Origin of the sequence: Gordonia sp. NB41Y (assembly GCF_030718915.1) — a bacterium.
In the GTDB taxonomy this organism is placed as follows: Bacteria; Actinomycetota; Actinomycetes; order Mycobacteriales; family Mycobacteriaceae; genus Gordonia; species Gordonia desulfuricans.
This window is the reverse complement of the sequence record NZ_CP132196.1, coordinates 4,666,741-4,723,548: the sequence shown is the minus strand read 5'-3', so window position 1 is coordinate 4,723,548 and position 56,808 is coordinate 4,666,741. Positions and strand designations below refer to the sequence as shown.

The following is a 56,808-nucleotide window of genomic DNA, read 5'->3' as shown; positions in this document are numbered from 1 at the left end:
GCGACCAGCGGAAGGAGTTGTCGCCGTTCGGCTATCACCTCTTGGACGGTACGCAGCGCGGCATTGGGTCCGCCGCGCTGTCGCGGGCCCTTGGGCAGGTCGTCGACCATCCGGTAGAGGTCGTCGCCCCAGCGCGAGAGGGTGTCGAGATCGACGAGGTGTTCGCTCATCTCGCCGTAGATCCGCAGCACCGACTCGGTGACGGTGGCCGGGGTCTTGGTGGTGGTGAGCTCGCCGGTCCAGTTGGAGACGATGGTGAAGGCCATCTGCCACAGTTCGGTCTCCGAGAGCAGGGTGGCGGCGGGTTCGACCGGCAGCAGCAGGCCGTAGTCGGCGATCAGCCGGCCGGCGTAGGCGTGGTAGGTGCTGACCTCGGGGTCGCCGGAACGGAGTCGGGCGGCGAGGGTTCCGTCCGGATCCCAGTTGATCAGGGCGGGCGAACCGGCCAGCATCGACAGGCGGCGGCGGATGCGGGCACCGAGCTCGCTGGCGGCCTTGCGGGTGAAGGTGAGGCCCAGGATCTCGTCGGGGGCGACGATCTGGTTGGCCACCAGCCACACCACCCGCGAGGCCATCGTCTCGGTCTTGCCCGCACCGGCACCGGCGACGACGAGCATCGGTTCCTGCGGTGCCTCGATCACCTCGATCTGTTCCGGTGTCGGCGAGGGCAGGCCGAGCGCCGCGGCCAGCGAGGTCGCCGAGACACGGTGCCGTGTGGCCGATCTGGTGTCAGTCATCGGTGACCGCCTTTCCGCGCAGCTGGGCCGGACAGCTGGTGGCCAGGCCGCAGTGCGCGCATCCCGGGTTGGGGGTGGCCTCGAAGACCGGACCGATGCCTGCGCGGGCCGCCTTGCGCACCACCGCAACCCACTCGTCGAGCAGCTCGGGTGTGAGTGGCGGCTGATCACGTTCGGTGGCGCCGGTCGAGCGGTGCGCCGCGGAGACGTAGACGAGCCGACCACCACCGGGTTCGACCTTCTTGCCCGGGAATTCACGCGCACCACCGTGTGCGAGGGCCACCTGGTAGGCGGCGATCTGCGCGTGGTCTCGTGCGTCGGCCTTGCTGACGGCGGTCTTGGCGGTCTTGACGTCCACCACCACCGGACGTCCGGCGGAGTCGCGTTCGAGCCGGTCGACCCGTCCTTTCAACCGGACCGGGAGGTCGGTTCCGTCGTCGGCCGGGATCGCGCCGTCGGCGAGTGGGCGGTCGGCCGGGATGGTCGCGTCGATCACCGACTCGACGGCCACCTCGTCGAGGTCGTCTCGCGAGATACGCAGCCAGTCACGGAAGTTCACCAGCATCGACTCGGCACGTTCGAGTTCGCGGGCGGAATACCAGACCGCTCCGGTGTCGACGCGGTCCCAGATGCCACGCAGTGCTGCGGTCACCTCTGCGGGGTCGATCTCTCCGGCCACCGCCTGCACAAGGGTGTGCACCAGGCTGCCGGTGAGTGCGGGTGCGCCGTCGCCGTCACGGCCACCGGCGCGTTCGAGGACCCATCGCAGCGAACACCGTGAGAGCTGGTCGACATTCGACGGCGACAGCACCACCGGCCCCGACTCGGGATTCCACAGCGGTTCGGCGGTACTCGGCCGCGCCAGCGCGAACCAGTCCCGCGGATGCGCTCCGGGAATATCCGAATCGGCCAGTTGCGCAAGCAGTTCGGCGGCAGAACGGGTCCGCTCGTCGGGTTCGGCGCCGGGGCTTCCGGGATCGGTGACCCCGGCGACCACCACGGCCCGCAGGGTCGCGACGAGCGACGGCAACGAGAGCACACGGTCGACGCCGGGATCGATCGGCAGATCGGTGTCCGGGTTGGTGTCGAGGGACTCGTCGTCGGCGTAGCCGTCTCCCAGGGGATTCGCACCGGCGCCGGGGGTGTCGGTGTCGCGCCGGGGATCGGCCCGCAGCGCATCGGCGATCTCGACGACGAACCGCGACGGCGACGACTCACCGCCCCCGTCCTCGACCGCGGTGATCAGCAGCCGGCGTCGGGCCCGGGTGCAGGCCACCAACAGCAGGCGACGTTCGTCGGCCAGCGCGACGGCCCCGCGGGCGACCGTCTCCACGGCGTCCGGCGCGATGCCGTCGAGCAGGTCGACGAGTTGGGCGGTGGCCAGCACACTTCCGCGGCTGCGCAGGGAGGGCCACAGTCCGTCGAGCACTCCGGCGACGGCGACCACCTCCCATTCGCGCCCGGCGGCGGCGTGCGCGGAGAGCACCGTCACCGATTCGGCAGCGGCCACCGCGGCGCGGCTGTCGCGCGGGATCTGCAGCTGGGTGAGGTAGTGGACGAAGCCGGCCGGCCCGGCCGCCGGCAGGGTGTCGGCGAAGTTGGCCGCCGACTCGAACATCGCCATCATCGCGTCGAGGTCGCGGTCGGCCTGCTCGCCGCCGGGGCCGCCGCGGATGGCCGCCGACACCCAGCGGCGTTCCAGGCCGGTGGCCTGCCACGCCGACCACAGCGTCTCCTCCACGCCGCGTCCGGCGGTGTGTGCGCGGGCCGCGGCGCCGATCACCTCGAGCACTCGACCCAGCGGTGCCCCTTCGTGGTCGGTGACCGCACGCAGGTACTCGGCACCGAGTGTCGGGTCGAGGATCGCGAGCCGCAGCGAGATCAGTGAGTCCCGGTCGGCGCGTTCTTCTCCCACCTTCTCGTCATGTCGACGCACCCCGCGCCGCAGCCGGCGCATCGAGCCGGGGTCGGCCATGCCGACGGGCCCGGTGAGCAGGGCGACGGTGTCGTCGATGGAGAACTCCTCCTCGGTCACCGTCTCCTGGTCACGCGCGGCCACGGCCCGCAGCACCGTCATCAGTGCGGCCACCGCACGCTGCCGGTGCAGGGGCAGATCGGTGGTCGGGGTGTTCAGCGGTACTCCGGCGGACCGGAATGCGCGGCGCAGCGCGGGCAGTGCGAGGTGCGCCGACCGCACGATCACCGCCATCTTCGACCACGGCACGCCCTCGAACAGGTGCGCGCGACGCAGCAGGTCGGCCACGGCCGTGGCCTCCTTGGCCGCCGAGCTGAACACCCGTACCGATGCGCCACCGGGTTCGTCGTTCTCGCCGTCGGGGACCACCGGGAAACCGTGGGGTCGGGCACCGGGCAGCCGGGCGGTCAGTGCGCGGCCGACCACTGCGATCTGCCGATGATGGCGGAAGTCGTGGTCGAGCCGGATGTCGTGGTCGGAGCCCGCCTCGGCCAGCTCGTCGGCGAATCGTGGACTCGCCCCGCGGAATCCGAACACCGACTGGTCGGTGTCGGCGGCGATGATCGTCGAGTCGGTCCCGGTACCGACGAGCCGGATCAGGTGGGCGGCTTGCGGATCGAGGTGCTGTGCGTCGTCGACGATGAGGTGACGGATGCGACGACGCTGCGCGGCAAGCAGTTCCGGGTCGGTCGCGAATGCCGACAATGCCGATCCGACCAGTTCGGCGGCGTCCACGGCCGGTGCGGATGCGCCGGGGGTCTCCGAACCGACGGCCCCTCGCAGTAACACGTTCTGCTCGTACTGGGCGTACGCATGCCCGGCCGCCACCCACTCCGGACGCCGGTGCTTGCGTCCCAGGGCCGACAGTTCTTCGGGCCCCACGCCGCGCTCGGCGGCACGCATCATCAAGTCCCGCAATGCTTGCGCGAAACCGTCGGTGATCAGCGCCGGACGTAGGTGGGCGGGCCAGTACTCGGCGCCGTCCTCGACGTCACCGGCGAGCAGCTCGCGGAGCACCACGTCCTGCTCGGAACCGGTGATCAGTCGCGGCGGCGGATTGTTGTGCGCCTGGGCCTGCAGCCGCAGGATCGCGAACGCATACGAGTGCACGGTACGCACCAGCGGTTCGCGCAGAGCGCCGCCGAGCGCGAGCCCGTCCGACGACGCGGCGAGCACGCGCCGGGTGATCTCCTCGCGCAGCCGCACCGCGGCCTTGCGATCGGATGCGAGGACCAGCACCGATTCCGGGTCGGTCCCGGCCCGGGTGAGGCGGGCCACGGCGGCATCGACGACGAGCGCCGTCTTGCCCGACCCCGGGCCACCGTGCACGCGGTACGGCTGCCACGCACCGGCGCGATCGGTCTTCGGGTCGTCGCCGTCGATCATGCGCTGCACCTGCGGGGGCCAGCTGCGGTCGGCGGTCGCGGCATCGGAGTGACCGACCAGGTGCGCCCGCAACGCGGTGCCGGCACCCTTGGCACCCGGCCGGCCCGACCGTGCGGAACCGGCCTTCGCGGTAGGGGCTGAAGAACGCGAGCGGGCCATGCAACCATGCAATCACGTGGCACCGACACTCTTGCGCCGGCCGGGTCGGGCGGTCGGGAGAACCGTCTGTCCCGGTCCGCCGTCGAGCCCCTCGCGTGGCAGGATGGATCGGTGAGCACTCTGCACTCGCTGACCTTCGGACCGCCACCCGAGCAGGCGTCGGCGACCGTCCTGGCCCTGCACGGTCTGACCGGCCATGCCCGGCGCTGGGAGTCGATGTCGGCGATCTACCTGCACGACATGCATGTGGTGGCACCGGATCTGATCGGCCACGGCCGCTCCCCGTGGCGCCCGCCGTGGGCGATCGAGAACCATGTGCGTGCGTTGTCGGAGCTGGTGGACGCGACCATCCCGGTCTCGGCGCAACCGGTGGTGCTCGTCGGGCATTCGTTCGGTGGCACGCTCGCCATCCACCTGGCCAATCACCGCCCCGAGGTGTTCAAGGGTCTTGTCCTACTCGACCCGGCCCAGGGACTCGACCCCGAGTTCGCACTGACGGTCGCCACCGACAGCCTCGATCACTGGGACTATGCCGACGCCGACGCCGCCCGTGCGGCGAAGCGCGCGGAGGGGTGGGCAGCGGTACCTGACGCGATACTCGAGGCCGAGATCGCCGAGCATCTCACCGCGCGTCCGCACGGCCGGGTCGGCTGGCGGGTGAGTGCGCCGATGGCCGCTGCCTCCTGGAGTGAGATGAGCCGTCCGGCGGTGCTGCCGCCCCCGGGGTTGCCGACTCATGTGGTCGTGGCCGACCGCGTCGACCCACCGTTCGTGCGGCCGGGATTCCTCGACGCATGCGCCACCGAACGACCCGAGTCCGTCCACGTCCATCACGCCGACTGTGAACACATGGTTCCGTTCCTGGAACCGGAGCTGTGCGCAGAACTGGTCCGTTCGCTGGCATGAGTTCGGTCACCGACGCCGATGTGGAGCGGGTGCGGGCACTGGTGGCCGCGATCCCCGTCGGCCAGGTGAGTACCTATGGGGATCTCGCTGCTGCAGCCGATCTTTCGTCCCCACGAGTCGTCGGCTGGATCATGCGGACGGACAGCGCCGACCTGCCCTGGCATCGGGTGATATCGGCGAGTGGCAAACCCGCCCCGCACCTCGCCCACCGCCAGCTCGATCGACTTCGGGAGGAGGGCGTGCCCGTTCGTGACGGCAAGGTGATCCTCCGTGAGTGCCGGTGGGAGATCCCGTCGGCCACCTGAGAACCACTCCGTTCGAGGTGACCACCGACAACGTCGACTGACCAGGTTTCGACACGGGTCCTCGCGATGCTCGGTCCCGGCTCAACCACCAAACCCCCACCCACCGAATCTGGTTGCAACCATTGATGGTTGAGCCGACGAGGAGCGCAGCGAGGACACCACCCACTTCGAGGTGGTCACCGACACCGTCAACTCACCCAGGTTTCGACACGGGTCCTCGCTACGCTCGGTCCCGGCTCAACCACCAAACCCCCACCCACCGAATCTGGTTGCAACCATTGATGGTTGAGCCGACGAGGAGCGCAGCGAGGACACCACCCACTTCGAGGTGGTCACCGACACCGTCAACTCACCCAGGTTTCGACACGGGTCCTCGCTACGCTCGGTCCCGGCTCAACCACCAACTTCCGTTGCAACCATTGATGGTTGAGCCGACGAGGAGCGAAGCGACAAGTCGAGTCGAAACCTCCGCCGGCCGAACCCGAAACGCAACCCACGGTCAAGGTGGTCACCGACACCGTCAACCCACCCAGGTTTCGACACGGGTCCTCGCGACGCTCGGTCCCGGCTCAACCACCAAACCCCCACCCACCGAATCTGGTTGCAACCATTGATGGTTGAGCCGACGAGGAGCGAAGCGACAAGTCGAGTCGAAACCTCCGCCGGCCGAACCCGAAACGCAACCCACGGTCAAGGTGGTCACCGACACCGTCGACCCACCGAGGTTTCGACACGGGTCCTCGCGATGCTCGGCCCCGGCTCAACCACCAACTTCCGTTGCGGCAATTGATGGTTGAGCCGACACGGAGCGTAACGAGGCACCACCCACTTCGAGGTGGTCACCGACATCGCCGACAGCGACGTCAGTGCAGCAGCGGCGCGGTGGTGCGGTAGGGACTCACGGCCGCACGCATGCGGGTGACGATGAGGTCGACGATCGCCGGGTCGGCACCGAGGGGCTCGGTGACGGCATCGGCACCGTAGGTGAACAGCCGCTGGTGGAACAGACCGGGCGCCAACAGATGTGACGCCACCACGACGCGACGGCCGGTGCTGCGGGCCTGTGCGATGGCATCGGGAACAGTGGGTGTCGCGGTGGCGATGAAGCCCACCTCGACGTGCCCGCCGATCAACGACTCGAGCTGGCGGGCGGCCAGTGACACCTGCGCACAGGCCGACGGATCGGAGGAACCGGCTGCGGCCAGGACCACCGCATCACCGGGACGCCAGCCCGCCTCGACCAGGCGACGACGGGTGACATCGGCGATCACCGGATCGGGTCCGAGCGCACGGGTGACGATGGTGTCGGACCGTCCCGCGAGGGCAACATGCTCGGGAATGTCTTTGCGCACATGGTATCCCGATGCCAGGAAGGCGGGCACGAGCACTGCCGGGCGGCCATGGTCGAGGTCGGCGATCACCTCGCTGGGAGTGGGACCCAGCACGTCGACGAAGGCCGTGCGGGTGCAGCCCACCTTGGCGGCCACCAGCTCGGCGATCTCGGCGATCACCGCGACGCCGTGCGGATTGCGGGTCCCGTGCGCCACGAGCACCGGGTGCACGTCGGCCAGCCGGTCGCCGTGTGGAAGTCGGAACTGCTTGGTATGTCGAATCATTCGTCCCAGGTCTCGTCGGGTTCCTCGGCCTCGTCGTATTCCAGGTCGACGGCCAGCCGATAACCGCGTTTCACCACGGTCTGGATCATCTTGGAGTCACCGAGGGCCGCCCGCAGGCGTGCCACCGCGACTTCCACCGCATGGGTGTCGGCACTGTCACCCGGTAGTCCGCGCAGCAGTTCCTGCCGCCCGACCACCCGTCCCGGCGCCTTCGCCAGCATCTTCAACAACAACTGTCCGGTCGCGGACACGTCTCGCATCTCACCGTCGACCAGGACCGCCTGACCGCGGATCGCGGTGTCGTGGCCGGCCACCCGCAGGGTGCGGCTCCGGCGCGGCAGCTCGTCGGTGATCAACCGCACCAACGCACCCAACCGGAATCGGCGTGGATAGGCCGTCGGGATCTGCAACGCCTCCAGCGGACCCGCACTGACCGACCCGACACACATCACCGGCACCGCCGTGCGCATCGCGTGCACGAACGGCTGCAGCTTTCCCAGTTCCTTGGCCCGGGTGAGGATCGCCGCAGCGGCCGGAGCACTGGTGAAGGTGATGGCATCGAGGTCGGCCCGGATGGTGGCCGTGATCAACTTGTCGATCCGGCCCACATCGGGATGCATGTTCCACCGGTACACCGGCACCGCCAGGACATCGGCACCGGCCGCGCGCAACACCGCGCAGAAGTCCGGCAGCGGCTCCCACTCGGTGGTGGCACCGTGCAGCTGCACCGCCACCCGCACCCCGTCGACACCCTCGGCCAGCAGGCGGTCGAGCACCTCCGACGACGACTCGCTCTCCGGCGACCATTCCTCCCGCAACCCGGCGGCACGGATCGCGCCCTTGGCCTTCGGACCACGCGCGATCAGCCGGCTCTTGTCCAGCGCGGCCACCAGCGCCTCGGCCTCGCCCCACCCGTCGGCGGCCTCCACCCAACCGCGGAAACCGATTCCGGTGGTGGCGACCATGATGTCCGGCGGATCGGCGATGATCCGACCGGTCACCCGCTCGAGTTCGGTGTCGTCGACGAGCGGCAGAATCCGGATCGTCGGCGCCAGCATCACCTCGGCACCGCGACGCGTCAGCAGCGCCGCGAACTCCTCCGATCGCCGGGCCGCGGTGATCCCGATGGTGAATCCCTCGAGGGGCAACTCGTCCGGCACGGTGGCCGGGCGGCGGCTGTCGCTCATCGTGTCCCATCGACGGCAGCGGCGAAGTGGACCTCGACGACACCGTCGACCACCCGCACCGCCAGCGACGGCACCGCGACGGTGTCGTCGTCGAGGCACACCCCCGACCGCAACGAGAACACCTGCTTGCCGATCGGGCTCGCCACGGTGGGCTCGCCGCCGTGGTCACCGGTCAGCCCGCGCGAGAGCACCGCGGCGCGGGCGAACGGGTCGATGTTGCCGATCGCGTGCAGCCGCGACCGTCCGACGGCCTCTCGGTCGGTCTCCGACGCCGGGATGCGGAACAGCGCGGCCTGCGCCCCGTCCGGTCCCAGCACCCCGACGCCACGTCCGACGACGAGCTCGTCGAGTGCACACACGCGCACCCAGACGCCCGTCTGAGTCTGTTCGGCAGTGTCGATGATCGTCATCAGCGCACTCCTTCCGATTCCAGCGGGACATCCGTCCCGGCCGATTCCACGAGGACACCGGCCCCGACCGACGCCGACCGAACGGTGGGCAGGTCGAGCAACACCGGGACCTTGCGCTCGTCTCCCTCGGTGAACCGGATGGTGGGGTCTGACACCTCCGGAGCGTTCACGAACGACACGAACCGCTTCAGCTTGTCCTCGTCTTCCAATACTGCGGCCCACTCATCACGGTAGCCCGCGACGTGGAGCTCCATCGCCGCCTCCAGCTCGGCGGCCAGCCCCAGGCTGTCGTCGCAGACCACCGCCTTGAGGTGGTCCAGTCCGCCCTCGAGCGACTCCAGCCACGGCGCGGTGCGCTGAAGTCGGTCGGCGGTGCGGATGTAGAACATCAGGTACCGGTCAATGTAGGCGACGAGCGTCTCGTCATCCACACCACCGGCCAGCAGCTGCGCGTGCTTGGGTGTCTGACCGCCGTTGCCGGCGACGTACAGGTTCCATCCGTGCTCGGTGGCGATCACACCGACGTCCTTGCCGCGGGCCTCGGCACACTCGCGGGCACAGCCGGACACACCGAACTTCAGCTTGTGCGGCGACCGCAGACCGCGGTACCGCTTCTCCAGGAACACCGCCATCCCCACCGAGTCCTGCACACCGTAGCGGCACCAGGTGGAGCCGACGCAGCTCTTGACCGTCCGCAGGCTCTTGCCGTAGGCATGCCCCGACTCCATGCCCGCATCGACGAGGCGACGCCAGATCTCGGGGAGCTGATCGACCCGGGCACCGAACAGATCGATCCGCTGGCCACCGGTGATCTTGGTGTACAGGTCGAAGTCGCGGGCGATCTCACCGATCACGATCAGCTGTTCGGGGGTGACCTCGCCACCCGGCATCCGCGGGACCACCGAGTACGACCCGTTCTTCTGCATGTTCGCCAGGAAGTGGTCGTTGGTGTCCTGCAGCCCGGCCTGCTCGCCGTCGAGGATGTGGTCGCTCGACGTCGACGCCAGGATCGATGCGACGGTGGGCTTGCAGATCTCGCAACCCGATCCGGCTCCGTACCGCTCGATCAGCTCGGAGAAGGTACGGATTCCGGTGACCGCGACGATCTCGAACAGCTCGGCGCGCGACTGCGTGAAGTGCTCACACAGCGACTTGCTGAGCTGCACGCCCGACGCCTCGAGCAGGGCCTTGATGCTGGGCACGCAACCACCACATGTGGTGCCCGCCGAGGTGCATCCCTTGATCGCCGCGATGTCGCAGGCGCCCTCGGCGATGGCCGAACAGATCGTCCCCTTGGAAACGCCGTTGCACGAGCAGATCTCGGCATCGTCGGGCAACGCGTCGATACCGACGCCCGCACCGCCGCCCGCCGGGGTGATCAGTGCCGCCGGGTCACCCGGGATCGCGCGACCGACCATCGGCTTGAGCATCGCGTACGCCGACGCGTCACCCACCAGGATGCCGCCGAGCAGGGTGGACGCATCGTCGGAGATGACGACCTTGGCATACTTGCCGGCCACCGGATCGGAGTAGACGATCTCGAGGGCGTTCTCGGTGGTGCCCATGGCATCACCGAAGCTGGCGACGTCGACACCGAGCAGCTTGAGTTTGGTGGACATGTCCGCCCCGGGGAACTCCGCGGCTCCGCCGAGCAGTTGTTCGGCGACCACCTCGGCGGTGGAGTACCCCGGGGCGACCAGTCCATAACAACGCCCTTCGACCGCGGCCACCTCACCGATCGCGAAGATGTCGGGATCGTCGGTGCGGCAACCGGTGTCGACGAGCACACCACCTCGTTCGCCGACCGCCAGACCGGCATCGCGGGCGAGTTGATCACGCGGGCGCACACCGGCCGAGAAGACCACCAGTGCCGCATCGATCACCGACTCGTCGCTCAGCGTCACCGACACCCCGCCGGTTCCGTTGTCGGCGATGGCCGACGTGCCGACCCCGGTGTGCACATGCAACCCCAGATCGGTGACGAGATTGGCCAGCACCGCACCGCCGCCGTCGTCGACCTGCATCGGCATCAGCCGCGGGGCGAACTCGACGACATGCGGGGTCATCCCCAACAGCCGCAACGCATTCGCCGCCTCGAGGCCGAGCAGCCCGCCACCGACCACCACGCCGACCGCACCCGGTCCGGCGACCTCGGCCACCGCGCGGATGCCGTCGAGATCGTCGAGAGTGCGGTACACGAAGCACTTCTCGTGATCGTGACCGCTGACCGGCGGGACGAACGGGTACGAGCCGGTCGCGAGCACCAGCGCGTCGTAGTCGACGGTACGACCGGAGTCGGTCACCACCCGGCGGCCGGCGCGGTCGACGGAGGTGACCGTCTCCCCCAACAGCGACTCCACCACGACGTCACCGTCATAGGTGTTGCCGCTCAAGGCGAGTGCGGTGCGATCCCACTCGCCCACGTAGGAGGACAGGCCCACCCGGTCGTATGCGGGTTCGGCTTCCTCTCCGATCACCACGACGCGCCAGGTGCCATCGGTGTCCCGCCGGCGCATCTCCTGCACGAATCGATGTCCGACCATTCCGTGTCCGGCGACCACGACGGTGCGCGACGTGTTCATCTCGGTTCCCTTCGTCATGCGTGTACTGCTCTCGTCTGCCAGGCCCGGTCAGGCCTTCGCCTCGACGGTCTCGGTGTCGGTGGCTTCTGCGATGTCGGTGGACTCTGCGGTGTCGGTGGACTCTGCACCCTTACCGGAACCCTCCAGTGCCGCGGCGATTTCCGGTGAGACCACGTGGATGTCGTCGGTGTGGCTGTAGTTCGGGTCGAGGACGACCTCCCGGCGGGCGTAGAACCACCAGGTGATGACACCGGCGATCACGTAGAAGGCCAGGAAGATCCAGAAGGCGACGGTGGCCGACTGGTTGGCCTTGTAGCTGCTGCGCAGCACCAGGTTGATCGCCACGCCGCCGAGTGCGCCGACGGCACCGGCGATCCCGATCAGCGCCCCCGACATCGACCGTGACCACAGGGTGCGGGCCATGCCGTCGACACCGGTCAGGTTGCGGGACTTGTGCTCGAAGATCGTCGGGATGATCTTGTAGACAGAGCCGTTGGCGATACCGGAGATGGCGAACAGCAGGATGAACCCGACGATGAATCCGGCCAGCTGCGGCGTCTCGATCTTGTGGCCCGCATGTCCGTCGGCGACGGTTCCGGCGATCACCAGGATGACCGAGGAGGCGACCATGCCGACGAAGCACCACAGGGTGACCTTGCCACCGCCGAAGCGGTCGGCGAACTTCCCGCCGAGCGGACGGAACAGCGATCCCAGCAGCGGACCGATCCAGGCGATCTGTGCGGCCGAAAGTGCTGCCGCGGCGGCGGTCTCACCGGATGACTTGAACGAGATGTTGAGCACCTGGCTGAACGCAAAGGAGAAGCCGATGAACGATCCGAAGGTGCCGATGTAGAGGATGGAGATCAACCAGCTGTCGTAATGCTTGAGGCAGTCGATCATCGCACGGCCGCTGGAGGTCTGGTGATCGAGGTTGTCCATGTAGATCGCGGCACCGACACCGGCGATGGCGAGACCGACAAGGTAGATGGCACAGACGATCTCGGGCTTGTCCGAGGCCAGCCAGATCACCAGCAGGCCGAGCAGCTGCACGGCCGGCACACCGATGTTGCCGCCACCGGCGTTCAGTCCGAGGGCCCAGCCCTTCAGCCGCTGCGGATAGAAGGCGTTGATGTTGGTCATCGACGAGGCGAAGTTGCCGCCGCCGAATCCGGTGAGCGCCGCGACGAACAGGAACCAGCCGAAGCCGAATTCACCGGGGTTCATCATCAGCATCATGGTGAGGCCGGTCGGGACGAGTAGCACCACCGCGGAGAAGATCGCCCAGTTCCGGCCGCCGAATCGTGCAGTGGCCTGGGTGTAGGGGACGCGCAGGCAGGCGCCGACGAAGGTGGCGGTGGCCGCGATCACGAACTTCTGGTCGGCGTCGATCCCGTACTCGGGGCCCATGAACAGGGCCATCACCGAGAACAGCGACCAGATCGAGAAACCGATGTGCTCGCAGATCACCGACCAGAGGAGGTTGCGGCGGGCGATCTGGGCGTTGCCCTTGTCCCAGGCGACGGTGTCCTCGGGATCCCAGTCGGTGATCGTGTGGTCTCTTCGCAGGTTGTCCAGCAAACGTGATGTTGCCATGTGGTGTCCCATCGGGTTGGTGACAAGTGACTGTGCGTCAGGGCTGTGGCCGGGTGACCGACGATCAGCGTCGATCGTTGAACCAACGGTAGGGACGCCGTGTTGCGCCACTTGTCACGGTCGTGACTGAGAAGTCACGTTGTTCTCACATCACCCAGGCGAGGGTGTGAGCGGGATGGGATGGTGCGAATGCACCGACAGAACGGTGCGTACCAGCGGTTATACCATCAGACGGACGATGTCGACGACCCGTTTGAGACCGGGTAGCGCGCCGGCGGTGGACCGGGGGTGCAGGGCGTGGACGGCCAGCCGGAACATGGTGGCCCGCAGCATCATCTGCGGCCACTCGGGCTGATCGGACCAGCGACGGACCAGATCGTCGTCGGCGCCACCCCAGGCGAGCGAGTCGACGACGACCACCGCCGCCGCCCACGACGCCGGCCGCCAGTACGGCACGATGTCGGTGATCCCGGGTGCCGCCGCCCCGGCGAACAGCACGGTACCGAACAGATCACCGTGTACCACTTGGTTTTTCAGCTCCACCGGCTTACGTAGCGTGGCCAGCGTCTTGAGTATTGCGATACTCTCCTGCCCGTCCACCGAGGTCGGTTCGGCCATCCCCGCGGCGCGCGCGGTCCGCAACGGAACGTCCTCCCAGGCAGCCCGGTCGGCGGCGTTGAAGACGTCGACATCGGTGTGCGGCGGTGCGGGCTGTTGCAGCAGGAACCGAGGACGGTCCAGATCGGCGATGGCCTCGTGCAGCCGGTCGGCCACCGACACCACCTCGTCGTGACGTGGCTCGGGGGTTCCGGCGATATAGGTGTCGGCCCGCCAGCCGGACACCACATAGCGACCGTCGGTGGCCCGGAACGGACGGGCGATCCGCAGCCCCTCGACATAGAGGTTCTCACGTACCGACGCCGACCACGCGGCACGCGCGTGGTCGGGAACCAGCGACAGCACCACCTCACCGACGCGCCAGCCGCCCAGCCACGAGTCGCCCATCGCGATGGGCGGGTGGGCGGTCAACCCGAATGTGTTCAGCACATGCTCGGGCGGCTCGACAGTGTTCACGTCTGCAGAGATTACCGAGCCCGTCGGGCAATCCCCGGCAACGACGCGGTGACGCGCCCCGGCCACACCGGTCCGGGCGGGCCCGCCCGGCCGCGATCCCGGCACACCGCTTCGGGGCGGCGACTCAGTAGACCGGCAGTTCCTTGTCGACCTGGCTCGCCCAGGCGGTGATCCCGCCCTGCAGATGCCTGGCGTCGGAGAAGCCCGCGCGTTTGAGGGCGGCGAGGGCCTCGGCCGAGCGGATCCCGGTCTTGCAGTAGAGCACCGTCGGACGGTCCTGCGGGATGTCGGCGAGCGCCGCACCCGACAGGATGCGGTCCTTGGGGATCAGGGTGGCACCGTCGATGTGCACGATGTCCCACTCGACCGGTTCCCGCACGTCGATCAGGGCGATCCGGTCACCGGCGTCGATCTTGTCCTTGAGTTCGGTGGCCGTCAGCGTCGATCCGGCCGCAGCCTGCGCCGCCTCGTCGGAGACGACACCGCAGAACTCCTCGTAGTCGATCAGTTCGGTGATCTTCGCGCCGTCGGGGTCCTTGCGGATCCGGATGGTGCGGTAGGTCATGTCCAGGGCGTCGTAGACCATCAGCCGACCGAGCAGTGGCTCGCCGATGCCGCAGATCAGCTTGATCGCCTCGGTGCCCATGATCGATCCGATCGAGGCGCACAGGATGCCCAGCACGCCGCCCTCGGCGCACGAGGGCACCATCCCGGGCGGCGGGGCCTGCGGATAGAGGTCGCGGTAGTTGATTCCACGGCCGTCCGGGGCGTCCTCCCAGAACACCGACGCCTGACCCTCGAACCGGTAGATCGATCCCCACACGTACGGCTTGTGGGCGAGGACGGCGGCGTCGTTGACCAGATAGCGGGTGGCGAAGTTGTCGGTGCCGTCGAGGATCAGGTCGTAGCGGGAGAACAGCTCGACGGCGTTCTCGGGCTCGAGGCGCTGGTCGTGGATGTTCACCGTCACGAACGGATTGATCTCGCGGATCGAATCGCGTGCGGACTCGGCCTTGGGCCGTCCGACGTCGGATTGTCCGTGGATCACCTGGCGCTGCAGATTGGACTCGTCGACGACGTCGAACTCGACGATGCCGATGGTCCCGACACCGGCTGCGGCCAGATAGAGCAGGGTCGGCGAGCCGAGGCCACCGGCCCCGATCACCAGGACCTTGGCATTCTTCAGTCGTTTCTGTCCGGTCATCCCGACGTCCGGGATGATCAGGTGCCGGCTGTAGCGGGCGACCTCCTCGTTGGACAGTTCGGCCGCGGGCTCAACCAGCGGTGGCAAGGACGACACAGCTGTCTCCGATCATCGACGACGGATCAGGCCGCGGGGATGCGACCGACTGGCAGGGTCAACGATGCCCCGTGGTGGTGCATTCCCCACGTGCGCCCGGTCCGCATGAGTCACGCGGACGGGTCTCGTCAGGTCGGCGAATGTCCGGGGAACGGCCACGGGTTGGGCTTGCACACGAAGGCCGGGTCGGCCTTGATGTCGGGGTCGAGCGCCAGGATCTGGGCGTTGGCGGTCCCGAAGGACTGCTGCATCATGATCGGCGCGAGCGCCCCGTTCGCCGGACACGGCACGTGGTGCTCGTACCCGATACCGTGACCGACCTCGTGGTTGACCAGGTACTGCCGGTAGGCCACGTCGTCACCGGCATAGGACAGCGCCCCACGGACCCAGCGGGCCTCGTTGAGCGTGACCCGCTTGTCCGGGGGATAGAAGCACGACGTCTCCAGCTTGATCTGGTATCCGCACAGTTCCCGTGTGGTCCCGGTGGAGCCGAGCGAGATCCGTAGGTCCGGCTCGCCCCGGTCGATCCGCCGGAACGAGACCTTGCCGTCGCCGATCCAGCTGCGGTCGTTGGCCAGGGTGGTGTCGACCATCTTCGCGAACGACCGGTCACCACCGAAGTCCTGCCCGTTCAGGCCGTCCTCCACCTCGACGGTGTAGGTGTAGGCCTGTCCCCCGGTCCCGACCTGTCCGGTGGTGCCGGGCACCACGTGGAAGGTCTTCTTCCCGGCGACGGTGAACGCGCCTCCCGGCGGCAGGACGCCGGCGGTCAGTTGCGCCTCCTGGATCTGCCCGGTCGGTGCACCGATCGGGGTGGTCTCCTCGGTCACGAGCGCATTGCGGGCCGACGGATCGGGCGCCACCTCGGACGCACTTCCCCCGTCGTCGGAGTCACGGATGGTGAACACGAGCAGGATCACGGTCAGCACCACCAGCACCGGGATCGCATACGCCCGCCAGCCGTAGGTCGCGACGAATCGTCGCAGCGCATTCGGCTGCGGTTCATCGGCGTCGTCACCGGCGGAATCCCGACCGCGGTCGCCCCGGGCACGCCCGACCTCGTCGGTGGGATCCCAGCGGGCCCGCAGCGGCTGATCGGGAAGCGGACGAGGTCGTCTCGGTACATCCCCCGACCCGACCCGCCCCGACCCACCACGTGCGGTCCGCGGTCCGGCCTCCCCGGCCCGGACCCGCCCCTCGGTGCGGAACGCCCCCGGGTCCTTCGACTCGTTCCCGGGCGCATCTTCTGTGCGGCTCACGTGTCACACCTTCTCACAGGATGGCACGAATACCACGGAGGACATCGTTCCGGCGGACCGGGAACCGTGCCCCAACCGCGACGATGCCGCCGCCGATCGGCGTCACCCCCCGAGTACCCTCGAACCATGTCTACAGCCGCCAAGGCCTCCTCCGGGCGAAACGGAACCCGGCTCCCTCGGAGCGCACGGCGCATGCAGTTGCTCGAAGCCGCGAGCGAGATCTTCGTCGAACGCGGATACCACTCGGCGGGGATGGACGAGATCGCCATCCACGCGGGCGTCAGCAAGCCTGTGCTGTACCAGCATTTCCCGTCGAAGCTCGACCTCTACATCGCCGTGGTCGACTCGCATGCCGAAAAGCTCGTCGCCGACGTCAACAAGGCCCTGCTGACCACCACCGACAACCGCAAGCGCGTGCGGGCGGCGGTCGAGGCGTTCTTCGACTTCATCGACCTGGACAACTCCGGCTACCGGCTGATCTTCGCGTCGGATGTGATGGACCCTGCGGTCATCCGCCGCACCGAGGGCGCCACCGAGGCCTGCGTCGACGCCGTGTACGGGCTGGTCATGCAGGATTCCGGACTCGACCCCTACCGGTCGCGGATGCTGGCGGCCGGGCTGGTGGGTGCCAGCCAGGTGAACGCCCGCTACTGGCTCGAGGCCAAGCGGCCGATCGACAAGCAGACGGCCGTCGACACCACCGTCGCCCTGCTGTGGGGCGGGCTGTCGCACGTGCCGATGCAGCCCGGCGGTTCCTTCGGTGATCCGGTCGTCGTCGCCCCGGTCGACGACGGTCAGGCCGACTGACACCGAACCCGGCGCACCGGAGGACCCGGCCGGCGCACGAGCCCGACGAGCACAGAAACGACCGACGGCTGCCGTCCCCGTGAGGGGAACCGGCAGCCGTCGGTGTCTGCGGTGAACGCGACCGGTCAGGAACCGAAGCCCACCCGTCGTCCCTCGGCGGCGCCGACCTCGACGTAGGCGATCTTGGTGACCGGCACCAGGAACCGCGACCCGCGGTCGTCGGTGAGCACCAGGAGTTCCTGCTTCCCGGCGAGTGCGGCCTCGACCGCGGCGAGTGCATCCTCGGCCGGCAATGCCGAGGCGATCGACAGTTCGCGCGGGCTGTCGGTGATGCCGATCTTCACTTCAACGGTCATGGCCACCCTTCGGTTGTGGTTGGAGCTCGTGCGCGGGCTCGACGGTGACGCATCGTCGCCGAACATCCGCTCGCCGAACCAGGTTAATCCAGCGTCGCCGACCGATGTCAGCCGCTCCGCTATGGGCTGAACCGCATCCCCGGAGACGAGCGCGGCCCGCAGGTCCGATCTGTCGACCGCACGCGCCGGTGTCCGCGGCCTCCGGGACCCGGCCGCAACCCGGTCTCAGCCGAGACCGAGATCGGCCATCCGCTGCGCATGCCGTGCCGAGACCGTCTCGAAGAAGTCGGCGACGCCGTGCAGCGACGACGCCCCGGCGAACAGCAGATCCATCACGTCGTCCTCGGCGGCGAGCACCCACTGCGTGTGGGTCACCGCCTCCCCCAGCAGGCGTCGGCCCCACAGCGTCAACGGGGAACGCAGGTCGGGATCGGCCGCGATCGCGGCGTTGACGTGGTCCCGCGCGAACTGTGAATTGCCGGTCTCGGCCATCACCGACGCCACCACCTCACGCACCGACGCGGGCAGCATCTGGGACAGCTCGTTGTAGAAATCGGCGGCCAGGCCGTCGGCGACATACGCCTTGACCAGCGCCTCCAGCCAGGTCTTGGGGGTCGTCGCATCGTGATACTGGTCGAACACCTTGCGGTAGCGCACCACCGAGTCCACCGGGTCGAGTCCGCGTCGCGTCACCTGCTCGGCGAGCATCTCGTAGTGTCCGAACTCCGAGGTGGCCATGCGGGCGATGGCGATGCCGGCATCCTCGTCCGGGGCCATCGACGACTCGGCGACAAGGCGGTAGAAGGCGGCGTACTCGCCGGCGAGCAGGACCGCGAAGAGCTTGGCGATCGCACCGTCGTCCGGGTCGATCGAGGATGTCGGGAGGGGCTCGGACGCATCGGCAGACGGCGACATGCACTGATGGTAACGGGTCCGCCGAGGCCACCACGTACACTGATGGTCGGTGTAGTACCGCGGACGTTGCGTTCCACCCACGTGGATGTCCGGCAGCCCGACTGCCCCGCGACCGCGGACCACCCGGCATTGTGCGCGCACTTCGAGCCCACACCCGCCGTCCGACGCGGCCCCCGACGGCCGCGCGACGGCCCGCGAGATACGTCGATTCCCGGCGCTCGCGGTCATGTGGAGCCTTTCGTGCGTGCTCGAGCAGATACGAAAGGCACACGAAAACCACATGACGGATACCGGAACCGAATCAGACGTGCAGACGACCATCGTCGACGAGACCCACAGTTCGCCGACCTTCGCCGAGCTCGGCGTCGACCCCCAGATCGTCGAGGCGCTCGCCGACGACGGCAAGACCCACACCTTCGCGATCCAGGAACTCACCCTGCCGCTGGCGCTGGCCGGCGACGACCTCATCGGTCAGGCCCGCACCGGCATGGGCAAGACCTACGGCTTCGGCGTCCCGCTGCTGCACCGGCTGGCCAACGCCGCCGACACCGGGGTGCGCGCCCTCGACACCACGCCGCGGGCGCTGATCATCGTCCCGACCCGCGAGCTCTGCCTGCAGGTCACCGGCGACCTCGAGGTGGCCGCCCGCAAACTCGACGTCACCCTCGCCGACGGCACCGAGCGCAGGATCCGGATCACCGCGATCTACGGCGGCCGCCCCTACGAGTCGCAGATCTCCGAGCTGCAGGCCGGCGTCGACGTCGTCGTCGGCACCCCCGGTCGCCTCCTCGACCTGGCCAACCAGGGTCATCTGATCCTCGGCAAGGTCTCGGTGCTGGTGCTCGACGAGGCCGACGAGATGCTCGACCTGGGCTTCCTGCCCGACATCGAGCGGATCATCTCGGCACTGCCCGCCGACAAGCAGACGATGCTGTTCTCGGCCACCATGCCGGGCCCCATCGTCACCCTTGCCCGCACCTTCCTCAACCGGCCGACCCACATCCGCGCCGAGCACGCCAACGACTCCGCGGTGCACGAGCGCACCACGCAGTACGTCTACCGCGCCCATGCCCTGGACAAGGCCGAGCTGGTCGCACGCATCCTGCAGGCCGAGGGTCGCGGCGCCACGATGATCTTCACCCGCACCAAGCGGACCGCTCAGAAGGTCGCCGACGACCTCGCCGAGCGCGGGTTCGCGGTCGGTGCCGTGCACGGCGACCTCGGCCAGGTCGCGCGCGAGAAGGCGCTCAAGCGCTTCCGCAACGGCGACATCGACGTCCTCGTCGCCACCGATGTCGCCGCCCGCGGCATCGACATCGACGACGTCACCCACGTCATCAACTACCAGTGCCCGGAGGACGACAAGACCTACGTGCACCGGATCGGCCGCACCGGACGCGCGGGACGTACCGGTACCGCGGTGACCCTGGTCGACTGGGATGAGCTGCACCGCTGGGAGCTGATCAACAACGCCCTCAAGCTCGATGTCCCCGCCCCGGCAGAGACCTACTCCACCTCCGAGCACCTGCGTGAGGAGCTCGGTATCCCGGAGTCGGCGACCGGGCGGATCGCCAAGCCCAAGCGTGAGCGTGAGTCCGACGAGGGCGAGCGACGTCCCCGGGCCGAGCGTCCGGCCCGTACCCGCACCCGTCGTCGGACCCGTGGCGGCAAGACGGTGAACGACGATGCGGCCGAGAACACCGGCGACGCAGCCGCCGACTCCGCGGTCACCACCCCGGACACCGCAGCCGAGGGTTCCGCAGCCGAGGGCAAGAGCGACGGTGAGGGCACCGACGGCGCACCCCGTCGCCGGCGCCGTCGTCGTGGTGGCGCCCGCCGCCGCAGCGGTGGGGACACCGGCACCACCGAGAGCGCAGACGAGAGCACCCCGGCCGCGGCTGCCGCCGAATAACTCAGGGGAAGAAGCGATCTCGACGCCAACCGAGCATCAGGAACCGCCGGTGCGGACACCGATCACACCGGAACGCAGGACCCGCGTCGACCTGATGGTCAGCGCTGTCATCGTCGTGGTGCTCGTCGTCGCCGGTGTGGCGGTCTGGTACGTCTCTCCCGCTCGCCACGCCGACGACGTCCAGGCCGCATCGGACTCCCCGGCGTTCGCACCTGCCGACGTCGTACCGGCCGCCTTCGTCGCCCGCTGGCATGCGGCGTCGGTGGCCACCGGCACCCCGGCGATCACCAAGTCGCTGATCGTCACCGCCGACGGCGGCGAGGTCACCGGCCGTGACCCGGAGACCGGGCACCAGGTGTGGCGCTACTCCCGCGACATCCCGCTGTGCACCGCCGCGGCGGCGTGGCCGAACAGTGCCGACGAGGTACTCGCGGTCTATCGCAACTCCCGTGGATGCTCGGAGGTCACCGCCCTCGACGGCGGCACCGGGCGCCGCGTCGGCAACCGGACCAGCGACGCCGACGACACCCTGCATCTGGTCACCGACTCCGGCTATGTGCTGGCGCAAGGTCCCGGCCGGCTGGAGACGTGGGGATCCAATCTGGTCCGTGGCATCGAGTACGGCCGGGTCACCGCCCCGGTCAATCCCGACGTGCAGCCCGGCCGGACGGACTGCACCCTGTTCTCCTCGGCCATCTCCGGCGATCGCCTCGCGGTGATCGAACGCTGCGCCGACGATCCCGGATACCGGCTGACCGTGCTCGGGGCGCTGCTCGACAGCAACGAGAAGGTCACCCAGTACGGGTCGTCGCTGATCACCGACATCGCGACCGGCCCACCCCCGGTGGTCATCGCGATGAGCGGGTCGGCGATCGCGGTCTACGACGGCGGGACCAACGCGTCCGCCCCGAGCAGGCCCACCATCCGACTGTTCGACACCGACGGCGCACCGGCGGGCACCGACATCGTCCAGGGCAACCCAGCACCCCCGGCCGACAGCATCCCGCTGACCTCCGGCGGGGTCATCACCTACTTCACCGGCACCGCCACCGTGGTGCTCGACGCGCAGTCGCTACGTCCGCGCTACCTAGTGCCCTCGACGCTGGGTCCCGGCGAGATGATGGCCGGGGAGTTGCTGCTCCCGGGACCGTCGGGGGTCAGTGTGCGTGATCCCGCGACCGGCAGACCGGTCCGGACCATCGCGCTGAAGCGCGAGGGATACACCGGTGGCACGGTGAGCCTGCGGGTGGCCGGCGATTCGGTGGTGGAACAGCGCGGCCCGACCATCGAGGTGTACGGCCCCGCCGGCTGACAGGGCCCACCGCGATCCGCCCGAAGGTCAGCTCGGGTCGAAGGTACGGACCGGTTCCCCGGCATCCCAGTACTTGCGGAGGTTCTCCGCGAGCTGACGGTATGCCATGGCGCCCTTGTTCTTTCGGCCACGCATCACCGACGAGCCGGATGCCGACGCCTCGGCGAACCGGACGGTCCGCGGGATCGGCGGGTCGAGGACGGGCAGACCGTAACGGTCGGCGACGTCGGACAGCACATCGCGGCTGTGGGTGGTACGGGCGTCGAAGATGGTCGCCACCGCGCCGAGCATGGTCAGGTCCGAATTGGTGATCTGCTGGACCTCGGTGACCGTCCGCAGCAGCTGGCCCACGCCACGATGGGCGAGCGTCTCGCATTGCAGCGGGACGATCACCTCGTGCGCGGCGGTGAGCCCGTTGAGGGTCAGCACCCCCAGCGACGGTGGGCAGTCGATGAGGATCACGTCGAAGTCCTCGGCCACCTCGGCCAGCGCCCGCTTGAGCGCGTACTCCCGCCCCGGACGCATCAACAGCAGCGCCTCGGCACCGGCGAGATCGATCGTCGCCGGCAGCAGCGTCACGTTGTCCTCGGTGTCGAGCAACACGTCGGCGATCTCTTCGTCCCCCAGCAGCACGTCGTGCACCGACCGCTCGAGCTGGTCGGGATCATGCCCGAGCGAGAACGTCAGACACCCCTGCGGATCGAGATCCACGACGAGCACCGACACATCCAGATCCGCCAAAGCCGCACCCAACGACGCCACGGTCGTCGTCTTGGCCACCCCACCCTTTTGGTTCGCAATCGCGAGAATGCGCGTCATGCACCCCACCTTACGGCCGGTACCGCCGCCGCACGGACCTACCGGCCCCACCGATCACCGTGAGCGCAGGACGCTCACCTGGATCGACGTCCCTTCCCGGAGCCCCCGCTCCGCGGACTGCTGCCGCCGGGACGTCCCGATGACGGCGGGCGGGGCGGGGCGTCGTCCTCGACCAGGTCGGCGGAGATCCACCGCAGCGATGCCGGGGTGAACAGCATCACCAGGGTGGTCAGGGCGAGCAGGGCCAGCGGGACGGCGAAGATCGACTGACCGCTGGTGAACAGGTAATAGGCCACCGGGAGCAGCAACAACTGGGCGACCAGCGAGATCGCGCGGCCCCAGCGGCGGCCGACGAGCAGCGCCACGCCGCCCACCAGGACGCCACCGAAGATGATGCCGAACCACAGGGCGGTGCCGTAGCCGCTGATGAAGTCCTCGTGATGGCCGGCCATCTCACGAATCACCAGGACGACCGCGAAGATCAACGCCACCGCACCCTCGAACGTGGTCAGCGCACCTGCCACCCGGATCTGGGTGGGCGGCGCCTCCACGGCCTCGGTCCCCGCGTCGTTCTCCGGGTCTTTGCTCTTGCTCACCCGTCCAGAGTAGAAGGTGTGCGCACGTACGCTCTGCGCACCTGAGCCGTCGTCGACCTCTCCGACGCCGACGAGGCCCCGCAGCGCCCCCTCTGGCCCGAAACCCGGGGAGCGCCCGAAACCCGGGGAACGCCCGAAAGTGGGGGAACGCCCGAAAGTGGGGGAACGCCCGAAACCCGGGGAACGCCCGAAAGCAGGGGAAAGTCACCTTCCCCTACTTTCGCCATCGTCCCCGAGTTGCAACACGGGGAAGACGTCGAAACTCGGGGAAGAAGCACTTTCCCCTGGTTTCAGGGAGGGAGAACGGCATCGGGAGCGGTCACAGACCTCGGGGAAGGAACACTTTCCCCTGGTTTCAGGGGTGACGAGCGGCATCGAGAGCGGTCACGAACCTCGGGGAGGAACACTTTCCCCCGGTTTCAGGGGTGACGACGGATTGCGACGACGGGCGACGCGCGGCACCCGGACACGCGGTCACAACGACGCCGCCTGCGCGAAGCGACCGCTCACCCCATATCCTCAGGAGTCGTGCGCGTCATGCTCATCGTCAATCCGTTCGCCACCGCGACCAGCCCCGCGGGTCGTGATGCCCTGGTCAACACCTTGAGCTCACACTTTCCGGTGGATGTGGAGCACACCACACACCGCGGTCACGCCGGCGAACTCGGGGCCCGGGCGGCCGCCGAGGGCTACGACGCGGTGATCGTGCACGGTGGCGACGGCTCGGTGAACGAGACGGTCAACGGCCTCCTCGGCGCACCGTCCGCCCCGCCCCGCGACCGGCTGCCGATGCTCGCGGTGATCCCCGGCGGGAGTGCCAACGTGTTCTCGCGCACCCTCGGCATCGACCGGGATCCGTTGCGGGCGACACGTCAGGTGATCGAGCTGCTCGACCGCGGCGAGCATCGTCGGATCGGCCTGGGCCACTCCGCCGACCGCTGGTTCGTGTTCAACGCCGGTATGGGCATGGACGCGATCATCGTCCACGCGATGGAGGACAAGCGGCAGGCCTGCAAGGCCGCCACACCGGCGCGGTATCTGTGGACCACCGTGCGCAGCTTCTTCAGCAACGCCTCGGACACAAAGACTTTCACGGTCACCACCGCCGACGACAAGCCGCTCGAGAACGTGCGATTCGCCTTTGTCAGCAACACCAGCCCCTGGACATACCTGGGCAGTCGGGAGATCCGCACCAATCCGACAACCGGATTCGACACCCGCCTCGGCGTCTTCGCCGCCACTTCTACCGGCGTCATGGCCAATCTCCCGCTGGCCACCCGGCTGCTGACCCACCGCAACCCCAAGGCCCGGCATCTGTTCCGCACCGACGACGTCGAATGGGTGGAGTTCAGCGCCGACGAACCCCTCGACGTCCAGATGGATGGCGACTACATCGGCGCGCACACGGCGATCCGTTTCGACCATCGTCCCGATGCCCTGGACGTGGTCGCACCCCTCCCTCAGAACGGGACAATCGACCCGAAGTGAGCCAACCGGACATCCCGGACGGCTGTGACCGGAGCCACTGCTGTGGTGGAACTCATCACACCTGCTTGGCCTGATCATGCCGGACGACGGGTTCCGACCTGCAGAATTCGCCCACCTGAACCGAGGATCGAGCGTATAGTAGATCATCGTGGTTCGAGCTGACCCACCGCCCCCCGCCAAGGGCGCTCCACCGACAGTGATATTGCCCACGTGTTAACCGAAGCCCATTGACTTCGTCTGGATTCGTGAAAGTATTCACAAGCAACAACGCGGAAACATTCGGTGCCTCCGCGTGAACTATCGGTTACAGCCACAACCACCCGCATAGAGGTTTTCGAGTGGTGCGCAAAGCACCTGAAGGAGAAGTAATGGACTGGCGTCACAAGGCCATCTGTCGCGACGAGGATCCGGAGCTGTTCTTCCCAGTGGGAACCAGCGGTCCGGCCATCGCCCAGGTCGCCGACGCAAAGCTCGTCTGCGCGCGTTGCCCCGTCACCGCCGAGTGCCTGTCGTGGGCCCTGGAATCGGGCCAGGACGCAGGCGTCTGGGGCGGAATGAGCGAGGACGAGCGTCGTGCACTGAAGCGTCGCACCGCACGCACCCGTACCCGCAGCAGCGTCTAGCGAGTACCCACGCCGTCCTCCACCGGCGGCGCACAAGAGACCCGGCCACGGCCGGGTTTTTTGTTGCCCCGGCCGTCGACGGCACCCGTCCGGGGTTGGGGCAACAGCGATCCCGCCTCACACCGGGATGGTCACCAGCACTTCGGTTCCCGGTCCGGCAGGGTTCGGACCGGCGGTCACCTCGCCGCTGAGTTCGATCGAGACGAGGGTTTGCACGATCCGCAGCCCCAATTGGTTCGACGACGCGAGGTCGAAACCCTCGGGCAGCCCGGAGCCGTTGTCACGCAGCGCGATACGTAGGCGACGCACATCACGGTCTGCCTCGATGTCAATGCGCGCATCGGGTTTGGGCTCGGCGAAGCCGTGTTCGATGGCGTTCTGGATCAATTCGGTGAGCACCATCACCAGTGGCATCGCACGGTCGGACGCGAGCACACCGATGCGATCGTTGTGCCGCACCGTGATCGGGCTCTCCCCCGAGGCGACGTCGACGAGCATCGGCACCAGACGATCCACGGCCTCGTCGATGTCGACCTCCTCGTCGACACTGCCGGAGAGCAGTTCGTGGACCAGGGCGATCGAGGCGACCCGGCGCACGGCCTCGGTCAGCGCCACCCGCACCTCGCTGTTCGGGGTCCGGCGCGCCTGCAACCGCAGCAACGCCGACACCGACTGCAGGTTGTTCTTCACCCGATGGTGAATCTCGCGGATCGTCGCGTCCTTGCTGATCAATGCCAGATCGCGACGTTTGACCTCGGTGACGTCACGGATCAGGACCACTGCACCCGAGCTCCGGCCGCCCGGACGCAGGCCCACCGCCCGGATGAGTACGGTCGCGCGGCTCGCGTCGACCTCCATCCGCATCCCGATGTCGCGGTACGGCCCGGCCGGTGGTTCGTGGACGCCGGCCGCGCCGTCGAGCATGATGCCGAGATCCTCGGACTCGAACGGATCGGTCAGCAGCGAGGCCGCGACCTCCGACAGCCGGGTCCCCGACAACTCCGACGTCCACCCCATCCGATGGAACGCCGACAACGCGTTGGGACTGGTGTAGACGGCGATGCCACGCTCGTCGAGCCGGATGAAACCGTCACCCGCGCGCGGCGTCGACAGCCCCCGGGGATTGCCCTCGGGCAGCGGGAAGGTGCCGTCGGCGACCATCTGACTCAGGTCGTTCGCCGAGTCCTGATAGGCCAGTTCCAGCGGCGACGGCAGTCGCGGGTGGGTCAGGTCGACCGCGCGGGTCAGCACGCCGATCACCCGGCCCTCGTATCCCACCGGAACCGCCTCGCGGCGGATCGCCATGGCGCCCATCCACGCCGGGTCCTCGTCGCGGACGATGCGCGCGGTCGCCAGGGCCCGCAGCACCTGCGGGTTGGCCCGCGGCTCGATGACGGTGCCGACCTCGTCGTTCGGGAAGACTGTCGAGGCCGTGTTGGGGCGGCACTGGGCGACGGTGACGACCTCGCCCTCGTCGGTGCGCACCGACAGCAACAGGTCGGCGAACGACAGGTCGGCGAGCAGCTGCCATTCGGCCACGAGGCGCTGCAGATGGGCCGCGGCATGGTCGGCCAGGGTGGTGTGTTCGGCCAGCAGATCGGCCAGGGTGGACATGTCGGATCGGCCTCAGCGCACCGCGCGGCCGGCGTCGACGACTCCTGTCATGGACATAACGTAGCCCACCGCCGTCGGGCTCCGGTCCGCCGGTGCACCGCCGGCGCCGGCCCGCACGGGTGGGCGATTCTCGATCCGGTGGGGCGACGTGGGACAATCGTCGGGTACAACTCGACGAAGGAGGCCCCTCATGGGTAAGCGGGGACGCAAGAAGCGCGCACGCAAGAAGAATGCAGCCAACCACGGCCGTCGTCCGAACGCCTGAGCCCCGCGCTCGGCAACAGACGAGAAGAGCCCGGACGGAGATGTCGGAACACCGACAACCCGTCCGGGCTCTTCGTCTGTCCGGGGCCGCTCAGGGAGCGGCGTCGCCACCGGTCGAGTAGTACGTCTCGGTGATCGTCACCGATTTGCGGATCTCCACACGCAGCCGGTCGCGCAGACCCGCAGGGGCGTGGTCACCACCGCATTTGCGCCCGATCAGTGCCTTGAGCTGGCTCTCGATCCCGAAGTGGGCCAGGCACGACGGACAGTTGTCGAGGTGTCCCTGCAGGCGTTCGCGGGCACCCGGGTCACACTCGTTGTCGAGGAGCAGCCAGACGTCGGCGATCACCGCAGAGCAGTCCAGCGAGGTGAACTCGGGATCGTCGTCGGAGGGCTTGAGTACGCCGGAACGATCGGTCATCGGGATACCTCGCTCTTGGCGGTCTTGGCGGTGGCCGACCGGTTGAACCCGCGCTCGCGGGCGACGTCGGCGAGCAGCCCACGCAGTTGTCGGCGGCCACGATGCAGTCGCGACATCACCGTTCCGATCGGCGTATCCATGATCTCGGCAATCTCCTTGTAGGGCAGGCCCTCGACGTCGGCGTAGTACACGGCCATCCGGAAGTCCTCCGGCAGCGCCTGCAGCGCATCCTTGATCTCGTCGTCGGGCAGGGCGTCGAGTGCCTCGATCTCGGCCGAACGCAGTCCGGTCGAGGTGTGTTCGGCGGTGGCGGCGAGTTGCCAGTCGGTGATCTCGTCGGTCGGGTACTGCGCGGGCTGACGCTGCTTCTTGCGGTACCCGTTGATGTAGGTGTTGGTGAGGATGCGGTACAGCCAGGCCTTGAGGTTGGTGCCCTCACGGAACGACGCGAACGCCGAGAACGCCTTGACGTAGGTCTCCTGGACGAGGTCCTCGGCGTCTGCCGGGTTGCGCGTCATCCGCAGGGCGGCGCCGTACATCTGGTCCAGCAGCGGCAGCGCGTCGCGCTCGAAACGCTCGGTCAGCTCCGCGGCGGTCTCGTCGGGGTCGGCGCGGCGCGGCGCGGCCGAGCCGTGGCCGGCCTCCGCCTGATCGCCCTCCACCTGCTCGGGGTGCCCCTGATCGGCCTGCTGCGGCGCGGCGGGGTCGGGTTCGGTCACTGCGATCCCTTCGGTGATGACGCCTGGGGACGGTCCGTCGGGCCGTCCGATGATGTCGATCAAGTCTACCGATCGCCTGTCGCCGACCGCGCGAGGTGGATCGAGCAGTGTCTCTGCGCCCACGCCTGCACCCGCCTTCCGCTGTGCTCGAATTGGTGTACCCCGACCGGGTCGTCTGGGCCCCGACTGCTGGTCACAACACCTCGACGGCGACAATTGTTCCGATTCGTGTCAGACATCGCGCAGGAGAGTCCGTGGCCGCCACCCCCGCCATCGCCGCACTCGGCAAGGCCCGCATCGCCCATGAAGTGCACCGTTACACCCACGACCCCCGCAGTGACGCCTATGGCGCCGAGGCGGTCGACGCCCTGGCCACCACGCTGGGGGTGCAACCCGCACAGATCTTCAAGACGCTGGTGATCTCGGTGAGCGGTGGGGCCCGCGATCACCTGGCCGTCGCGGTGCTGCCGGTGCCGCAGAAGCTGTCGTTGAAGGCGGCCGCGGCCGCACTCGGAGCGTCGAAGGCGGTGATGGCCGAGGCCAAGGCGGTGACCCGGTCGACCGGATATGTGCTCGGCGGGGTGTCGCCGATCGGCCAGCGCACGTCGCTGCCGACCGTCGTCGACGCCTCGGCGCTCACCTGGCCGCGGGTGCTGTGCAGCGCCGGCCGACGCGGGCTCGAGGTGGAGCTGACACCGGCCGACCTCGTCGCGGTCACCGGGGCGGTGACCGCCGAGATCTGCGCCTGAGGCCGTCGTCGGTGGCGCGTGCCACCATGGGTGGCATGTGCGGACGCTATGCGGTGACCACCGACCCGGCGAAGCTCGCGGCCGAGATCGACGCGGTGAACGAGGTGCCTGCGCCCCTCGACCCGGCGGGCGACGGGGCCGACGGCGACAACAGGGCTGCCGCGGTGCGCTCCCCCGGGGTGAACTACAACGTCGCGCCGACGACGTCGGTGATGACCGTGGTCAAACGCCACTCCCCCGACGATCCCGACGACGATCCGCTGTTGCGTGTCCGCGCGATGCGCTGGGGACTCGTGCCGTCGTGGGCCAAGGAGCTCGGCAAGGGTCCGCTGCTGTTCAACGCCCGCGCCGAGACAGCCGCGGAGAAGAGTTCGTTCCGCAACTCGGTGCGTTCCAAGCGGTGTCTGGTGCCGATGGACGGCTGGTACGAGTGGAAGCCCGGGCCGCCCGATGCGAAGGGCAAGCCCACCAAGATCCCGTTCTTCATGTCGCCGCACGACGGCACCCGCCTGTTCATGGCGGGACTGTGGTCGGTGTGGCACGACCGCTCCGACCCCGACGCCGCACCGCTGCTGAGTTGTTCGATCCTGACCACCGATGCCGTCGGCCACCTCCGCGAGGTGCACGATCGGATGCCGCTGATCATGCCCTTTGCGAACTGGGACGCCTGGCTCGATCCCGATCACCGTGCCCCGTCGGAGTTGCTGGCCCCGCCGGGCGAGGAGATCGCCGAGGCGATCGACATCCGTGAGGTCGCGCCGCTGGTCAACCGCGTCGCCAACAACGGACCCGATCTCCTGGCACCGGTGGGTGCGGAGTAGCCATCGGTGGTGGTCGGCCGTGGCGGTGGCGGTGGTCGGCGGTGGTCACCCGACGAACCCGGCCGACAGAGGTTTCGACACGCATCGTCGCTACGCTCCTCGCGGCTCAACCACCAAACCAGGTGGGCGGCCGACGAACTCGGCCGACAGAGGTTTCGACACGCACCGTCGCTACGCTCCTCACGGCTCAACCACCGTGCCACGCACGGCACGCGACGACGAAGTCGGCGCAGACAAGCACCGGGCGCCGTCGCCTGTCTGGACTGACGAAGAGCGAAGGAGCTTGCGACCGAGGCGATGAGGAGGGAAGACGGGCGGTAAGGCGCACGGCACGCGACGACGAAGTCGGCGCAGACAAGCACCGGGCGCCGCTCAAACGGTCAGGACTGCGGCTCCGTCGAATCTTCCGGCCTTGAGATCGGCGAGGGCGGTGTCGGCGTGGTCGAGTGGGTAGGCGTGGGTGGTGGCGGTGACACCGTATTCGGCGGCGAGCGCCAGGAACTCGTGGCCGTCGGCGCGGGTGTTGGCGGTCACCGATCGGATCTCCTTCTCGTAGAACAGTTCCTGCTCGTAGTGGAGAGCCGGGATGTCGGAGAGGTGGATGCCTGCGATGGACAGGATGCCGCCGCGGTCGAGGGCCCGCATGGCCACCGGTACGAGTTCACCGACCGGCGCGAAGGTGATCGCCGCGTCGAGGGGTTCGGGTGGGCTGTCGTAGGCGTCGCCGGCCGATGCCGCACCGAGCGACAGGGCCAGTTCCCGGGCCTGCGCACCGCGGGTCATCACGTGTACCCGGGCGCCCTGTGCGATCGCGATCTGGGCGGCGAGGTGCGCGCTGCCGCCGAATCCGTACAGGCCGAGCCGACCGCCCGGGGGCAGCGAGGCACGTTTGAGTGCCCGATAGCCGATGATCCCGGCGCACAGCAGCGGTGCGAGTGTCACGTCGTCGATGCCTGCCGGTAGCGGGTAGGCGAAGCCGGCCGGGACGGTGACGTACTCGGCATAACCGCCGTCGACGTCCCAGCCGGTGTATGTCGATGCCGGGCACAGGTTCTCGGCACCACGGACACAGTAGGAGCAGGTGCCGTCGGTGTGGTGCAACCATGCCACCCCGACCCTCTCGCCGAGCGTCAGGCCGGCCGCTTCGGCGCCGGGGCCGACGGCGGCGACCTCGCCGACCACCTCGTGGCCGGGCGTCACCCCGGGGCGGCGTACCGCGAGATCGCCCTCGCTCACATGCAGATCGGTGCGGCACACCCCGCAGGCGTGGACGGCGACCAGTAGTTCGCCGGGGCCGGCGACCGGGACGGGTTTGTCGACGAGGTCGAGCGGACCGCTCTCGATCGGACCGGGTCGGTTGACTGCCCATGCGCGCATGTCACCACCGTAGGTCGCCGCGGCCGTCACCGAACAGGGCCGAGAGTCCGTTCAGTGGAACCGATAGTCGTCGAGCGGGAAGGTGTCCATCGCACGCAGGGTGGTCAGGGTGGCGTTGGGCCGCAGCAGGGCCGCCTCGCCCTGATGGTTGAAGTAGTAGCTGTGCGAGCCCGCACAGTTGCCGAGGTAGAACACCGAGTCGGCGAGATGGTCGGTGACCTCGTCGAGGAAGGCGTCGTTGGCCTCTCCGGTGACCTCGAAGGTCGACGCGCCGCGGCGGCGCAGTTCGCCGAAGAGTCGCCCGATGTGGCGCATCTGACCCTCGATGGTGGTGAAGTACGACAGTCCACTGTAGGAGTAGGGACTGTTGAGCGACAACAGGTTCGGGAATCGGGGCATCGTGATGCCCTGGTATGCCTGGAATCTCGATTCACGCCACCAGGCGCCCAGGCTCAGCTGATCGCGGCCGACGATCTCGAAGGCGGGAAAGTTCGTGTCCCACAGGTCGAATCCGGTGGCCAGGACGAGGGTGTCGATCTCGATTCGACGGCCGTCGCCGGTGACGACGGCATCGGGTTCGATCCGCCCGATCCCGTCGGTCTCGAGGGTCACGTTGGGGCGGGTATAGGCACGGAAGTAGCTGTTGGAGAACGTGGGTCGCTTGCAGCCGAGGTCGTAGTGCGGGGTCAGCCGGCGTCGCAGGTCGGCGTCGGACACCTGCGCACGCAGATGTGCTCTCGCCAGCAACGCACCGGCCTTGTTCCCGAGTCTGGCCTGCCGGAAGTGCAGCACGCCGAACACCATCAGCATCTCCAGCAGGGAGGTGTTGACCAGCCGGACGGCCCGCTGCGTCGCGGGAATCCGGGCGAAGAGGCGTTGGACGGCCCGCGGGATCGGGAAGTCGATCTTGGGGACCACCCAGATCGGGGTGCGTTGGAAGACGGTGAGTTCGGCGGCGACCTCCGCCGCCTCCGGGATGAGCTGGACGGCGGTGGCGCCGGTCCCGATCACCGCGACGCGTCGGCCGGTGAGATCGACGGAGTCGTCCCAGGCGGCGGTGTGCAGGACGGTTCCGGTGAAGGTGTCCATGCCCGGGAAGTCCGGGGTGGACGGCTGGGACAGGAATCCGGTGGCCGTCACCAGGTATCGACAGGTGCGGGTGGCACCGTCGGCGGTGCTCACCGTCCACAGCCCGGATTCGTCGTCCCACCGGGCTCCGGTGACCGACGTCCCGAACTCCATCCGGCGGGTCAGGTCGTACTTCTCGGCGACATGCTCGGCGTACCGTTTGAGTTCCGGGCCGGGTGCGAACAGTCGGGACCAGAACGGATTGGGTTCGAACGAATACGAATACGTCACCGAGGCGATGTCGACGGCGAGTCCCGGGTAGTGGTTGACATGCCAGGTGCCGCCGAGATCGTCCTCCCGCTCGACGATCGCGACGTCGTCGATGCCGAGGCGGGCGAATTCGATCGCCGCGCCGATCCCGCCGAAGCCCGCTCCGACGATGAGTACCTCGTTGTCCGGTCGCATCCGCCCAGCCCCCATGAGTGCCATCACCTGGTGACGGTAATCGCAGATCGGCCGTGGGGTAACCCCCTCGGTCACCAGCGGGGCCGTCCCCGCCGGTGGCGTCGGTCAGCTGATCGGCGAACCGTCGTAGAGGACGTCGAAGAACTGGGTGGCGACGAGGGTCTCACCCTTGTCCTTGTTCATGCCGAGATGCTTGCGGTAGGCGAAGATGTGCTGCAACGACAATGCCGAGTACAGCAGCGGCATGTGGTCCTTGCTCTGGTCGTAGACGCCGGTCGCACCCTTGGCGGCCTTGAAGTTGGCGGCGGCACGCGACGGATGCATCAGCGCATCACGCAGCACCGCGGCCTTGATCATCTTCTTGCGTCCGGCCGGGACGACGACCAGCTCACCCGGGTTGAACAGCGCGGTGTCGAACTCCTCGGCGGTGGCGACGGTGCAGCCGGCGGTGGGGCGCGGATTGCACTCCACCATGTGGTGCACGCCGTCCTCGGTCATCAGGTAGTCGAAGCTGATCTGGCCGTGCCAGTTGAGCTCGCGGGCGATGCGCTGCGCGGTCTCCAGCGACTCCGGGGAGTCGACCGACTCGTAGATGATGCCGCCGCGGTTGTCGATGGTCAGCGGATGCTCGTAGCACGCGTGCAGCACCACCTCGCCGTGGTGGACGACGCTCCAGCTGCAGCGGTCGACACCCTTGAGGAACTCCTGCACCAGCCACGGGTCGTCGGCGCTGGGGTGGATGGTGTCGACGTCGGCCTCACCGGCGAGCGGGCCGGTGTTGGTGGCGATGTCGAGGCCGCCACGACCGAACGCGGCCCGCGCGAACCAGTGTTCCCAGTGGCCGAGCGCAGCCTTGAACTGCTCGTCGTCGGTGGCGGTCAGGGTCTCGGCGACCGGCAGCCCGAGGTCTTTGCACAGCTGCGCGAAGCTGACCTTGTCGTGCACCTTGCGCAGGGTCTCGAGGTCGGGGAAGAACAGCTCGACGTCGCGGCCCTCGGCGATCCGATCGCGGTGTGCGGCGAGGTAGAAGACCTCTTCGAACATCGGCAGCAGCCAGTTGATCTGCTCGGCGTCGATGGTCTCGATGACCTTGTCGACGAACGCCTCGGTCTCCTGGGTGGGGGCCGGCACGGTGATGTGCTTCTTGGCGCCCCGCGAGTGGCTGCCCGGTGCGGCGCGGAAGGTGTCGCTGGCGATCAGGAAGCGCTTGGTCTCACCGAGCTTGTGGATCTCGTCGACGGCGAAGGGCATCCGGGATGTGGTCGCGAGAATCCGCGGCTCGACACTCTGCATGACTGGCGACTCTAGTGGATCCGGACATCGGGTGCCCAGGTGTCGGCGCGCCATGTCACAAACTGGCAATCGGCACGTACCCGACCCGCCGGATATCGTCGACAAGATGTCACGGAATAGGCGTGCGGCCCGCGACGCTGGGTTGGGCATGGCATCGACCGACCGGACCGGCCACTCGGCCCCGCCGTCCTCCCGACGTGCACCCCGACGACGTCCGCTGACCGGGGGACGCGCCTATGCGGCCGCGGTGGCGGCCTTCCTGGTGGTCATGATGGGCACCACCCTGCCCACCCCGCTGTACTCGATCTACGGCTCCGAACTCCACTTCGGCGTGACCACCACGACGGTGATCTTCGCGGTCTACGCCGCCGGGGTGATCGCGGCACTGGTCGTCTTCGGCCGGTGGTCCGATGTCGTCGGGCGACGCCCGCTGTTGCTCGCCGGCGCGGTGCTGTCGGCGTTCAGCGCCCTCATCTTCCTGACCTCCGACGACATCGTCGGGCTGCTCACCGGGCGTGTGGTGTCTGGGCTGTCGGCGGGGATCTACGCCGGTGCCGCCACCGCAGCGGTGATCGAGCTGGCGCCGTCGTCGTGGCGATCGCGTGCCCCGGCGGTGGCGACCGCGGCCAACGTGGGCGGTCTGGGGTTGGGGCCGCTGGTCGCCGGGCTGCTCGCCCAGTACGCGCCCGCTCCCCTGTCCCTGGTGTTCGCCGTCGACCTGGTCGCACTCGCGATCATCGGTGCCGGGATCTGGTTCATGACCGAGCCGCTGCGGTGGACGGCCGACCGTGAGCTGTCGGTGCAGCGGTTGTCCGTGCCGTCGGAGGTACGGCCGATCTTCGCCGGTCCGGCGATCGCCGGGTTCGCCGGGTTCGCGGTGATGGGAACCTTCACCGCGGTGGCACCGTCGTTCGTCTCCCAGGTGATCGGCATCGACAACCACTTCGTGGCCGGGGCGGTGGTGGCGCTGCTGCTGGGGACCTCGGCACTCACCCAGATCGTCGGCCGGCGCCTGCCGACCGCGCCGTCGTTGATCGCCGGCTGCGCGATCCTGACCGTCGGGGTGGGCGTGGTGGCGGCGAGCCTGGCCACCGCATCCCTGGCCCTGCTCCTCACCGGTGCCGTGGTGGCCGGTGTCGGGCAGGGCATCTCGTTCAGCAAGGGACTGGCCGCGGTGGTCACCGCCGCCCCGGAGGACCGCCGCGCCGAGGTGACCTCCACCTACTTCGTGGTGGTCTATGTGGCGCTGTCGATCCCGATCATCGGCCAGGGCATCGCCGCATCGCACTGGGGTCTGGTCGACGCCGGGGTGGCCTTCAACATCGGTGTCGGTGTGCTCTGTGTGATCGCGATGGTGCTGGTGGCGGTGGCGGAGAAACGTTCGGCCCGGTGACGGCCACGTCCGCACGCGCGGACTATCCGACCCCCGACTCCTTCAACGCCTCGGCCAGCGCGGCGAGGCGGCGATCGGTGGCGAGGTCCTCGACGGTCACCGGCTTCCCCTCGTCGTCGGCGAGCGGAATACGCCAGTTCGGGTACTGGTGGGAGTCGGTGCCGGGCTGGTTCTGGATCCGCCGCTCCCCCACCGCATCCACCAGCGCCACGCCGAGCAGGACCGAGGGACTGCAGGCGATCAGCCGGTACAGCGCGAGGACGGTCCGTTCATCGGTGAGCGGGATGTCCGGTGACCAGAGCCCCCGTTCGACGGCCAGCGCCAGGATCGCATCCCGGTCACGTTCTTCGCGTGCCCGCTCGTCGTCGACACTCTCGGTGAGCAGTCCGAGTCGGTCCCGCAGGGCGATGTGGTCGCCGGCGAGGTAGCCGACGGTCGGCGGCAGATCGTGTGTGGTGACCGATGTCAGGCACAGTTCCCGGTAGTTCTCCGGCGGGATCGGCGCATACGGCCCGTGCTCGAACCACAGGATCGAGCACCCCAGGATTCCCCTGTCGCGCAAGGTGTCCTGCACCCATGGCTCGAAGACCCCGAGGTCCTCACCGATGATCACCGCACCCGCTCGCTGCGCCTCGAGCGCCAGGATGCCCAGCAGCGCCTGGTGGTCGTAGTGGACGTAGGTGCCCTCGGCGGCGGAGTTGCCCTCGGGAATCCACCACAGCCGGAACAGGCCCAGGATGTGGTCGACGCGCAGCCCGCCGGCATGGCGCAGCACCGTGCGGATCATGTCGCGGAACGGCTCGTATCCGGCCTGTGCCAGTCGAATCGGATGCCACGGCGGCTGACTCCAGTTCTGGCCCTGCTGGCTGAATCCGTCCGGCGGGGCGCCCACCGACGCCCCGGTCGCCAGGACGTCCCCGAGCATCCAGACGTCGGCGCTGTGCCGTCCCACACCGACCGCGAGGTCGGCGATCACCCCGATACTCATCCCCGACGCGAGCGCCGTCTGCTGCGCCGCGGCCAGCTGTTCGTCGCACAACCACTGCAGCCAGGTGTAGAACCCGACGCGGTCCTTCACCTTGCGGCGCCGGCGCCGGACCTCCGCCGGATCGGTGAGCACCCCCTCCCATTTGGGTGACTCGAGGCCGTACTTCTCGACCAGGGCACACCAGGTCGCGAAGTCGCGCAGCCCGTCACCCTCGCGCATCCGGAACCGGCGGTAGGCCTGCTTGCGCTCCTTGCTCAGCGGCACCTCGTAGATCAGCTCGAGAGCGGCGAGTTTGGCACGGAACGCCTTGTTGCGCTTGATCTTTTCGGTAGAGGTGTTCTCGGTGACGAACTTCTTCGCGAGCCGGCCGACGCGCGCCCGCTTGTGGTCGGGGAGTTCGGCCAGCTCGGGAATGTCGGTGACGCGCAGATAGATCGGGTTGACGAACCGGCGGGTGGTGGGCAGGTACGGCGAGGCCTCCACCGGCGGACGCGGCTGCGCGGCGTGCAGCGGATTCACCTGGATGAAATCGGCACCGTGGGTCGCACCGGCGATCTCGGCCATCGCGGCGAGATCGGCGAAGTCGCCGATCCCCCACGACCCGGCCGAACGCACACTGTAGAGCTGGGTCGCGATCCCCCACCGTTGCGACCCGAGGAGGTCGTCGGCGGTGGACAGCCGTCGCGGTGTGACGATCAGGGGTGCCGACGCCGTGCCGCCACGGCCCGGATCGGTGGCCTCGATCGTGTGGTAGCCGGGCTCGAGGTCGCCGGGCACCGCGAATGTCGCCCGACCGACCAGGGTGCCGTCGACGTCGCGCGGGTCCCACCAGTGGTCGAGCTGATGGGCGTCGCGGAGCTCACCGCCCTCGGTCCGGATCCGCACGTCCACCGGATCTCCGTGTGGCACATGGATCCAGAACCACGCGTCGTCGTGTTCGGTGACCACGGTGACCGGCGGGACGAACGCCCGCCAGGGTGCGACGTCGAGTTCGGCGAGTGCCTGCCCGATCCGCTCGTCGTCACCGGCGTCGACGCCGAGCGCGCCGAGTACCGCGATCAGGGTCTCGTCGGAGACCTCATGTGTGTCGGTGTCCCATCCCACGTAGCTCGTGGCCACCCCGGTACGTCGCGCCAGTTCTGCCAACCGTTCTCGGCCGTGATCGGTCACGCCCGTCATGGTCTCAGGATTCGGCCGGTCGCGCGCGGCTTGCGGTGGACCCGGACAGCGACTTCAATCGGGTGTGGCGCAGATCATGTCCTGCACCACACGACGACCCGCGCACACGACTGTCGACGGAGGACCTCATGGCCGATGCACTCACCCTCGATCCCGCGACCACCGCACTCGTGCTGATCGAGTACCAGAACGAGTTCACCAGCCCCGGCGGCGTCCTGCACGACGCGGTGGCCGAGGTGATGGACAAGACCGGGATGCTCGACAACACCACCGCGGTGGCCGCCGCGGCGCGTGCCGCCGGGGTCACCGTGATGCACGCCCCGATCACCTTCGCCCCCGGTTACGGCGAGCTGACCCGTCATCCGTACGGCATCCTCAAGGGGGTCGTCGACGGCAACGCCTTCGTCAAGGGCACCTGGGGTGCCGAGATCGTCGAGCAGCTCTCCCCCGCCGACGGCGACATCGTGATCGAGGGCAAGCGCGGCCTGGACACCTTTGCCTCCACCAACATCGATTTCATCCTGCGCAGCAAGGGAATCGAGACGGTGATCCTCGGCGGATTCCTCACCAACTGCTGTGTGGAGTCGACGATGCGGTCGGCCTACGAGAACGGCTACCGCGTGATCACCCTGACCGACTGCACCGCGGCCACGTCGGTCGCCGAGCACGACAACGCGATCACCTACGACTACCCGATGTTCTCGCATCCGGTGGAGGCCTCGGAGATCCTCACCGCGCTCGGCGGCTGATCTCCGTCTCCTGGGGCCAGGGCCGGTCCGGCCTCAGAGATGCAGGTCGGCCGGCCTGATCAGCTTGGTGGCGACGACGCTGATCAGGCCGGTCGCCACGAGATAGCCCGCGGCGATCCACGGGGTCCCGTGTCCGGCCCCGATCAGTGCGGTGAGGATCAGCGGAGTCAGTCCCGAGGCGTAGATGCCGGAGAACTGGTAGACCACCGACAGTCCGGTGTAGCGGACCGGAGTCGGATAGAGACTCGCGAACAGCGTGCCCTGTGCCCCGTAGAACAGGGCGTGGACCACACCGAACACCACGACCAGACCGACGGTGAACCACAGCAACGACGCCGTGCCGAACAGCACGAACACCGGATACACCGCAACGGTGTAGGCGATCATGCCGGCCAGATAGACGCGGCGCGGGCCGTGGCGGTCACTGAGCAGACCCGACACCGGCAGCAGCACCGCCATCACGAGTGCGGCGACGGTGACCGCCGCCAGCACCGGCACCCGCGCGAGGTCGAGCTGGGTGGTGGCATAGGCGATCGCGAACACACCCCAGGTGTTGAACGCCGATCCCTCACCCCAGCGGGCCAGCAGACCGAGGACGGTGTTGCGGGTGTTGGGCGGCACCACGACCTCACGCAGCGGCGCCGACGACTTCTGGGCGAGCGCATCGACCTCCTGGAAGGCCGGGGTCTCGTCGACCTTGAGCCGCACCACGAATCCGATGGCGACGAGCACGATGCTCACCAGGAAGGCGATGCGCCAGCCGTAGGCGAGGAACTGCTCGTCGTCGAAGATCACCTGAAGCAGCGCGAAAACACCGGTGCCCAAAGCCAATCCGAGGGCCAGGCCGACCTGCGGGATGCTGCCGAACAGGCCGCGGCGGCGTTTGGGGCTGTGTTCGACGGCCAGCAGTACCGCACCGGCCCACTCGCCGCCGAGGGCGAAGCCCTGCAGGATGCGCAGGCACAGCAACAGGATCGGGGCCAGCACGCCGACCTGCGCGGCGGTGGGCAGCACACCCATGAGGGCGGTGGCCACACCCATCAGCACCATCGTGACCGCGAGGGTTCGCTTGCGGCCGATGCGATCACCGATGTGGCCGAAGACGACACCGCCGATCGGCCGGACCACGAACCCGACGGCGAAGGTGGCGAAGCTGAGCATGGTGCCGACAAAGGTGCTCGTGTCCGGGAAGAACAGGGTGTTGAAGACCAGGCTCGCGGCCGTGGCGTAGAGGAAGAAGTCGTACCACTCGATGGTGGTGCCGAGCAGACTCGCGGCCACCACCGTCCGAAGCCGACGCCGACGCTCGTCGTCGGTCTCGTCGGCGAAGGCGTCGACCACCTGCCCGGTCACACCGTCACCGCCGGAAGGCGGGCTCATCAGTACACGTGAGGTCACAGAGAGGTGAGCCTAGACAGGGATCGCAACCTTGCCCAGACTCGGAATCACCGTGAACGAAACACCCGCTGCCGGTTGAGCAGTCGGCCGCAGCACGGTCAGTCGAACAGCACGGTCAGCCGAACAGCACTCCGGGATTGAGCAGACCCTGCGGGTCCAGCGCATCCTTGATCGCCCGCATCGTGGCCAGGTCCACCGCCGATCGACCGAGGTGGGTCCACGCCGACTTGGCACGGCCGATACCGTGCTCGGCGCTGATGCTCCCGCCGTGCCCGGCGATGACCGCGAACACCGCCTCGGTGAGGCCGTCGGCGTCGTCGGGTGGCACGTCGAGCAGGTTGACGTGGATGTTGCCGTCCCCGACGTGGCCGAACAGGATCGGACGACACCGATGATCGCGGGAACCGGCGAGTGCCTCGAGGTCGGCAACGGCGTCACCGAGGGCATGGATCGGCACCGAGACATCGAGTTTGACGACCGGTGTGGCGGTCGAGCGCGAGATCGACTCGGTGTGGCGTTCGCGTACCTCCCACAGCGCGCGGCCCGGCCCGGGTTCGACCACCGCGTCGAGTACGCCGTCGGCGGTCTCGAGCACGCCGAGGAGTACGTCCTGCACACCGCCGGTCCCCGACACCTCGAGCAACAGGTAGAACGGTGCGGCCGTGGCGACGGGGCGCCGCACCCCGTGTTCATGGACCAGGGTGACACCGGCGTCGGTCATCAGTTCGGCGGCCTCGATCGTCAGCCCGGCATCGCGGGCGGCGCCGATCAGGGCGGTGGCGTCGTCGACGGCGCGCAGGGCGATCACCGCGACCTCCGCGCCGGTGGCCGGGCGCACCAGCCGCAACAGCACCCCGGTGATCACCGCCAGGGTGCCCTCGCTGCCCGCAAGCAACCCCGGGATGTCGTAGCCCACATTGTCTTTCACCAGCGGTGACCAGCGACGCAGAATCCGGCCGTCGGCGAGTACCGCCTCGATGCCGAGCACCTGGCTCCGGGTGTTGCCGTGGCGGATCATCCGCACCCCACCGGCATTGGTGGCCACCACCCCGCCGGCGGTCGCCGATTCCCGGGAGGCGAGGTCCACCCCGAACATCAGCCCTGCGCGGCCTGCCGCGGTGTCGATCGTGGCGACGCTCGCCCCGGCCTGCACACCCACACTCTGTCCGACGATGTCGATCTCGTCGACGTCGGTCATCCGTGCGGTGCTGAGCAGGATGGTCGGCCGCGACCCGTCGGCATGTGACGGCGGCACGGACCCGCCGACGAGGCCGGTGTTGCCGCCCTGCACACAGATCCGCACCCCCTCGGCGGCACACAGGGTCACCACTGCGGCGACCTCGTCGGTGGTGCGTGGGCGCACCACCGCGTCGGCATGGCCGGTGTAGCGGCCCATCCAGTCGGTGAGATAACCGGCGGTGGCGTCCGGATCGGTCAGGACATGTGCGGTCCCCACGATCTCGCCCAGCCGCCTCGTCAGGTTCACCGAGAGTCCGCGCTCAGCGCCTCGGTGATCGGCACGTCACCGTCGTTGAACTCGATGGTCCGGCCGATGGTCGTCGGATCGGCGAGGACCGCAGCGGCCACCAGCGCGACGTTGTCGCGGCTCACCTCACCTTTGTCGACGCCGACGGCGATGCGGCCCGACCCGGCGGTGTCGGTGAGCCGGCCGGGCCCCAGGATGGTCCACTGCAGCGACGTCTGGGCCAGCCGGGCATCGGCGGCGGCCTTGGCCTGCGCATATGGATAGAACGAGTTGTCCTCGGGGACACCGTGACCGGGTCCGGCCCCGAAGTACGACACCATCACGTACCGATCGACCCCGGCCGAGGCGGCGGCCGCCATCGACGCGATCGCGGCATCGCGGTCGACGGCGTAGGTCCGTGCGGGGTTGCCGCCACCCGCACCGGCCGACCACACCACCGCGTCATGTCCGGCGAGGACCGATGCCAGACCCGCGACGTCGAGTGTCTCGACATCGGCGACAACGGGTTTCGCGCCGGTGGCGGCGACGTCGCCGGCGTGCGCCTCGTTGCGGATCACCGCCGTCACCTCGTCACCACGATCGGCGAGGATCTTCTCCAGCCGTAGGGCGATCTTTCCGTGCCCGCCGATGATCACCACGCGAGACATGCGTTCCTCCACTCCATTCCAGGTTTCACGAGGCCGTTCCCGGTCACCCGCGTTCACCGACGATCGGTTTCATCAAGAGATCGGTTTCACGAGAACTCGGCTTCACGCGGATTCGGCGTGCACGGTGGCTCGCCGCGAAACCACAGCCTACGAGGGCCTGCCGCCGACGAGAACCCCGGTGCCGAGAATGCCCGCGACACAACCACAGTCATGCCGCGGACCGTTCGGATCAGGCCTTGGTGCGACCTCTGACCAGGCCGACGATCCACAGCAGGATGCACGAGCCGGCCAGGCAGGTGACGAAGCTGAAGATCAGCCCGCCGCCCTTGACGTCCACGCCGAACAGACTCAGCAGCCAGCCGCCGATGAGACCGCCGACGACGCCGACCACGATGTTGAGCAACACCCCCATCTGGTCGTCGGTCTTCATGATCTTGCTTCCGATCCAGCCGGCGAGACCGCCGATGATGATCCAGCCGAGAAAACCCAGTCCGAGCATGTTGACCTCCAGTTCGACACCAGATGCCTCGACCCTACGCGTGTGTCCGGATCGGTGGGTGCGACACGAGGCGACCGGCTTCGGCAGGCCACTGACCAGCCCTTTACGGTTCGTTTACTTAGCTACAAGCAACTAATATCTCATCCGTTCCCTTCGACGGATCGAGATCCCCATGCCCCAACCGACCGCCTCCGCGAGCACCTCGCCGGCGTCCGACACCCCGGACGTCGTGGTGCTGTATCACGACCTGGTGCGGATCACCCGCGCACTGCGCACCGCCGGCCGCGGCGGCCTGACCGCGGGCCTGTCGTCGGCGTTGTGGACGATCCTCGCCCACGGTCCGTTGCGGCTGTCGGACCTCAGCGACCGTGAGGGCGTGAGCATGCCGACCATGTCTCGCGTGGTCGGCACCCTCGAACAGCACGGCTACGTCGAGCGCACACCCGATCCCGACGACGGACGCGCCCGGCTGCTGGTCGCGACCGACCTCGGCCGCGACTACCTGCGTGAGGCCAGGTCGCACAAGGCCCAGGTGCTCACCACCGCCCTCGACCAGCTCGACCCCGTCACCCGGACGAACCTGCAGACCGGTCTGCGCGCCCTCGCCGACACCCTGGCCGATCCCGAGACCGAGCCGATCCCCGAGAACTGACCGCCGGCACCTGATCCCGCACAGATCCGAACAGCCCGCTTCCCGACCACCCGCGATCTCAGGAGACACCACATGACCGCCGCCTCCCCGGCCGTCGGCACCACCGCCGACGATCTGGGGCCCCACTACAAGTGGATCGCCCTCTCGAACACGACGCTCGGCATGCTGATCGCCACGATCAACTCGTCGATCGTGCTGATCGCGCTGCCCGACATCTTCAAGGGCATCGGCGTCAACCCCCTCGATCCCGGCAACACCAGCTACCTGCTGTGGATGATGATGGGTTTCCTGGTGGTCACCGCGGTACTGGTGGTGAGCTTCGGTCGGCTCGGCGACATGTTCGGCCGTGCTCGCATGTACAACATGGGTTTCGCGATCTTCACCGTGTCGTCGATCCTGCTGGCGATCACCTGGTTCGACGGCAGTGAGGCGGCCATCTGGCTGATCTTCTGGCGCGTGATCCAGGGCATCGGCGGCGCGTTCCTGATGGCGAACTCGTCGGCGATCCTCACCGACGCCTTCCCGGCCAACCAGCGGGGTCTCGCGATGGGTATCAACGGCGTGGCCGCGATCGCCGGATCATTCCTCGGCCTGATCATCGGCGGTGTCCTCGCACCGATCCAATGGCACTACATCTTCCTGGTGTCGGTGCCGTTCGGCATCGTCGGCACCGTCTGGGCGTACCTGAAGCTGCGCGACACCGGGGTGCGCCGCCGCGCCAAGATGGACTGGTGGGGCAACCTGACCTTCGCCGTCGGGCTGGTCGCGATCCTGGTGGGCATCACCTACGGCATCCAGCCCTACGGTGACTCCGACATGGGCTGGACCAACCCGTGGGTGCTCGCCGCACTGATCGGTGGTGCGATCGTGCTGGGCGCCTTCGTCGTCATCGAGACCAAGGTGGCCAGCCCGCTGTTCGAGCTGTCGTTGTTCGGCAACCGCTCGTTCGCCTTCGGCAACCTCGCCAACCTGATGGCCTCCATCGGCCGTGGCGGTCTGCAGTTCATCCTGATCATCTGGCTGCAGGGCATCTGGCTGCCGCAGCACGGCTACGACTACACCAAGACACCGCTGTGGGCCGGCATCTACATGGTCCCGATGACGATCGGCTTCCTGATCAGTGCACCGGTCTCGGGCGCGCTCTCCGACCGTCTCGGCACCAAGTGGTTCACCACGATCGGCATGCTGATCACCGCGGGCACCTTCGGCGCGCTGATCGCGATCCCGGTGGACTTCACCTACTGGGTGTTCGCGCTGATCCTGCTGATCAACGGTATCGGGATGGGTCTGTTCGCCTCGCCGAACCGTGCCGAGGTGATGAACAGTCTCCCGGTGACCTCCCGCGGTTCCGGTGCAGGCATGATGACGACCTTCCAGAACGCCGCGATGGTGCTGTCCATCGGCCTGTTCTTCTCGCTGATGATCGCCGGTCTGAGTGAACATCTCCCCTCGGCGATGTTCGAGGGCCTGACCGCCGGCGGTATGCCCGCGCAGGCAGCCGACGGGATCTCGAGTCTGCCGACCGTCGGTATCCTGTTCGCCGCATTCCTCGGCTACAACCCGATCAAGGAGGTCGGTGGCCAGGCGCTGCAGGGTCTGCCGCAGGCGAGCGTCGATCACCTCACCGGCCTGGAGTTCTTCCCGCATCTGATCAGCGATCCGTTCGCCGACGGCCTCTCGGCCGCGTTCACCTTCGCCCTGATCTGCTGTGTGATCGGCGCGGTGGCGTCGTTGTTCACCGGCGGCCGCAACAGCAGTCCCGAGCCGGTCGACGCCCGGCTGCCGCACGAATCGCTGGGCGCCGAGCTCGCGGCCGTGGCCGCCGAGGCCTCCGGAGAGGCTCCCGCCGAGCTGGTGGCCGACACCCCCGCAGTCGGCGATCGCGTCACCGGCGATCGCGTCACCGGCGACCGGGGTGCCGATCGGCCGGACCCCGAGGTCGCACGGCGCTGATCCGCTCTGCCGACCGCAACCCGGTGAGCTCCATGCGATGACCTCCACTCCGCTGATCCGGGTCGGCCGGTGCCGTCGGGCATCGGCCGGCCCGGTTCAGAAGGTGGCGGGCGGCTTCGGGCCGTTGCCCGAGCGGGAGATGCGGTACAGGGCGATGGCGCCGTAGACCGCGAGCCCGATGAAGCCGATCCAGATCAGTCCCTTGATGATCGGGCCGAGCATGGCGAGCGCGATGAGCGCCACCGCGATGATCGCGAGGACCTTCCAGAAGCCGAAGGCGGTGCGGTTGGTGGGTTCAGTTGATGTGTTCATGCCCCCACCATGCCCGCCTGGCACCCCGATTGCACTGGTCAGAGCGGGTTCTGGGGGAAAGATCAGGGGTTACCCCGACGCATCGCATCGCCGGTTCCCTCAACTCGCCCGGGGTAGCCACGTCGTGACGGTGTAGGTACATCCCAGCTCCCCCGGACTGACGATGCCCCGTCGGTCGCGGAACCAGGTGATGCAGACGTCGGCGGCACAGTCGACCGACCGGGTCACCATGTATCCGTGGGTGCAGTCCCGGAACCGGTCCTCGTAGTTCCACCGGTCGAGCAGGCCCCGCGGCACCACATAGCCCGCGACCGAGGGGATCTCCATCAGCGTCGTCGACAACCGGACCAGCAGCGAACCGTCGCGCAAGACCATGATCTGAGCGCACGGCACGTCGTCACCGGGATCGGCCCCGGCCACAGCATCCGGCTCGACCACGGCGTCCGGCTCGACCGGGGCCTGGTCGTGATGGGTGTCGTCGTGACCGGCGGGGCCGAGGTCGAGGACCGCCCCGCGTGGCATCCCCGACACCGACTCGGTCAGCCAGTCGCGCATCGCCGTCCAGTCGATCCCCGGACGGGCCGGGTCGGGATTCTCTGCTCGACGACGGTCTCGGCCGGGGTCGTTCGGGTTCGGGAAGTGGTCGGATGTGGACATCGGGACCTCCTGAGTGGTCGCCGCGCACGGGCTGCACGGTCATCCGTTCTGGGATGAACTCAGTGAAGCACCGCCCACCGACAAAACGTCGAACGCGAGTGCGAATCTGCGCGACCAGGTGTCCCCTACTCGGCGTCGCGGGCCTGCTGCGACTGCCGCTTCTGCTCCTCGTACTCCTGGGCGATGTTCTCGTGATCGACGGTGATCAGCGGCTGACCGCCGAACTCCCGGTAGAGCGCGAAGATCGCCAGGATGACGCCGAGGATCGCGCACAGCCAGGTGCTGCCGGGAACGTCCCCCCACCCGCGGTTGACCACGTCGACCACCGCCCACACCACGCCGAGCAGGCCGATCGCCACCATGACCACCCAGATTCCGAGGCCTCGCACCGTCATCACTCCTGTCGTGTCCGCATCGCCGTGATCTCCGACGGTGATCTTGCCATGCGCCCGCCCCGCCGGGCCGGGCACGCCGGGTCCGGGCAAGATGTCGGTCATGCCGATCCCCGAGTTCATCCGCGACCTCCGCACCCATGTGGGCCATGCACCGCTGTGGTTGTCGGGGGTCAGCGGAGTGGTCGTCGACGACGCCGGCCGTGTGTTGCTGACCCGCCGTGCCGACACCGACGAGTGGGCGGTGGTCTCCGGAGTGCTCGAACCCGGCGAGGAACCGGCCCGCGCCATCGTCCGCGAGATCGGCGAGGAGACCGGTGTGCGCGCCGAGGTCGTCCGCCTCACCAGCGTCGACGTCACCCCGATGATCACCTACCCCAACCGGGATCAGACCCAGTACCTCGACGTCTGCTTCCTGGCCCGCCACCTCGACGGCGAGCCGCGCGTCGCCGACGACGAGAACACCGCGGTGCAGTGGTTCGCACCCGATGCGCTGCCCGAGCCGCTCGCCGAGACCACGCGACTGCGACTGGAGAAGGCCCTCGCCGGAGCCGAACAGGCCTGGTTCCGGCGCTGACCGGGCGCCTGCACCGAACTCAGACCGTCCCGCCGGCTCCCTCGGTCGCGGCGGCCAGGAATGCTCGCACATCGTCGATCTCGGCCTGGTTGACGCCGTGCGCCAGACCCGGATAGATGCGGACCTCGAGGGTGGAGTGGCCGGGCAGCCAGTCGATGGTCCGCTCGATCGCCACCGGGGCGATCACCGTGTCCTCGCGGCCCCGCCCCCAGAACACCGGCGGCCGGGTCCGGGCGAGCTGCTCGTCTCCGGGGAACTCACCGCCCTGGACGAATCCGCCCAGGATCACCGTGGCCGCGATGCGGTCGGGGCGGGTGCGCAACAACTGGGTGGCCATCAGTCCGCCCTGGGAGAACCCGACCGCCACGATCGGTGTGCCCGCGGGGAGCGTCGCGTCGATCCACTCCCAGATCAGTTCGGTGGCCGCGGCGACCTTGGCCGGGTCGGGTACGCCGGGTGTCTCGATCGGGAACCAGGCGTACGACCCGGGCTGCAGGGTCCGCGGACCACGCAGCGACGCCCACTGCAGAGCCGGGGCGATCAGTGCCGCGAGAGGTGCGAGGTCGTGCTCGTGGGAACCGAATCCGTGCAGGCAGACGACCACTGCACGGGGATCCGCTGCACCGGGATCGTCGAAGGTGTCGGTCGAGCGGATGTCGACGAGGGTTGTCACGGTGACCGGCTCCAGGCTTCGGTGGGTGTCGGGGTGTCGCGCTGCGCCGGCGAAGGCACCGGCCCACATCCGGACTCTAGTCCGATTGCCGGGCGGATGCACTCCCCGACCGCCCACACCTGTACCGACGAACCGCCCCCGTCGGACACCGGGCCCGGGTCTTGCGATCCGGCCCGCGCAGATCTCGCGGAATCGGAATATCGAGCGGTCGCGCCGCCATTGAACCGGTCATGAGCATTTCCGAAGAGAACCCGCTCGATGTCGAACCCTCCGCCGTGATCGCACGCCAGGCCGTCGCGCTCGGATACGGCGAGCCGACCGAGGTGATCGATCTGATCACCGCCGAACTCCCCTCCCCGCAAGACGACCAGGTCCGGGTGAAAGTCCGTGCCGTCGGACTCAACCCGGTGGACGCCAAGGTCGTTCGCGGATTCATGGGGACCGACGAATCCACACTGCCACTACACCCCGGCTATGAACTCGCCGGCACCGTCGAAGCGATCGGTGACGAGGTCGCCGACTTCGGCGTCGGCGACGAGGTGGTGGTCTACCCCACCACCGGAGCCCTCGCCGACCATGTGATCGTCGACGCGTCCCGGCTGCGACGCCGACCCGCAGAGGTGTCCCCCGAGATCGCCGCCGGACTGCTGCTGGCCGGGGCCACCGCCGCCGACACCCTGGCCACCGCCGGGATCACCGCCGGCGACGTGGTCGTCGTCCACGGCGGTGCCGGAGCCGTGGGTGTGGTCGCGGTGCAACTGGCGACACGCGCCGGGGCAACCGTCATCGCGACCGCCTCGCCGCGCAACCACGAGTACCTGAAGTCCCTCGGTGCCATCCCGGTGGCCTACGGCGCCGGCCTCGCCGACCGGATCCGGGAGGTCACCCCCGGTCCGGTGACCGCCGCGATCGACACCGTCGGTTCCGACGAGGCGATCGACGTGTCGTTGCAACTGGTTCCCGACCGTTCCCGGATCGTCAGCATCGCCGCCTTCGGCCGGGCCGACGACGGCATCGTGCTGGTCTCCGGCGGCGGTGGGCAGAGCCTGCAGCACCGCCTCGACGCCATCGACGACCTGCTGGCCGCAGCCGCCGACGGTTCCCTCGTGATCGAGGTGGCACGCACCTATCCGCTCGATGATGCCGCACAGGCGATCGCCGATCTGTCGGCACGCCACCCACGCGGCAAACTCGTCGTCATCCCCTGATCCGGGCCCGTCACCACCGACGGCATCACCACCCCACGCGCACGGGCACATCCGGTGTGCGCACACCCACTTCGTACGAGAGGTCTTCCATGACAGTCCCGTCCATCACGCTCAACAACGGCGTCGAGATCCCTCAGCTCGGCTTCGGGGTCTTCCAGATCACCCCGGAGGACACCGCCGAGGCCACGCTCACCGCGCTGGAGATCGGCTATCGCCACATCGACACCGCACAGATGTACGGCAACGAACGCCAGGTCGGCGAAGCCCTCGCGAAGTCGGGTATCTCGCGTGACGAGGTGTTCATCACCACCAAGCTCAACAACAGCTTCCACGACTACGACGCCGCTCTCGCCGAGACCGATCGCAGTCTCGAACGGCTCGGCGTCGACGCCGTCGACCTGTATCTGATCCACTGGCCGATGCCCGGTGTCGGCGACTTCGTACAGACCTGGAAGGCGCTGGAGAAGGTCTATGCCGACGGCAAGGCCCGCGCGATCGGTGTCTCGAACTTCCAGGCCGCCCATCTCGAGCGGCTTTTCGCCGAGACCGACGTGGTCCCCGCGGTCAACCAGATCGAGGTCCATCCGTATCTGACCCAGGCACCGTTGCGTGCCTTCGACGCGCAGCATCAGATCGCGACCGAGGCGTGGTCGCCGATCGCGCAGGGCGACGTCCTCGATGATCCGGTGCTGGAGCGTATCGCCGCCGAGGTGGGCCGATCCACCGCGCAGGTGACCTTGCGCTGGCACATCCAGCGCGGCGACATCGTCTTCCCGAAGTCGGTGACCCGCTCCCGCGTCGAGGAGAACTTCGCCCTGTTCGACTTCGAGTTGTCGGCCGAGCAGATCGCCGCGATCGACGCGCTCAACAAGGACAAGCGCCGCGGACCCGACCCCGACACCTTCAACTGGGTGCCCTGACCCGGGGCCGGACGGGGGTCTGCATGGGCGCACAATGAGCCCATGCAGATCTCCCGACGCGCGCAGCGGGTGGCCCCGTTCTATGCGATGGAGTTCGCCAAGAAGGCCGGCGAGCTCGAGGCGCAGGGCCATCACGTCATCCGGCTCAACATCGGCGAACCCGACTTCGGTGCTCCCCCGGCATTTCTGGAGGCCGCCCGCGAGCTCACCGACGGCCGTCCACTGACCTACACCGACGCACTCGGAACCCCCGAACTGCGGGCGGCGATCGCGGAGTTCTACGCAGCGCACTTCGGCGCGCGGGTCACCCCGGCCCAGGTCGCGGTCACCTCCGGTGCGTCGGCGGCGTTGCTGCTCGCCTGCGCCGCACTCGTCGATCCGGGTGACGGGGTACTCATCGGCGACCCGTCGTATCCGTGCAATCGGCAGTTCGCCGAGAGCTTCGGCGCCGAGGTGACGCTGGTGCCGACGACACCGGCGACACGGTTCCAGTTGTCGCCTGCACTGGTCGAGGAGGCCTGGACGGACTCCATCCGGGGCGCGATCATCGCATCGCCGTCGAATCCGACGGGGACGTCGGCCTCGCTCGCCGATCTCGTGGAGATGTGCAGGGCGATCGCCGGCCGCGGTGGGTGGACCATCGTCGACGAGATCTACCTCGGTTTGGCCGATCCGGGCGCCGACGGCCATCCGCCGCGTAGCGTCCTGTCCACCGACGATCGTGGCGTACACGCGAATACCGTTGTGATCAACAGCTTCTCGAAGTACTTCGGTCTCACCGGCTGGCGTCTGGGCTGGGCCATCCTGCCGGAGGACGTGGTCGAGGTGGCCGAGCGGCTGGCACAGAACTTCTACGTCTGCCCGCCCACCCCGGCGCAGTTGGCGGCACTCGCCTGCTTCACCCCGGAGTCGCTGGCAGTCAGCGAGGACCGCCGTCGGGAGTTCGCCAACCGCCGTCGGCTCGTCCTCGACGGACTCGAACGGATCGGGCTGCGGGTGCCGGTGGAACCCGACGGAGCGTTCTATGTCTACGTCGACATCTCGTCGACGGGGCTGGACTCGGGACAGTTCTGCGACCGTGCCCTCACCGAGGCCCATGTCGTGCTCACCCCGGGCAAGGATTTCGGCGTCGACACCGCCGCCGATCACGTCCGCCTCTCCTATGCGGCATCGACGGCCGATCTGGAGGATGCGATCGACCGCTTGGGCACCTTCGTCAAGGAACTGGCAGGCTGACACCGATGAGCACACCGACGATCGACATCCGGGGCATCCTCCACTCCGACGACCTGCCCGGAGTGGTGGCCGGTGTGACCACCTCGGCGGCCACCATCGGACTCGAGGCGACCGGTCCCCGACTGGTCGGCGAGTCCGAAACCCTTGCCGCCGACGCCGTTCTGGCGCTGTTCTCGACCACCAAGCCACTGACCTCCACCCTCGCCCTGCAACTCGTCGACGACGGCGTGCTCGACCTCGACGCTCCCGCCGCCGAGTACGAGCCCCGGCTCGGCGGGATCGGTGTGCTCGACGGCGTCGACGACGATGGGACCGTCCGACTCCACGAGCCGTCGTCGCCGGTCACCCTCCGCCGTCTGCTCACGCACACAGCCGGTTTCGGCTACGACTTCTTCGACGCCGATCTCGCCGCGGTGGTGCGTGCCCGCAGCCTTCCCGACATCGCCACCGCCACACTCGAATCCCTGCAGACACCACTGCTGTTCGATCCGGGTACGCGGTGGGAGTACGGCATGAACATCGACTGGGCCGGCCTGGTGATCGAGGCGGTCACCGGCCGCCGGCTCGGTGAGGTCATGCGCGAGCGCCTGTTCGAGCCATTGGGCATGCACGACACCACATTCGCCCGCGACGAGCGGTTGCTCGACCGGGCCGCAACGCTGCACGCCCGCACCCCCGACGGTGCGCCCAAGGCACTACGCGCCCCGTCGCGGCCGGACGCGCCCGAGCTGGACATGGGCGGTCAGGGCGCCTACTCGACGGCCGCGGACTACCTGCGTTTCCTGCGGATGTGGCTCAACGACGGTCGGACGGATTCCGGTGAGCAGGTGTTGTCGGCGCAGATGGTCGCCGAGGCCACCCGCGATCAGCTCGGCGACCTGCAGGTCACCGCTCTGCCCGGCGTCAATCCGCGGCTGACCAATCCGGTCGAGTTCTTCCCCGGCCACCGCAAGGGGTGGGGTCTGATCGCGATGACCAACACCGACGACGCCCCGACCGGCCGCCGCGCCGGTTCCCTCGGCTGGGCCGGCCTGGCAAATCTGTACTTCTGGCTGGACCGGACGTCGGACGTCGCCGGATTCTGGGCCACCCAGCTGTTCCCCTTCGCCGATCACACGGCGATGACCGCCGCCCTCGACTTCGAGACTGCGGTCTACCGGGCACGCTGATCGTTGGTTGAGCAGGACGACCTCGCGCAGCGAGGCCGACCGACCGTCGAAACCTCTGCCACGTCACGCCGGAACCCGCTCACCTCCGAGGTGGCCACCACCCGACCTCGGCCGACGCAGGTTTCGACACGCCTCGTCGCTCCGCTCCTCACCGGCTCAACCAGCCACAACCGATGGTTGAGCAGGACGCACCCCACCCCCGAGCTGCCCACCACCCGACCTCAGCCGCCGGAGATTTCGACACGCCTCGTCGCTCCGCTCCTCACCGGCTCAATCAACAACAATCGGTGGTTGAGCAGGACGTCCTCGCGCTAGCTGTAGTCGCCGGTGAGTCTGTCCAGCCACCCTGTGATCTCGTGGGGTGCGGGGGTGTTGAGGCGGGCGTGTTCGGCGGGGTCGCGGCGGATGGGGATGGGTGGGTGTAGGAGCTGGTAAACGGGTTCTTGCGGCGGGTCGCTGGGGGTTAGTGGGATGGGGTGACCCAGGACCGGGCGGGTGGCCATGTCGGGTTCTCCTATTGGGTGGGCGTGGTTTCGGGTGCGGCCTCGATGAATCCGAGGGCGAGTGTGAGGAGGTAGCGCATTCGGTCGGGGTTTCCGGTCAGTGCCAGGCGATCGCCGGTGTAGGGGTTTTCGATGGCGAGTACCGCGCCGGTTGTGTAGTCGGTGTCGCTGAGGTGTTTGTTCGCGGCGGATGCGGTGGGGTAGTAGGTGATTTCGCTGGTCATGGCGTCGATGTCGATTCGAGTACTCATGGCGCTGGGGGGCTCCTGTGTGTGCGATCCGGGCTATGTCGCGGCGTGGCGGCTGGTGTGGTCGGTGTGGTGTAGGGCGACGGCGATGACTGCCCCAAGGTCGTGGAGGTAGGGACCGGTGAGGTGGGACCTGACCCTGAACCTTGGACACGTTGAATCCCGCCAGTCGGCGGGAGGAAGCGAGATGATCGAGGTATGGCTCGCAAAACACTATTCAGAGCAGTTCCGTAAGGACGCGGTGGACTTGTACGAGTCGACCCCGGGTGCCACGGTCGGCAGTGTCGCGGCTGATCTCGGTGTCGAGCGGGGCACCCTGCGGAACTGGCTAGACCGTTACGGCACCGGTCGCAAGACTGCTGCCGATGGCAGCAACGCGCCCAGTCCTCTCAAGGCCCGACCGGACGCCGCCGGCGTGGCCGGTGTGGTCGGCGAGGAGAGCATCGAGGCCAAGGTCGCACGGTTGGAGGCCGAGAACGCGGCATTGCGCAGCGAGAAGCATAAACTGACCACCGAACGGGAGATCTTGCGTGCGGCAGCGAAGTATTTCGCGGCCGGAGACGAACTGGTGAGTCGCTGTGGAGTTCGTCGCCGACCACCTCGACACCTACCCGGTGAAGTGGCTATGCGAACTCGTCGACCTCGCGTGTTCGTCGTTCTATGCCTGGCGCAAGGCTGCCTCGACTCGGACAGCCCGAGCCGACGCTGATGATGTTCTGGCACAACGTATTCGACAGATTCATGATGGTGACAACACTTGCGGGGTGCCGCGGATCACCGCTGAACTCAACGATGGGGCGCCTCCGGCGGACCGGGTCAACCACAAACGGGTAGCCAGGGTCATGCGTGAACGCGGCATCGCCGGCTACCGACGGCGGCGGCGGGTGGTGACAACGATCCCCGAACCCGCCGATCAGAAAGTACCTGACCTGGTCACACGGAACTTCACCGCAGCGGCTCCCCATCAGGTGTACGTCGGAGATATCACCTATCTGCCACTCGCTGATGGCACCAACCTGTACCTGGCCACAGTGATCGACTGTCACTCGCGGAGGTTGGCCGGGTGGGCGGTGGCCGATCACATGCGCACCGAACTCGTCGCCGATGCCCTGCACGCTGCCCGCCAGACCAGGGGCAGCCTGTCCGGGGCGATCTTCCACTCTGATCATGGCTGGGTGTACACGAGCAAGGCCTACGCCCGGCTGTGTGCCGATCTCGCCGGTGACCCAGTCGATGGGGTCGGTAGGGACAAGTGCCGACAACGCGATGGCCGAGGCGTTCAATGCCACACTCAAACGCGAGGTCTCCAGGACGAGCGGTACTGGCCTGACCAACTCGCATGTCGCCGTGAAGTCTTCGGCTGGCTCGTGCGATACAACACCCGTCGCCGACACTCCTGGTGTGGCTACAGCACACCTATCGACTACGAAACCCGCTACGCTGCTACACTATCCATCGCAGCATGAATCCCACCCTGTGTCCAAGATCCGGGGTCAAGGCCCCCTCGCCTGGGGGCACACTGGTCTGAGGCGCAGGCCGTTCCACATCGGGCTCGTTCATGGACTTACGCTACGCCGAATGCTGGTGCACACCATCGCGAGCTCAATGAGCGGCTCGGTTCGGCTGATCTCGAGTGCAGCCCAGCCCGGAGTGCCGGCTGGCGTGTACGCGGTGGTCACGGAAGCAACCGGAAACAGGGCCCTGAGCATCGCCTCAGTCCTATCGGGCTGGTCGCGGCGCATATCTATCAGTGGCTCCACCGTTGGTAGGTGACGATAGCCATCCACCACAAGATCCTGACAGTCGGTGTCATCGGCATCTTCCCCGGTTGATGCAGCGTGGCGCGATCGGCCCGCTACCACGTCGGCGCGGTGATGATGGGTGGCCAGTGGGAACAAGCCTCTTCGTGGTCGCCCCCAGGATTAGTGGTACCATGTTTCGGTACCACTAGTGGATGGAGGGTGTTATGTCGATCAGTGCCAGCGAAGCACGGAAGTTGCTGTTCCCCCTGATAGAGCAAGTCAATAATGACCGCGACGCGATCGAAATCGTCTCCCGGAGGGGTAACGCAGTGTTGATGTCGGCCGACGAATACGCCGCATGGCAGGAAACGGCCTACCTGTTTCGCTCACCGACCAATGCGCGTCGATTGTTGGCCTCCTACACGCGTGCTACCGCGGGCGAGGTCGAAGCCCATGAGCTGGACCGAGCTGACAAGGACGCCTAGACGCCTAAGTGCGTCTCGTCTGGGACCAGTCCGCGTGGGAAGACTACGTTCACTGGCAAACTGCCGACCGGCGACTACTCAAACGCATCAACACCCTGATCGATGCGTGTTTGCGCGATGCATTCACCGGGATCGGAAAACCTGAACCACTCAAATACGGAGCCCAAGGCGCCTGGTCACGGCGCATCACTGACGAACACCGGCTCGTCTACCTGGTTGACGGCGAAGACTTGATCATCCTGCAGGCCCGCTACCACTACTAACCATGAACAGCAGATCGCACACCACGCAGACGCAATAGCCACACTCTCAGAGCACGTTACAAACACGAACTCATCTACCGACCGATTACCACCGAGTTGCCCTGGGGGCCACAATTACTCGGCCACCAGAGCAACCCGGAGAGATTGCTGTCGAGGACCCCTACGCGAACCGGGGGTGCCCGTTGCCACACTCCCAGTTCTGTCGAATAGTTCGCCCCATTCGCACACCATCCCGATCTGCGCATGTTATTGGTGGTGGGTTGGGGTGAGTGGTGCGCGGCATCGCATTGTGTGCGAGATGTTGCTCTTCGACTGCCACCGCCATCAGCGACTTGGGGGCTGGCTACTGTCGATTCACGGTACCCGGCCAGCCACTGTTCGACCTCAACGATCAGAACGATGACCCTGCCACGCACCCACTCCTCAGCAGAGGCTATCGCTGGAGATGTTATGGCGGCGAGGAAACCTCGCCGCCAGTTCCGAACCCCCGGTGGTGACGCTGCGTACGTGGATAGTCATCCCAGTCAGAGAATAGGTCCACCGCGATCTGTTGATCGATCCAGTCAGCATCGTTGACCAACGGTCGATCTGATTCCCGAAGCGCAGTAGCGATCATGACTTGACCCTCCTCACGGTCACGAAATCGGCGACGGTGCCATGGGGGCCGAGGCTTCCTCGGTCCTCGGCCCCCACCGACCAGGGATGTCAGTATGCTTCACTCGGAATATCTTGGGGCCCACCGGTAATAGCCTGAGGCCCGCCGGTAGCCTCCACCGTAATCTTGCGCGGTTTAGCCTTTTCTGCCACCGGGATCGTGACACTCAGGACACCATTGTCATAGGTGGCGGCAATACCGGCCACATCGATGCCCTCTCCGAGAGACAACTGCCGCCGATAGGTGCCGGAAAACCGTTCACTGGTCAACCATTGCACCCCCTCATCAGTAGGCACACTGCGTTGCGCCGACCCTGCATGCCAGGGTGAGTTGAGTCCAGCACTTCACAGCAACTCCGCCAGCAGGGCGAGATACGGATCAACCCCACCATGACGATCTCCACCATCATTCCGGTCGAGGACAATGACCACATGGTCTCCACCCACCCTCGAGCCGACGGCCCCCGCCGCCGACGCGTGTTCAGCCCCTCCGACAAGCTCGCGCACCTGGCCGCGTACGAGCAGGCATGCGAAGACGGCCGCGGCGGGGCCTACCTGCGACGCGAAGGCCTCTACTCGTCGTTGATCAGCGAGTGGCGCAAGCAACGCGACGCCGGGGTCCTCGCCGGCAAACCCGCCGGCACGAAGGTCGGCAAGCTCACCGCCGAACAGGCCGAGATCGCCCGCCTCACACGGGAGCTCGCCCAGGCAAACAAA

Annotated in this window: 51 protein-coding genes and 2 pseudogenes (2 of these 53 cut by a window edge); 22 read left to right on the top strand and 31 right to left on the bottom strand. The window is 68.1% G+C overall.

The annotated features are described in order from the left end of the window. A protein-coding gene (locus Q9K23_RS20395; RefSeq protein WP_053778113.1) for a UvrD-helicase domain-containing protein crosses the window boundary here: on the bottom strand, positions 1-737 show its 5' end (the start). It extends 2,680 nt beyond the left edge of the window; 737 of the gene's 3,417 nt are visible here — the first part of the coding sequence; its start codon is at positions 735-737; the stop codon falls past the left edge of the window. Continuing rightward, positions 730-4,257 carry an ATP-dependent DNA helicase gene (locus Q9K23_RS20390; RefSeq protein WP_053778114.1) on the bottom strand — a complete coding sequence of 1,176 codons (3,528 nt, stop codon included), beginning with the start codon at positions 4,255-4,257 and terminating at the stop codon, positions 730-732. Before Q9K23_RS20390 ends, Q9K23_RS20395 begins: the two co-directional genes overlap by 8 nt. A gap of 111 nt (positions 4,258-4,368) precedes the next feature. Here Q9K23_RS20390 and Q9K23_RS20385 point away from each other — a divergent pair, with 111 nt between their 5' ends. Both Q9K23_RS20385 and Q9K23_RS20380 read left to right on the top strand, forming a co-directional pair. After that, positions 4,369-5,163: an alpha/beta fold hydrolase gene (locus tag Q9K23_RS20385; RefSeq protein ID WP_020793801.1), complete on the top strand. Its 795-nt coding sequence runs from the start codon at positions 4,369-4,371 to the stop codon at positions 5,161-5,163. Beyond that, positions 5,160-5,468 carry an MGMT family protein gene (locus tag Q9K23_RS20380; RefSeq protein ID WP_053778115.1) on the top strand — a complete coding sequence of 103 codons (309 nt, stop codon included), beginning with the start codon at positions 5,160-5,162 and terminating at the stop codon, positions 5,466-5,468. Before Q9K23_RS20385 ends, Q9K23_RS20380 begins: the two co-directional genes overlap by 4 nt. A gap of 863 nt (positions 5,469-6,331) precedes the next feature. Here Q9K23_RS20380 and Q9K23_RS20375 read toward each other — a convergent pair. The 8 genes from Q9K23_RS20375 to Q9K23_RS20340 all read right to left on the bottom strand — a co-directional run bounded on the left by Q9K23_RS20375 (position 6,332) and on the right by Q9K23_RS20340 (position 16,318). Further along, complete coding sequence (locus Q9K23_RS20375; RefSeq protein ID WP_020793803.1) at positions 6,332-7,084, bottom strand: sirohydrochlorin chelatase; 753 nt, start codon at positions 7,082-7,084, stop codon at positions 6,332-6,334. After that, complete coding sequence (locus Q9K23_RS20370) at positions 7,081-8,271, bottom strand: uroporphyrinogen-III synthase (protein ID WP_020793802.1); 1,191 nt, start codon at positions 8,269-8,271, stop codon at positions 7,081-7,083. The genes Q9K23_RS20375 and Q9K23_RS20370 overlap by 4 nt, the downstream gene beginning before the upstream one ends. Continuing rightward, positions 8,268-8,681, bottom strand: a complete 414-nt coding sequence (nirD, locus tag Q9K23_RS20365) for a nitrite reductase small subunit NirD (protein ID WP_053778116.1) — start codon at positions 8,679-8,681, stop codon at positions 8,268-8,270. Before nirD ends, Q9K23_RS20370 begins: the two co-directional genes overlap by 4 nt. Then, a complete protein-coding gene (gene nirB / locus Q9K23_RS20360; RefSeq protein ID WP_053778117.1) occupies positions 8,681-11,281 on the bottom strand; it encodes a nitrite reductase large subunit NirB in 2,601 nt (866 codons plus the stop codon). Before nirB ends, nirD begins: the two co-directional genes overlap by 1 nt. Before the next feature lie 30 nt (positions 11,282-11,311). Then, positions 11,312-12,856, bottom strand: a complete 1,545-nt coding sequence (locus Q9K23_RS20355) for a nitrate/nitrite transporter (protein WP_053778118.1) — start codon at positions 12,854-12,856, stop codon at positions 11,312-11,314. A gap of 219 nt (positions 12,857-13,075) precedes the next feature. Further along, positions 13,076-13,930, bottom strand: coding sequence for a TIGR02569 family protein (locus Q9K23_RS20350; RefSeq protein ID WP_053778119.1), 855 nt, complete (start codon positions 13,928-13,930; stop codon positions 13,076-13,078). Positions 13,931-14,054: 124 nt separating this feature from the next. After that, positions 14,055-15,230, bottom strand: a complete 1,176-nt coding sequence (gene moeZ / locus Q9K23_RS20345) for an adenylyltransferase/sulfurtransferase MoeZ (protein ID WP_053778120.1) — start codon at positions 15,228-15,230, stop codon at positions 14,055-14,057. Between the two features lie 128 nt (positions 15,231-15,358). Further along, complete coding sequence (locus tag Q9K23_RS20340) at positions 15,359-16,318, bottom strand: DUF3152 domain-containing protein (protein WP_053778139.1); 960 nt, start codon at positions 16,316-16,318, stop codon at positions 15,359-15,361. 297 nt (positions 16,319-16,615) lie between these two features. Between Q9K23_RS20340 and Q9K23_RS20335 the strand changes: the two genes are divergently transcribed. Then, positions 16,616-17,296, top strand: coding sequence for a TetR/AcrR family transcriptional regulator (locus Q9K23_RS20335; protein ID WP_053778121.1), 681 nt, complete (start codon positions 16,616-16,618; stop codon positions 17,294-17,296). Positions 17,297-17,421: 125 nt separating this feature from the next. On the opposite strand, the gene Q9K23_RS20330 is transcribed toward Q9K23_RS20335, so the two are convergent. After that, on the bottom strand, positions 17,422-17,652 hold the full coding sequence (locus Q9K23_RS20330; protein WP_059037508.1) for a DUF3107 domain-containing protein: 231 nt from the start codon (positions 17,650-17,652) through the stop codon (positions 17,422-17,424). Positions 17,653-17,877: 225 nt separating this feature from the next. Continuing rightward, positions 17,878-18,567, bottom strand: coding sequence for a ferritin-like fold-containing protein (locus Q9K23_RS20325; RefSeq protein WP_053778122.1), 690 nt, complete (start codon positions 18,565-18,567; stop codon positions 17,878-17,880). 280 nt (positions 18,568-18,847) lie between these two features. On the opposite strand from Q9K23_RS20325, the gene Q9K23_RS20320 reads away from it, so the two are divergent. Then, positions 18,848-20,479 carry a DEAD/DEAH box helicase gene (locus Q9K23_RS20320; RefSeq protein WP_053778123.1) on the top strand — a complete coding sequence of 544 codons (1,632 nt, stop codon included), beginning with the start codon at positions 18,848-18,850 and terminating at the stop codon, positions 20,477-20,479. Between the two features lie 94 nt (positions 20,480-20,573). Continuing rightward, a complete protein-coding gene (locus Q9K23_RS20315) occupies positions 20,574-21,791 on the top strand; it encodes a hypothetical protein (RefSeq protein WP_053778140.1) in 1,218 nt (405 codons plus the stop codon). 27 nt (positions 21,792-21,818) lie between these two features. Here the strand turns inward: Q9K23_RS20315 and Q9K23_RS20310 are convergent, their stop codons facing one another. Together Q9K23_RS20310 and Q9K23_RS20305 are read right to left on the bottom strand one after the other, a co-directional pair. Beyond that, complete coding sequence (locus tag Q9K23_RS20310) at positions 21,819-22,610, bottom strand: AAA family ATPase (RefSeq protein ID WP_053778124.1); 792 nt, start codon at positions 22,608-22,610, stop codon at positions 21,819-21,821. A 74-nt stretch (positions 22,611-22,684) separates the two neighbouring features. After that, positions 22,685-23,206: a hypothetical protein gene (locus Q9K23_RS20305; RefSeq protein ID WP_053778125.1), complete on the bottom strand. Its 522-nt coding sequence runs from the start codon at positions 23,204-23,206 to the stop codon at positions 22,685-22,687. A 537-nt stretch (positions 23,207-23,743) separates the two neighbouring features. Between Q9K23_RS20305 and Q9K23_RS20300 the strand changes: the two genes are divergently transcribed. Together Q9K23_RS20300 and Q9K23_RS20295 are read left to right on the top strand one after the other, a co-directional pair. Then, complete coding sequence (locus Q9K23_RS20300) at positions 23,744-24,694, top strand: diacylglycerol kinase family protein (protein ID WP_053778126.1); 951 nt, start codon at positions 23,744-23,746, stop codon at positions 24,692-24,694. 368 nt (positions 24,695-25,062) lie between these two features. Then, entirely contained in the window at positions 25,063-25,317 is a 255-nt protein-coding gene (locus tag Q9K23_RS20295; RefSeq protein WP_006330074.1) for a WhiB family transcriptional regulator, read from the top strand. A 117-nt stretch (positions 25,318-25,434) separates the two neighbouring features. Here Q9K23_RS20295 and Q9K23_RS20290 read toward each other — a convergent pair whose 3' ends face one another. The 3 genes from Q9K23_RS20290 to Q9K23_RS20280 all read right to left on the bottom strand — a co-directional run bounded on the left by Q9K23_RS20290 (position 25,435) and on the right by Q9K23_RS20280 (position 28,278). Further along, positions 25,435-26,931 (bottom strand): sensor histidine kinase, encoded by a 1,497-nt coding sequence (locus Q9K23_RS20290; RefSeq protein WP_020793567.1) that lies wholly within the window; start codon positions 26,929-26,931, stop codon positions 25,435-25,437. A 355-nt stretch (positions 26,932-27,286) separates the two neighbouring features. Further along, positions 27,287-27,616, bottom strand: coding sequence for a mycothiol system anti-sigma-R factor (gene rsrA, locus Q9K23_RS20285; RefSeq protein WP_020793571.1), 330 nt, complete (start codon positions 27,614-27,616; stop codon positions 27,287-27,289). After that, a complete protein-coding gene (locus Q9K23_RS20280) occupies positions 27,613-28,278 on the bottom strand; it encodes a sigma-70 family RNA polymerase sigma factor (protein ID WP_053778141.1) in 666 nt (221 codons plus the stop codon). Before Q9K23_RS20280 ends, rsrA begins: the two co-directional genes overlap by 4 nt. A 311-nt stretch (positions 28,279-28,589) precedes the next feature. Between Q9K23_RS20280 and ybaK the strand changes: the two genes are divergently transcribed. Next, positions 28,590-29,084, top strand: a complete 495-nt coding sequence (gene ybaK / locus Q9K23_RS20275; protein ID WP_053778127.1) for a Cys-tRNA(Pro) deacylase — start codon at positions 28,590-28,592, stop codon at positions 29,082-29,084. Between the two features lie 35 nt (positions 29,085-29,119). Further along, positions 29,120-29,905: an SOS response-associated peptidase gene (locus tag Q9K23_RS20270; RefSeq protein ID WP_053778128.1), complete on the top strand. Its 786-nt coding sequence runs from the start codon at positions 29,120-29,122 to the stop codon at positions 29,903-29,905. Positions 29,906-30,277: 372 nt separating this feature from the next. On the opposite strand, the gene Q9K23_RS20265 is transcribed toward Q9K23_RS20270, so the two are convergent. From Q9K23_RS20265 to Q9K23_RS20255, 3 genes are all read right to left on the bottom strand, one after another. Continuing rightward, positions 30,278-31,282 (bottom strand): zinc-binding alcohol dehydrogenase family protein, encoded by a 1,005-nt coding sequence (locus Q9K23_RS20265; protein ID WP_305950259.1) that lies wholly within the window; start codon positions 31,280-31,282, stop codon positions 30,278-30,280. A gap of 51 nt (positions 31,283-31,333) precedes the next feature. Next, entirely contained in the window at positions 31,334-32,815 is a 1,482-nt protein-coding gene (locus Q9K23_RS20260) for an NAD(P)/FAD-dependent oxidoreductase (protein WP_053778129.1), read from the bottom strand. Between the two features lie 105 nt (positions 32,816-32,920). Continuing rightward, a complete protein-coding gene (locus Q9K23_RS20255) occupies positions 32,921-34,108 on the bottom strand; it encodes an ATP-grasp domain protein (protein WP_020791164.1) in 1,188 nt (395 codons plus the stop codon). A gap of 148 nt (positions 34,109-34,256) precedes the next feature. On the opposite strand from Q9K23_RS20255, the gene Q9K23_RS20250 reads away from it, so the two are divergent. Beyond that, positions 34,257-35,501: an MFS transporter gene (locus Q9K23_RS20250; RefSeq protein ID WP_053778130.1), complete on the top strand. Its 1,245-nt coding sequence runs from the start codon at positions 34,257-34,259 to the stop codon at positions 35,499-35,501. Positions 35,502-35,523: 22 nt separating this feature from the next. Here the strand turns inward: Q9K23_RS20250 and malQ are convergent, their stop codons facing one another. Continuing rightward, positions 35,524-37,668, bottom strand: a complete 2,145-nt coding sequence (gene malQ, locus Q9K23_RS20245; RefSeq protein ID WP_187343566.1) for a 4-alpha-glucanotransferase — start codon at positions 37,666-37,668, stop codon at positions 35,524-35,526. A 128-nt stretch (positions 37,669-37,796) separates the two neighbouring features. Between malQ and Q9K23_RS20240 the strand changes: the two genes are divergently transcribed. Beyond that, positions 37,797-38,417, top strand: coding sequence for an isochorismatase family cysteine hydrolase (locus Q9K23_RS20240; RefSeq protein WP_053778131.1), 621 nt, complete (start codon positions 37,797-37,799; stop codon positions 38,415-38,417). 33 nt (positions 38,418-38,450) lie between these two features. Here Q9K23_RS20240 and Q9K23_RS20235 read toward each other — a convergent pair whose 3' ends face one another. The 4 genes from Q9K23_RS20235 to Q9K23_RS20220 all read right to left on the bottom strand — a co-directional run bounded on the left by Q9K23_RS20235 (position 38,451) and on the right by Q9K23_RS20220 (position 42,447). Continuing rightward, positions 38,451-39,797: an MFS transporter gene (locus Q9K23_RS20235; protein ID WP_053778142.1), complete on the bottom strand. Its 1,347-nt coding sequence runs from the start codon at positions 39,795-39,797 to the stop codon at positions 38,451-38,453. A 133-nt stretch (positions 39,798-39,930) separates the two neighbouring features. Next, positions 39,931-41,301 (bottom strand): FAD-binding oxidoreductase, encoded by a 1,371-nt coding sequence (locus Q9K23_RS20230; protein WP_053778132.1) that lies wholly within the window; start codon positions 41,299-41,301, stop codon positions 39,931-39,933. After that, positions 41,298-41,948, bottom strand: coding sequence for an NAD(P)H-binding protein (locus Q9K23_RS20225; RefSeq protein ID WP_053778143.1), 651 nt, complete (start codon positions 41,946-41,948; stop codon positions 41,298-41,300). The genes Q9K23_RS20230 and Q9K23_RS20225 overlap by 4 nt, the downstream gene beginning before the upstream one ends. A 229-nt stretch (positions 41,949-42,177) precedes the next feature. Next, positions 42,178-42,447: a GlsB/YeaQ/YmgE family stress response membrane protein gene (locus tag Q9K23_RS20220; protein ID WP_020791178.1), complete on the bottom strand. Its 270-nt coding sequence runs from the start codon at positions 42,445-42,447 to the stop codon at positions 42,178-42,180. A 172-nt stretch (positions 42,448-42,619) separates the two neighbouring features. Between Q9K23_RS20220 and Q9K23_RS20215 the strand changes: the two genes are divergently transcribed. Both Q9K23_RS20215 and Q9K23_RS20210 read left to right on the top strand, forming a co-directional pair. Continuing rightward, entirely contained in the window at positions 42,620-43,099 is a 480-nt protein-coding gene (locus Q9K23_RS20215; protein ID WP_020791179.1) for a MarR family transcriptional regulator, read from the top strand. Positions 43,100-43,171: 72 nt separating this feature from the next. After that, on the top strand, positions 43,172-45,052 hold the full coding sequence (locus Q9K23_RS20210; RefSeq protein WP_053778133.1) for an MFS transporter: 1,881 nt from the start codon (positions 43,172-43,174) through the stop codon (positions 45,050-45,052). Positions 45,053-45,148: 96 nt separating this feature from the next. On the opposite strand, the gene Q9K23_RS20205 is transcribed toward Q9K23_RS20210, so the two are convergent. From Q9K23_RS20205 to Q9K23_RS20195, 3 genes are all read right to left on the bottom strand, one after another. Beyond that, complete coding sequence (locus Q9K23_RS20205) at positions 45,149-45,364, bottom strand: hypothetical protein (protein ID WP_053778134.1); 216 nt, start codon at positions 45,362-45,364, stop codon at positions 45,149-45,151. Positions 45,365-45,463: 99 nt separating this feature from the next. Further along, positions 45,464-46,021 carry a hypothetical protein gene (locus tag Q9K23_RS20200; RefSeq protein ID WP_020792443.1) on the bottom strand — a complete coding sequence of 186 codons (558 nt, stop codon included), beginning with the start codon at positions 46,019-46,021 and terminating at the stop codon, positions 45,464-45,466. Between the two features lie 125 nt (positions 46,022-46,146). Then, positions 46,147-46,518, bottom strand: coding sequence for a hypothetical protein (locus Q9K23_RS20195; protein ID WP_020792442.1), 372 nt, complete (start codon positions 46,516-46,518; stop codon positions 46,147-46,149). On the opposite strand from Q9K23_RS20195, the gene Q9K23_RS20190 reads away from it, so the two are divergent. Further along, complete coding sequence (locus tag Q9K23_RS20190) at positions 46,517-46,990, top strand: NUDIX domain-containing protein (RefSeq protein WP_020792437.1); 474 nt, start codon at positions 46,517-46,519, stop codon at positions 46,988-46,990. The two genes, Q9K23_RS20195 and Q9K23_RS20190, sit on opposite strands and share 2 nt — an antisense overlap. Before the next feature lie 19 nt (positions 46,991-47,009). Here Q9K23_RS20190 and Q9K23_RS20185 read toward each other — a convergent pair whose 3' ends face one another. Further along, positions 47,010-47,663, bottom strand: a complete 654-nt coding sequence (locus Q9K23_RS20185; protein WP_020792439.1) for an alpha/beta fold hydrolase — start codon at positions 47,661-47,663, stop codon at positions 47,010-47,012. Between the two features lie 230 nt (positions 47,664-47,893). On the opposite strand from Q9K23_RS20185, the gene Q9K23_RS20180 reads away from it, so the two are divergent. The 4 genes from Q9K23_RS20180 to Q9K23_RS20165 all read left to right on the top strand — a co-directional run bounded on the left by Q9K23_RS20180 (position 47,894) and on the right by Q9K23_RS20165 (position 52,196). Next, on the top strand, positions 47,894-48,871 hold the full coding sequence (locus Q9K23_RS20180; protein ID WP_053778136.1) for an NADP-dependent oxidoreductase: 978 nt from the start codon (positions 47,894-47,896) through the stop codon (positions 48,869-48,871). Between the two features lie 89 nt (positions 48,872-48,960). Continuing rightward, on the top strand, positions 48,961-49,791 hold the full coding sequence (locus Q9K23_RS20175; RefSeq protein WP_020791569.1) for an aldo/keto reductase: 831 nt from the start codon (positions 48,961-48,963) through the stop codon (positions 49,789-49,791). A 42-nt stretch (positions 49,792-49,833) separates the two neighbouring features. Continuing rightward, positions 49,834-51,027 (top strand): aminotransferase class I/II-fold pyridoxal phosphate-dependent enzyme, encoded by a 1,194-nt coding sequence (locus tag Q9K23_RS20170; RefSeq protein WP_020791568.1) that lies wholly within the window; start codon positions 49,834-49,836, stop codon positions 51,025-51,027. Positions 51,028-51,032: 5 nt separating this feature from the next. After that, the gene (locus Q9K23_RS20165) at positions 51,033-52,196 is read left to right on the top strand and encodes a serine hydrolase domain-containing protein (protein ID WP_053778137.1); all 1,164 of its coding nucleotides are present in this window, start codon (positions 51,033-51,035) and stop codon (positions 52,194-52,196) included. Positions 52,197-52,710: 514 nt separating this feature from the next. On the opposite strand, the gene Q9K23_RS20160 is transcribed toward Q9K23_RS20165, so the two are convergent. Continuing rightward, entirely contained in the window at positions 52,711-52,950 is a 240-nt protein-coding gene (locus tag Q9K23_RS20160) for a hypothetical protein (RefSeq protein WP_020791965.1), read from the bottom strand. A 184-nt stretch (positions 52,951-53,134) separates the two neighbouring features. Here Q9K23_RS20160 and Q9K23_RS20155 point away from each other — a divergent pair. The 3 genes and pseudogenes from Q9K23_RS20155 (at position 53,135) to Q9K23_RS20145 (ending at position 55,437) form a co-directional block, all read left to right on the top strand. Continuing rightward, positions 53,135-54,413, top strand: a pseudogene (locus Q9K23_RS20155) (IS3 family transposase). Between the two features lie 500 nt (positions 54,414-54,913). Beyond that, positions 54,914-55,174 carry a type II toxin-antitoxin system prevent-host-death family antitoxin gene (locus tag Q9K23_RS20150; protein ID WP_053778889.1) on the top strand — a complete coding sequence of 87 codons (261 nt, stop codon included), beginning with the start codon at positions 54,914-54,916 and terminating at the stop codon, positions 55,172-55,174. Positions 55,175-55,182: 8 nt separating this feature from the next. Continuing rightward, the gene (locus Q9K23_RS20145) at positions 55,183-55,437 is read left to right on the top strand and encodes a Txe/YoeB family addiction module toxin (RefSeq protein WP_020791966.1); all 255 of its coding nucleotides are present in this window, start codon (positions 55,183-55,185) and stop codon (positions 55,435-55,437) included. Positions 55,438-56,142: 705 nt separating this feature from the next. Here Q9K23_RS20145 and Q9K23_RS20140 read toward each other — a convergent pair. After that, positions 56,143-56,403: pseudogene (locus Q9K23_RS20140) on the bottom strand (Hsp20/alpha crystallin family protein); the annotation flags it as partial. Positions 56,404-56,481: 78 nt separating this feature from the next. On the opposite strand from Q9K23_RS20140, the gene Q9K23_RS20135 reads away from it, so the two are divergent. Then, positions 56,482-56,808, top strand: a protein-coding gene (locus tag Q9K23_RS20135) for an IS3 family transposase (protein ID WP_305950258.1) (it continues 1,145 nt past the right edge of the window). Within the gene, positions 56,482-56,808 belong to an annotated coding region that runs on past the window's edge; the region does not span the whole gene.

What these genes read in the sequence shown, in the direction of transcription:
- Q9K23_RS20330 (WP_059037508.1), bottom strand. Translation starts at nt 17,652, where the DNA reads ATGACCGTTGAAGTGAAGATCGGCATCACCGACAGCCCGCGCGAACTG.
- Q9K23_RS20165 (WP_053778137.1), top strand. Translation starts at nt 51,033, where the DNA reads ATGAGCACACCGACGATCGACATCCGGGGCATCCTCCACTCCGACGAC.
- Q9K23_RS20300 (WP_053778126.1), top strand. Translation starts at nt 23,744, where the DNA reads ATGCTCATCGTCAATCCGTTCGCCACCGCGACCAGCCCCGCGGGTCGT.
- Q9K23_RS20295 (WP_006330074.1), top strand. Translation starts at nt 25,063, where the DNA reads ATGGACTGGCGTCACAAGGCCATCTGTCGCGACGAGGATCCGGAGCTG.
- Q9K23_RS20315 (WP_053778140.1), top strand. Translation starts at nt 20,574, where the DNA reads ATGGTCAGCGCTGTCATCGTCGTGGTGCTCGTCGTCGCCGGTGTGGCG.
- Q9K23_RS20255 (WP_020791164.1), bottom strand. Translation starts at nt 34,108, where the DNA reads ATGCAGAGTGTCGAGCCGCGGATTCTCGCGACCACATCCCGGATGCCC.
- Q9K23_RS20335 (WP_053778121.1), top strand. Translation starts at nt 16,616, where the DNA reads ATGTCTACAGCCGCCAAGGCCTCCTCCGGGCGAAACGGAACCCGGCTC.
- Q9K23_RS20355 (WP_053778118.1), bottom strand. Translation starts at nt 12,856, where the DNA reads ATGGCAACATCACGTTTGCTGGACAACCTGCGAAGAGACCACACGATC.
- Q9K23_RS20220 (WP_020791178.1), bottom strand. Translation starts at nt 42,447, where the DNA reads ATGCTCGGACTGGGTTTTCTCGGCTGGATCATCATCGGCGGTCTCGCC.
- Q9K23_RS20380 (WP_053778115.1), top strand. Translation starts at nt 5,160, where the DNA reads ATGAGTTCGGTCACCGACGCCGATGTGGAGCGGGTGCGGGCACTGGTG.
- Q9K23_RS20195 (WP_020792442.1), bottom strand. Translation starts at nt 46,518, where the DNA reads ATGACCGACATCTTGCCCGGACCCGGCGTGCCCGGCCCGGCGGGGCGG.
- Q9K23_RS20325 (WP_053778122.1), bottom strand. Translation starts at nt 18,567, where the DNA reads ATGTCGCCGTCTGCCGATGCGTCCGAGCCCCTCCCGACATCCTCGATC.
- Q9K23_RS20160 (WP_020791965.1), bottom strand. Translation starts at nt 52,950, where the DNA reads ATGAGTACTCGAATCGACATCGACGCCATGACCAGCGAAATCACCTAC.
- Q9K23_RS20390 (WP_053778114.1), bottom strand. Translation starts at nt 4,257, where the DNA reads ATGGCCCGCTCGCGTTCTTCAGCCCCTACCGCGAAGGCCGGTTCCGCA.
- rsrA (WP_020793571.1), bottom strand. Translation starts at nt 27,616, where the DNA reads ATGACCGATCGTTCCGGCGTACTCAAGCCCTCCGACGACGATCCCGAG.
- Q9K23_RS20260 (WP_053778129.1), bottom strand. Translation starts at nt 32,815, where the DNA reads ATGCGACCGGACAACGAGGTACTCATCGTCGGAGCGGGCTTCGGCGGG.
- Q9K23_RS20190 (WP_020792437.1), top strand. Translation starts at nt 46,517, where the DNA reads ATGCCGATCCCCGAGTTCATCCGCGACCTCCGCACCCATGTGGGCCAT.
- Q9K23_RS20200 (WP_020792443.1), bottom strand. Translation starts at nt 46,021, where the DNA reads ATGTCCACATCCGACCACTTCCCGAACCCGAACGACCCCGGCCGAGAC.
- Q9K23_RS20310 (WP_053778124.1), bottom strand. Translation starts at nt 22,610, where the DNA reads ATGACGCGCATTCTCGCGATTGCGAACCAAAAGGGTGGGGTGGCCAAG.
- Q9K23_RS20175 (WP_020791569.1), top strand. Translation starts at nt 48,961, where the DNA reads ATGACAGTCCCGTCCATCACGCTCAACAACGGCGTCGAGATCCCTCAG.
- Q9K23_RS20265 (WP_305950259.1), bottom strand. Translation starts at nt 31,282, where the DNA reads ATGCGCGCATGGGCAGTCAACCGACCCGGTCCGATCGAGAGCGGTCCG.
- Q9K23_RS20235 (WP_053778142.1), bottom strand. Translation starts at nt 39,797, where the DNA reads ATGAGCCCGCCTTCCGGCGGTGACGGTGTGACCGGGCAGGTGGTCGAC.
- Q9K23_RS20210 (WP_053778133.1), top strand. Translation starts at nt 43,172, where the DNA reads ATGACCGCCGCCTCCCCGGCCGTCGGCACCACCGCCGACGATCTGGGG.
- malQ (WP_187343566.1), bottom strand. Translation starts at nt 37,668, where the DNA reads ATGACGGGCGTGACCGATCACGGCCGAGAACGGTTGGCAGAACTGGCG.
- Q9K23_RS20320 (WP_053778123.1), top strand. Translation starts at nt 18,848, where the DNA reads ATGACGGATACCGGAACCGAATCAGACGTGCAGACGACCATCGTCGAC.
- Q9K23_RS20270 (WP_053778128.1), top strand. Translation starts at nt 29,120, where the DNA reads ATGTGCGGACGCTATGCGGTGACCACCGACCCGGCGAAGCTCGCGGCC.
- Q9K23_RS20170 (WP_020791568.1), top strand. Translation starts at nt 49,834, where the DNA reads ATGCAGATCTCCCGACGCGCGCAGCGGGTGGCCCCGTTCTATGCGATG.
- Q9K23_RS20150 (WP_053778889.1), top strand. Translation starts at nt 54,914, where the DNA reads ATGTCGATCAGTGCCAGCGAAGCACGGAAGTTGCTGTTCCCCCTGATA.
- Q9K23_RS20250 (WP_053778130.1), top strand. Translation starts at nt 34,257, where the DNA reads ATGGCATCGACCGACCGGACCGGCCACTCGGCCCCGCCGTCCTCCCGA.
- Q9K23_RS20240 (WP_053778131.1), top strand. Translation starts at nt 37,797, where the DNA reads ATGGCCGATGCACTCACCCTCGATCCCGCGACCACCGCACTCGTGCTG.
- Q9K23_RS20215 (WP_020791179.1), top strand. Translation starts at nt 42,620, where the DNA reads ATGCCCCAACCGACCGCCTCCGCGAGCACCTCGCCGGCGTCCGACACC.
- nirB (WP_053778117.1), bottom strand. Translation starts at nt 11,281, where the DNA reads ATGACGAAGGGAACCGAGATGAACACGTCGCGCACCGTCGTGGTCGCC.
- Q9K23_RS20180 (WP_053778136.1), top strand. Translation starts at nt 47,894, where the DNA reads ATGAGCATTTCCGAAGAGAACCCGCTCGATGTCGAACCCTCCGCCGTG.
- Q9K23_RS20290 (WP_020793567.1), bottom strand. Translation starts at nt 26,931, where the DNA reads ATGTCCACCCTGGCCGATCTGCTGGCCGAACACACCACCCTGGCCGAC.
- Q9K23_RS20205 (WP_053778134.1), bottom strand. Translation starts at nt 45,364, where the DNA reads ATGAACACATCAACTGAACCCACCAACCGCACCGCCTTCGGCTTCTGG.
- nirD (WP_053778116.1), bottom strand. Translation starts at nt 8,681, where the DNA reads ATGACGATCATCGACACTGCCGAACAGACTCAGACGGGCGTCTGGGTG.
- Q9K23_RS20370 (WP_020793802.1), bottom strand. Translation starts at nt 8,271, where the DNA reads ATGAGCGACAGCCGCCGCCCGGCCACCGTGCCGGACGAGTTGCCCCTC.
- Q9K23_RS20375 (WP_020793803.1), bottom strand. Translation starts at nt 7,084, where the DNA reads ATGATTCGACATACCAAGCAGTTCCGACTTCCACACGGCGACCGGCTG.
- Q9K23_RS20225 (WP_053778143.1), bottom strand. Translation starts at nt 41,948, where the DNA reads ATGTCTCGCGTGGTGATCATCGGCGGGCACGGAAAGATCGCCCTACGG.